The following is a 54407-nucleotide window of genomic DNA, read 5'->3' on the forward strand; positions in this document are numbered from 1 at the left end:
CATCGCCCGACTCGTCGCCCCCCGCCCGGGGGACGTCGTGGCCGACACCTGCGCGGCCCCCGGGACCAAGGCCACCCACCTGGCCCAGCTCATGGACAATCGCGGCGTGATCATCGCGATGGATCCCCAGGCGGCCCGGCTGCGGCTCGTGGCGAAGTCGGCGACCCGGCTCGGCCTCACGATCGTCGAGTGTCACACCGGCCCCGTGGAGACGCTCGCGAAGGGGTGGAGGGGGCGCTGCGACCGCGTGCTCGTGGACGCGCCGTGCTCCAATCTGGGCGTCCTCCGCCGCAATCCAGAGGTGAAGTGGCGGCGCACGGAGGACGACCTGCGGCGGCTCCAGCAGAAGCAGCGCGCCATCCTGGCCGCGGCGGCCTCGCTCGCCAAGCCTGGAGGGCGGCTCGTCTACGCCACGTGCTCGCTCGAGCCCGAGGAGAACGAGGACGTCGTCCGGCCCTTTCTCGAGGGCCATCCGGACTGGCACATCGACCCCCCCGCTGAGTTTCCCGTGGCAGCCGACGCTCTGGGTATCGTGCGGCTCCTCCCGCATGTCCACGGCACCGACGGGTTCAGCGCGATCCGCCTGCGGCGACTCGCCTCCGCGTAGCCCCGGCCACCGGGTCGGGCAGTTTGCAGCGGCACAACCGGTCGAGTATGGTGAGGGCGTGATCAAGATCGCGCCCAGCATCCTCTCGGCCGACTTCGCCGCGCTGGGCGACGCCGTCGCGCGCGTGGAGGCGGCGGGGGCCGATCTGATCCACGTGGACGTGATGGACGGCCATTTCGTCCCGAATCTCACAATCGGTCCGCCCGTCATCGAGTCCATCCGCAAGCGGGCGCGGCTGCCGCTGGACGTCCACCTCATGATCGAGGAGCCTGAGCGCTGGGTGGAGACGTACGTACGCGCCGGCGCTGATCTCCTGACGGTGCATGTCGAGGCATGCCCCCACCTGCAGCGCTGCCTCTCCCAGATCAGGGAGGCGGGGGCCATGGCCGGGGTAGCGCTCAACCCCGGAACTTCCCCCGGAATCCTCGACTATCTCCTCGATGACCTGGATCTTGTCCTGGTCATGTCGGTGAATCCTGGGTTCGGGGGGCAGGCCTTCATTCCCTCTTCCTGCGCAAAGGTGAGGCAAGTAAGGGCTTTGACCGGCCGGCGGGCCGTGGAACTGTCCGTGGATGGGGGGATCAGGCAGGAGCATGCTGCCCCCCTGGCAGCGGCCGGGGCCAGCGTGCTCGTGGCTGGCTCGGCCATCTTCGGCACGGCCGACCCCGGGCAGGCGGTGAGAGAGCTGAGAAGTGCTGCGGAAGTAGTGAAATTGGCTTGACTTTTCCTTTCCTCGCAGTTATCGTTTGAGTTTCCAGGACCAAATTTTCTGGAACAGCAATGTTCGAGAGCCTCACCACTCGTCTGACCGGAATCTTCGACCGGCTCCGCGGATACGGCCGGCTGACGGAGGAGAATATCCAGGAGGCCCTCCGCGAGGTGCGGGTGGCGCTTCTCGAGGCCGACGTCAACTTCAAGGTCGCCAAGGCCTTCGTCGAGCGAGTCAGGGACAAGGCCCTGGGGCAAGACGTGCTCAAGTCGCTCACCCCGGGGCAGCAGGTGGTCAAGGTGGTGCGCGACGAGCTGGTGGAACTCCTGGGCGGCTCGGGCCATCGTCTCGCAGCGGCCCCTCACCCGCCCACCGTCATCATGCTCGTGGGCTTGCAGGGATCGGGCAAGACGACGACCGCGGCCAAGCTGGCCCGCCATTTCCAGAAGCAGGGACAGCACCCGGTCCTGGCCTCGGCCGATGTCTATCGGCCCGCCGCCATAGACCAGCTCAAGACGCTGGGGGCCCAGCTGGGAATCCCCGCGCTCGGGGAGACGACGCAGAGGCCCGTGGCCATCTGCCGGCAGGCCCGCGACGAGGCGGCGCAGCAGGGGCTGTCGCCCCTGATCCTCGACACGGCGGGGCGGCTGCACATCGACGAGGAGATGCTGGAGGAGCTGCGGCAGATCAAGCGAGAGGTCGCCCCGCACCACATCCTGCTCGTGGTGGACGCCATGACGGGGCAGGATGCCGTCACCGTGGCCGACCGCTTCAACCAGGCCGTGGGAGTGGACGCCATCGTGCTCACGAAGATGGACGGCGACGCGCGCGGGGGGGCGGCCCTGTCGGTGCGCGAGGTGACGGGGCGCCCCATCGCGTTCGTGGGCGTGGGCGAGAAGACGGACGCCCTGGAGCCATTTCACCCTGACCGGCTGGCGCAGCGGATCCTCGGCATGGGCGACGTCCTCTCGCTCGTGGAGCGGGCCCAGGCCGCGGTGGACCAGACCCAGGCCGAGGCCCTGGCGCGGAAGATCCGCGAGGAGAGCTTCACCCTGGAGGACTTCGCCCAGCAGCTCCGGCAGCTCCGCTCCATGGGGCCGCTCGAGCAGATCCTGGACATGGTGCCGTTCTTCAAGGGCTCCAAGGGCATGCCCAGGGAGCTCCAGGGGGAGGAGCACGAGCTCCGGAGGTTCGAGGCGATCATCGCCTCCATGACGCCGGCGGAGCGGACCGTGCCGGCGATCATCAACGGCAGCCGCCGCGCCCGCATCGCCAGGGGCAGCGGCACGTCGGTGTCGGACGTGAACCGGCTGCTCAAGCAGCACGCGCAGCTCAAGAAGATGATGAAGGGGCTCAAGCATATGGAGGGGCGGATGGGCAAGCTCAAGAGCGCGCTCCCGTTCCTCCCGCAATGACCACACCGAGAACGAGGTGATCCAGTGGCAGTCCACATCCGACTGAGACGGACGGGCACGACGAAGAAGCCGGCGTACCGCGTGGTGGTGGCCGACTCCCGGGCAGCCCGGGACGGACGGTTCATCGAGGTCATCGGGCACTACAACCCGCTGACCCATCCGCCAACCATCAAGATCGAGGCCGAGAAGGCCTCGGCGTGGCTCAAGAAGGGCGCACAGCCGTCGAACACCGTGAAGAGCCTCCTCGCCCGGGTGGGCGTCAGGAACGAGTAGCGGTCCGTGCGAGCCGAGCGAGGCAGCGCGCGCATGCGGCGGGAGCGGGGTCATGAGGGAGCTCGTGGAGGTCATTGCTCGGGCCCTGGTCGATGATCCTTCGAAGGTGCAGGTGAACGAGGTGCAGAGCGAGACGTTGACCGTGATCGAGCTGCGGGTGGGACCCGGCGAGCTGGGCAAGGTCATCGGGAAACAGGGTCGGATAGCCCGCGCCATCCGCACGATCCTCAACGCCAACGCCACAAAGCTCAGACGGCGGGCGGTGCTCGAGATCCTTGAGTGACGAGTCCGGCGAGCCGCAGCCGCAGGCGAGGCGAGCGGAGATGGAAGTCCCCCGAGCGGAGCGAGGCGGCGAGCCGCAGCCCCTGGTAGCGATCGGCGAACTGCTGCGGCCTCACGGGCTCAGGGGCGAGGTGAGGGTCCGGCCGCTGACGGACCGCCCGCGGGAGCGCTTCGAGAGGCTGTGCGCCTGCGTCCTGTGGGAGCCTGCCACCGATGGACGCCAGCGATGCCGGATCGTCTCGCGCCGCTTCGACGCGGACGGCGTGCTGATCCGGCTGGAGGGAGTGGAGTCGCCGGAGGCGGCCCGCCCGCTCTGCGGCCGGCTCCTGGCAGTGCCGAGGGCCGAAGCGCTCCCGCCGGGGCCGGGGCGGTTCTACCCCTGGCAGCTCGAGGGCGCTGTCGTGGAGACGCGGGAAGGACGGCGGCTGGGCACCTTCCTCCGCGTGGAAGGCTCGCCGGCGCAGCCCCTGTGGGTGATCGGCGACGGTGAGCGGGAGTGGTTGCTCCCGGCGGTGGCGGACTTCGTGGTCGAGGTGGACGTGGCGGCGGGCCGGGTCGTGGCGGATCCGCCGGAGGGGCTCCTGGAGCTGTGAGGATCGACATCGTCACGCTGTTCCCGGGACTGCTCGAGGGCGCGCTCGGGGAGTCGATCCTGGGCCGCGCGCGGGAGCGCGGGCTCGTGGAGATCCGCCTCCACAACCTGCGGGATCACGGTCAGGGCCGACACCAGGTGACGGACGATGCGCCCTTCGGCGGCGGCGGGGGCATGATCCTGAAGACCGAGCCCCTGGCGGCCTGCATCGCGGCGGTCCGGGGACCCGACTCTCGGGTGATTCTCCTGGACCCGGCGGGGCGGCGCTTCACCCAGGACAGAGCCGGGGAGCTGGCGCAGCGTCCGCACCTGGTGCTGGTGTGCGGACGCTACGAGGGAGTGGACGAGCGGGTGCGAGAGCACCTGGTGGACGAGGAGCTGTCCATCGGCGACTACGTCCTCTCGGGCGGCGAGCCGGCGGCCCTGGTGGTGACGGACGCGGTGGTGCGACTCCTTCCGGGCGTGCTCGGCCAGGAGGCCGCGCCCGAGCAGGACTCGTTCGCGCGCGGCCTGCTCGAGCACCCGCAGTACACACGACCCGAGCGCTTCGACCGGTGGGAGGTTCCGCCCGTGCTCCTCTCGGGAGATCACGGCCGGATCGAGCGGTGGCGCCGGGTCATGTCCGTATGGCGGACATGGCAGCGCCGGCGGGAGCTGCTGGAAACAGCGGATCTCTCGCCGGAAGAGCAGAAGTGGGTGGCTGGGTTCAGCCAGGGCCGAACGCCCTCAGACTATCTCAGGTAAGGAGCGAAGAGGCACATGGAAGCGATCCGACTCGTCGACGCGGCACAGCTCAAGAAGGACCGCGGGGGGTTCGCGCCCGGAGACACGGTGAAGGTGTCGGTGAAGGTCGTGGAGGGTGAGAAGGAGCGGCTGCAGGCCTTCGAGGGCGTCGTGATCCGGAAGCGGGGCGGCGGCGCCAGCGCCTCGTTCACGGTGCGGCGGATTTCGTACGGCGTGGGCGTGGAGCGCACCTTCCCGCTCCACTCGCCGCGGATCGACAGGATCCAGGTGATGAAGCGCGCGGTGGTGCGCCGCGCCAAGCTCTACTATCTCCGCCAGCTGGCGGGCAAGGCGGCCCGGCTCAAGGAGAAACGGTTCGTCCAGGTGCCGGCCTCCGGGGAGACGCAGTCCACCTGAGGGCTCGGCCACGGCTGCGCCCTATCGCTTCGAGCGGCTGGCCTGGCGTCGCGGCCTCACCCGGGTGGCTGGCGTGGACGAGGCGGGGCGGGGGCCGCTGGCGGGACCCGTGGTCGCCGCCGCGGTGATCCTGACTCCCGGGCGCCCCATCGAGGGGCTGGACGACTCGAAGCGCTTCGCCCCTGCCGACCGGGAGCGGCTCTTCGAGCTGATCCGCGAGCGGGCGGCGGCGGTGGGCGTGGGGGCGGCGGATGCGGCGACCATCGACCGGGTGAACATCCTGGAGGCCACGCGCCTGGCCATGGGGCAAGCCCTCGCGGGGCTTGGCGTGGAGCCGGAACTGGTACTGACCGATTACGTGAGACTGCGGGGCATCGGATGCCCGCAGCGCAACCTGGTGGGAGGAGATCGGCGGTCTGCCACGGTAGCGGCCGCCTCGATCATTGCCAAGGTGACGCGCGACCGGATCATGGAGGCGCTGGATCGAGAGTATCCGGCGTACGGCTTCGGCCGGCACAAGGGCTACCCGACAGCCGCCCACCGGCGGGCGATCCTGGAGAAGGGGCCCTGCCCCCTGCACCGCATGAGCTTCCGCGGAGTGGGGCGCCAGGGCGAGCTATTCGAGGAACCGGCGTGACGTGGGATCTCGTGTCGATGAAGGAGTGAGGCGTGCCTACTGACACTCGGAGAGCCACAGGGATCAGGGGGGAGGAGGAGGCCGCGCGCTTCCTGGCGCGCTGCGGCTACGCCATCCTGGACAAGAACGTCCGGACGAGGGCAGGCGAGATCGACCTCGTCGCCAAGCAGGGCAAGACCCTCGTCTTCGTCGAGGTCAAGACGCGCAAGGACCTCGCGGGCGATCCGCCCCAGGCGGGCGTCAACACGCGCAAGCAGAACCGGCTTGGGAAGCTCGCGCACGGCTACCTGAAACTCAAGCGGATGGGCGAGACACCCTGCCGCTTCGACGTCGTGGCGGTGATCGTCAACGACGACGGGGGCGTCAAGGCGATCCGCCACATCCCCAACGCCTTCTCCGTCGCGGCCTGGTAGTGCGAGCCGAGGCGGGCCGCCCGCCGAGGCGAGCGCATATGGCAGATCCCCCGAGCGGAGCGAGGCTGCGAGCCGAGGCGGGCCGCCCGCCGAGGCGAGCGAAGGGGGTGAGGGAGGAATACGCGCCATGACGAGCGAGCTTCGCTTCAGCGGCTGCATTCCGGCCAACCTGCTGCCCTTCCGGGCCGACCTCGAGATCGACGAGCCGGCGTACCGGAAGCATCTGCGCTGGCTCGCCGACACCCGCGGCGTCACCGCCATCGTGGCCAATGGGCATGCCGCCGAGGTCTCCTCCCTCTCCCGTGACGAGCGGAAGCGGGCGCTGACCCTGGCGCTGGACGAGGTCGCGGGTAAGGTTCCGGTCATCGCGGGCGTCTACGCCGATGGCACACACGAGGCCATCGAACTCGCGCTGGACGCGAGGGCCGCGGGGGTCGCGGGTCTCCTGGTCTTCCCGCCCACCATCTTCATGTGGGGAGCTCAGGTGAAACCCGACATGGTGCTGCGCCACTTCACGGCGCTCGCCGACCGGGTGGACCTCCCGCTGATCGTCTTCGAGTACCCGCCGGCGTCCGGCATCGGCTACAGCCCCGAGACGCTCGGCGCGCTCTGCAAGATTCCTTCCGTGGTCGGGGTCAAGGACTGGTCCAACGACATCGTGGCCTACGAGAGGAACCTCCGCGCGCTGCGCGCCGCCGGCCGGCCCGTGGCCATGCTCTCCTCCTTCACGATGTCGCTCATGGCGACCTTCCTGCTCGGCGCCGACGGCTGCATCTCGGGCATGGGCAGCGTGGCGGCCGATCTCCAGGCCGAGCTCTTCGCCGCCGTCCAGGCGGGGGACGTGGCCTCCGCCCGGCGCGTGAACGATCGCCTGGCCCCGCTGGTGGGGGTCTTCTACGCCCCGCCGTTCGTGGACATGCACAACCGCATGAAGGAGGCCCTGGCCATCCTGGGGCGTATCCCGGCCGCGTACGTGCGCCCGCCGCTGACGCCGATCGCCGACGAGGAGCGTCAGCGCATCCGCCTGGCGCTCCGCGAGGCCGGGATCCTGTGAGCCGTACACGGCCGTGACACCGGCGGAACGGGAGGACGCGATCCGGCGCTACGCCCGGGGGCCCGCGCTGTTGCGGGCGACGCTGGCGCCCGTGCCCGCGGAGGCCAGGACGTGGCGCCCCGCCCCCGGGGAGTGGTCGACCCACGAGGTGATCCTGCACTGCGCCGACAGCGAGATGACCTCCTGCGTGCGCCTCCGCTTCCTCCTCGCCGAGCCCGAGCCCGTGCTGGCGGGGTACGACCAGGACCGATGGGCCCGGACGCTCGACTATCAGGGTCTGCCCATGGAGCCCGCGCTGGCGACCGTCGAGGCCGTCCGCGCCAACACCGTGCCCCTGCTGCGGCGACTCCCGGAGGAGGCGTGGAAGCGGACCGGGCGCCACACCGAGTCGGGTCCCTACGGCGTGCTCGACTGGCTCCGGATCTACGCCGAGCACCTGGAGGGTCACAGCCGGCAGATCGAGCAGAACCTCGCGGCGTGGCGCTCCCGCCGCCGGTAGCGCCCTTGCGCGAGGCCTGAGGCTTGAGGTATAAGACTCCCACCTCGTCAGCCTCGAGAGGCGAGAGGGCACAACCCACGAGCAGAAGCCCGGAAGAAGACGCGTTGCTCGAGAAGGCCGCCCGCCTGCTGCCCGGGGGCGTGCTGGGCGGCTACTCCGTACCCCGTGAGCTGTCCTTCGTGGTGCGGGAGGCCCGGGGCCCGCGCCTCCGTGACGTCTCGGGTCGCGAGTACATCGACTACATCCTGGGCTCGGGGCCGCTGGTGCTGGGGCATGCGCACCCCGCCGTCGTGGCGGCCGTGGAAAGGCAGCTGGGCCGGGGCACCACGTACTTCCAGCTCAGCGAGCCCGCGCTGGAACTGGCCGAGGAGATCTGCCGCGCGGTGCCCTGCGCCGAGCAGATCCGCTTCACCTCCTCCGGGAGCGAGGCCACCTTCGTCGCCCTCCGCCTCGCCCGCGCCTTCACCCGGCGAGACAAGATCCTGAAGTTCGAGGGCGGCTTCCACGGTACCCACGACTACTCCCTGATGAGCGTGGAGCCCCGGAGCCCCAAGGCCTTCCCCGCCCCCACGCCCGACTCGGCCGGCATCCCCCACGCGATCCAGGAGCAGGTCCTGGTGGCGCCGTTCAACGACCTCGCCGAGACGGATGCCATCGTGGCCGCGCACCGCCAGGAACTCGCCGCGGTGATCGTGGAACCCTTCCAGCGGCTCATCGCCCCCCGCCGGGACTTCCTCCACGGCGTCCGGGAGATCACGCGGCGGCACGACATCCCGCTCGTCTTCGACGAGATCGTGACCGGCTTCCGCTTCGCCTACGGTGGCGCGCAGGAGTACTACGGCGTGGTGCCCGATCTCGTCGCGCTGGGCAAGATCATCGGCGGGGGGTTCCCGCTGGCCGCCGTGGCGGGGCGCCGGGACATCATGCGACACCTGTCCCCGGACCTGGCAGGCTCGCCTGACTTCGTCGCGCAGGCCGGCACGCTCAACGGCAACCCCGTGGCGGCCGCCGCGGGGCTCGCCACGCTGGCCGAGCTCCGCAAGCCCGGCACCTACGCGCGGCTCTTCGCCACGGGGGCCCGGATCAAGGGGGCCCTCGAGGAGGCGGCCCGCCGCGCGGGATTGCCCGCCCAGGTCGCCGGCGAGGCGCCGGTGTTCGAGATCTACTTCACGGACCGGCCCATCACCGACTACCGGTCCACGCTCGCGGCGGACCGGGAGCGTCACGCGGCCTTCACCCGTGCGCTGCTCGAGCGCGGCGTCGTCAAGGCCAGCCACAAGTTCTACGTCTCGCTGGCGCACGGGGAGGCCGAGGTGCAGCGAACGAGCGAGGTGTTCACCGCGGCGCTGGCGGCGGTCGCCTGCCAGCGCGGCGCATGAGGAGGGAACCGGTCATGAGCGAGAGCTGGAAAGAGGAACCCTGGGCCAGGGCCGAGGAGTTCTGGTACAGCGGCAAGGTGACGCGGAGGACGGTGCTCGGCCTCGGCGCCACCGCGGCGGGCGCCCTCGGCGCCGCGATGCTGGTGCCGGCGCCGTGGCGCGAGGCCTTCGGCCAGGCCAAGCCCTACAAGATCGGGACGCTCCAGCCGCTGTCGGGCGCGGCGGCGGCCGGCGGCAAGACGGCCCTGGTGGGGGTGCAGATGGCCGCGGACCGCGCCAACAAGGGCGGCGGCATCAACGGCCGGCCCGTGGAGCTGATCATCGCCGACTACGAGTCCAAGCCCGACGTGGGGCGGCGGAAGGCCGAGAAGCTCGCCCTCGAGGACAAGATCGACGCCCACGTGGGCGGCTACCTGTCCAACGTGTGCCTGGCCTGCATGCCGGTGTACGAGGAGCACAAGCTCGTCAACATGATCACGGTGTGCCTCGACACCACCATCACCACCAGCAAGTGCAGCCGCTACACCTTCCGCCCCTTCGACTACGCCCCGGCCCAGGCGGTAGCCTTCGCCCCCTACCTGGTGCGCAAGCTCGGCAAGAAGTGGCACATCGTCTACGCCGACTACGCGTGGGGGCAGTCCACGCGCGACGCCTTCGGCGCCGAGATCAAGAAGAACGGCGGCGAGATGGTGGGCTCGACGGGAATCCCCCTCGGCACGGCCGACATGACGCCGTTCCTGTCCAAGATCAGCGGCAGCTTCGACGGTCTCTTCGGCATCTTCTTCGGCGGCCAGGGCATCTCCTTCGTCACCCAGACCTTCGACCTCGGCATGTCGAAGAAGTACAAGATCGCCGGCGACGGAGCCATGACCCCGTCGGTGAGCCTCCCGGCCATCGGCACCAAGGGAGACGGGTTCATCGGGATCGACCGCTACATCCCCGTGCTGGAGGGCCCGCTCAACACGCCCCATCACAAGAAGTTCTTCGACGACGCGGTGGCCCGCCTCAAGGCCATCGACCCGTCGGGGCCGCTGCCGGACCGCTTCGTGCAGTCCAACTTCGAGGGCTTCAACGCGCTCAAGGCGGGCATCCAGAAGTCCGGGTTCCGGGGCCGCGAGGACACCATGAAGCTCATCGGGGCCCTGGAGGGGCTCGAGATGAAGGAAGGGGACGACTTCCCGCAGGGCGACAAGATCCTGCGCAAGGACGACCACCAGGCCTTCCTCCGCGAGTTCGTCTACGGTCTCAGGAACGTCAAGCATTACCTCGTGGAGATCGTGCCCAAGGAGAAGACCCTCGTCCCGCCGGCCTGCAAGTTCGCCTAGCGTGACCTCCAACCGGCCCGCCACCTCCCTGGCCAGCGAGGGCCCGGGGGGTGGCGACTCCGCGATCCTGCGCACCGAGGGGCTCACCATGCGCTTCGGCGGCCTCGCGGCCGTCAACGACGTGAGCATCACCGTGCCGCGCGGCCAGATCCGGGCCATCATCGGCCCCAACGGCGCCGGCAAGTCCACCTTCTTCAACTGCATCACCGGCGTGCTCCGTCCCACGAGCGGCCGCATCCTCCTCGACGGCGCGGACATCGCCGGCCTGCCCCCGAACCGCGTCTCCCACAGGGGCCTGGCCCGCTCCTACCAGATCACCAACATCCTCCCCGGGGCCTCCGTGCTGGAGAACGTCCGCATCGCCGCCCAGTCGCGGCAGCACGGCTGGGGTCTCCTCCGCCACCACCGCGCCTACGGAGACCTGGTGGAGCGGGCGCGGGCCGTCCTGGCCTCGGTGGGGCTGGGCGGGAAGGAGGACGAGCTGGCCGCTAACCTGTCCCACGGCGAGCAGCGCAACCTCGAGATCGGCATCGCACTCGCCACCGAGCCCCAGCTCCTGTGCCTCGACGAGCCCACGGCCGGCATGAGTGTCGCCGAGACCCACGCCACGGTGGAGCTGATCCGCCGCATCGCCCGGGACCTCACCATCCTCATCGTCGAGCACGACATGGAGGTGGTGATGGGGCTCGCCCGGGCCATCACGGTGCTGCACTACGGCGAGGTGCTCGCGGAGGGCACGCCCGCCGAGATCCAGGCCAACTCGCGGGTGCAGGAAGTCTATCTGAAGAGCTGATGCTCGCCCTGGACGACGTCCACACCCACTACGGCAAGAGCCACATCCTGCACGGCGTCTCCCTCGAGGTGGGCCACGGTGAGGTCGTGGGCCTCCTGGGGCGCAACGGCGTGGGGAAGAGCACGACGCTCAAGACCATCATGGGCCTGGTGCGCCCCTCGCGGGGCCGGATCGCCTTCGAGGGACGCGAGGTCGTCGGCCTGGCCGCCCACCGCCTGGCCCACGTGGGCATCGCCTGGGTCCCCGAGGATCGCCGCGTCTTCAGGCTCCTGACGGTCCTGGAGAACCTCCGCACCGGACTCGACCGGCCTGGGGTCACCGAGGAGCGGAAGCGGCAGCTGCTGGAGAAGGTCTACGCCCACTTCCCGGTGCTGGCGGAGCGGCGCAGCCAGGCCGGCGGCACGCTGTCCGGGGGCGAGCAGCAGATGCTCGCCATCGCCCGCGCCATGATGCTCGAGCCCAAGATCATCCTGCTGGACGAGCCCACGGAGGGACTCATGCCCCGCATGGTGGGCCAGATCCGGGAGATCATCGAGCTGCTGCACCGTGACGGCGTCGCCATCCTGCTCGTCGAGCAGAACGTCCCCCTCACGCTCGAGGCGAGCGACCGGATCTACATCATGGAGAAGGGAGTGGTCCGCCACCAAGCGTCCGCAGCCGCGCTCCGCAGCGACGACACCGTGATCCACCAGTACCTGGGGGTCTAGCCGTGGCCATCCCCGTGGACCAGATCCTGATCCAGACGGTGAACGGCCTCGTCAACGGGATGATCCTCGCGCTGGTGGCCTCGGGACTCACCCTCATCTTCGGGATCATGGACGTGGTCAACTTCGCCCATGGCGAGCTCGTCATGCTGGGCGGCTTCACGGGCGCCGTGACCATCGCGGCGACGGGCAACTTCTGGCTCGCTCTCCTGGTCGCCTCCCTCGTCATCGCGGTCTTCGGCGCCGCGCTGCAGGCGACGACGCTGCGCCCGCTGCTCGGCCGCGACCCGCTCACCACGATCCTCGCCACCTTCGGCATGTCGCTGGTGCTCCAGAAGTACGCGCTCTGGCAGTGGGGGCCCTCGGCGCGGAAGATCCAGGAGCCCCTCACGGGCCAGTTCCAGCTCTTCTACCTGGAGTACCCCTGGTACCGCATCCTCACGGCTGTCTTGTCGGCGGCGATCATCGGCGGCTTCTGGCTCTTCCTGCGCTACGGCAAGTACGGGGTCTGGATCCGCGCCACCACCCAGGACCGCATCATGGCCTCGGCCATGGGCATCCCGGTGCCCTGGGTCCACACCGGCGTGTTCGCCATCGGCGCCGGCATGGCCGCCGCCAGCGGCGTGCTCTTCGGACCCCTCGGCGGGGTCACGCAGAACATGGGGCTCGACTTCACCCTGCGGGCCTTCATCGTGGTGGTGGTGGGTGGGATGGGCAACCTCGGCGGCTCCATCTTCGCCTCGATCTTCATCAGCCTGCTCGAGGCCTACGCCTCGCTCGTCGTGAGCCCGGCGCAGGCGGTCATCGTCTCCTTCGTCGTCCTGATCCTCACGCTCCTCTTCCGGCCCACGGGCCTCTTCGTCCCCACCCCCAAGTGACACCGCCCGCAGTGAGGCCCCCGATGCCCGCGCGCCGCTCGCCCGTCGCCTACTGGACCGGCTTTGCCGTCGTGCTCGTGCTGCTGGTGCTGGCCCCGCTCGTCCTGCCAGAGTTCTGGCGTCGCTTCGTCACCGAGATCCTGATCTGGGGTCTCCTCGCGATGTCCTCGGACATCCTGATCGGCTACACGGGCATGGTCTCCTTCGGCCACTCGGTCTTCTTCGGCCTGGGCATGTACGGGGCGGCGACTGCGCTCCTCTCCGTCAAGCCGCCCAACCTCTGGCTCGCGCTGCTCTACGGGCTCGCCGCCGCCGCGGTGGTCTCCGTCTTCGTGGCCTACTTCGCCACCCGGCTGCGCGACATCTACTTCGCCATCACGACGCTCGTCTTCTCGCAGATCTTCTACGTCATCATCTTCACGTGGACGGAGGTCACAGGCGGCGAGAACGGGCTCACCTTCGCCCAGCCCCCCCTCTCCATCCCCGGCCTGTGGGCGGCCCGCTTCACGCCGGTGACGCTGCACTGGTTCGTGCTCGCCGTGGTGACCCTCTCGTACCTGCTCCTCCGCCGGATCACCCAGTCTCCGTTCGGGATGGTGCTGCAGTCCATCCGCGAGAACGAGCCCCGGACCCGGGCCATCGGCTACGCCGTCGAGCGCTACAAGATCGTGGCGGTCATGCTGTCGGGGCTCTTCGCGGGTCTCGCCGGCATCCTGTACGCGGTCCAGAACAAGTTCGCCGCGCCCGACTTCGTCTTCTTCCTGGTGTCCGGCGAGGTCGTGATCTTCAACGTGATGGGCGGCATGGGCACGCTGGTGGGCCCCGTGGCGGGCGCGGCCTTCTTCCTGTTGCTGCGCGAGGGCGTCTCCCGCTACTTCAGCGAGTACTACCTGATCCCCGTGGGCATCATCTTCACCGCCATGGTGATCTTCATGCCCCAGGGGCTCCTGGGTTTCGCCAAGCGCCGCCTGAACGAGTAGCTCCGGGCGAGGGTCTGCACGCTGGCCGCTGCATGACTGGCGGGGCCGGGGGCTACAAGCGCTGAGGAGACACGCCCCCGGCAAGGAGCCCGCGCAGCTTCTCGCGCTGCTCGGGCGTGAGCTGACCCTTCCCCTGCTCGATGGTGCGGATCCGCGCCAGGCGCTGCTCGGCGCGCAGCCGCTCGATCTCGCGCACCTTCGCCTCCACCTGCCCCAGGTCCACCGGCTCGCGCCGCCTGAGGGCGGCCAGGTCCATCTCCGCCACACGCAGATCGGCATCCCGCCGGATGGCCTCGCGCTGGAAGTCGCTCCTGAGCCGCTCCAGCGTGTCGATCTGCTGCGGGGTCAAGCCGAGCTCGCTCCTGTGTTGGAGCATCAGCGTGACGAGCGGGCGATCGTGCGGATCCCCGGGGAGGAAGTGCTCGCGGAACCGGGAGCCGAGGCCGCGGAGCTGGCCCGCCAGATCCTCGAAGGCCCGGCCGAGCTCCTCGTGGGCCACAGCAGTGGGGGCGCCTTCCCGGGCGGGGGGGCGTTGGCCCGCGGCGGCCGGGATCGCCAGGGCCAGGACTGCCGCGATGGTCGCGAGATCGCGCATCCGCGTCATGGGCGTGCCTCCTCGGGAGGCTCCCTTCGGCCTCCTGCCAGGATTCGACGGGACCCTCCGCGGGGTATTCGCGCCTCCCGGGTCACGCCGGAGGTGTATCTCTTCCGAGGCGTTGACCGGCTCCCGGCGTGACCGGACACTGGACCCGTGCTCGCGCGTGTCCGCTCGGCCGTGCTCCAGGGCATCGAGGCCACCTGCGTCTCGGTGGAGGTGGATGTCGCCTCGGGCCTGCCCTCCTTCACCACGGTGGGGCTGCCGGACTCGAGCGTGCGCGAGAGCCGCGACCGCATCCGCGCCGCCATCCACAACGCGGGCTTCGAGTTCCCGGCGGAGCGCATCACGGTGAACCTGGCGCCGGCCGACCTGCGCAAGGACGGCACGGCCTTCGACCTGCCCATGGCGGTGGGCATCCTGGCCGCGACGGGGCTGGTCAAGCCCGATCTCCTCGAGCGCGCCGCGCTGCTGGGAGAGCTGTCCCTGGACGGCCGCGTCCGTCCCGTGCGAGGCGTCCTGCCCGTGGCGCTCCTGTGCCTTCGGCAGGGGATCCCGCTCCTGATTGTGCCTGCGGAGAACGCCCGGGAAGCCGCGGTCGTCGCGGGGGTGGACGTGATCCCGGTCCAGAGCATCCACGACACGGTGGAGCACCTCAACGGGGAGCGGCCCCTGAGAGCGGTGCAAGCCCCGATGCGAGTCTCGCTCGAGCCCGGCCGCGAGGACACTGACTTCGCCGAGGTGCGGGGCCAGGCCCACGCCAAGCGCGCCCTCGAGATCGCAGCCGCCGGCGGCCACAACGTCCTCATGCTCGGGCCGCCCGGCGCAGGCAAGACCATGCTCGCGCAGCGGCTGGCCACGATCCTCCCCCCGCTTTCGCTGGACGAGGCCATCGAGGTCTCGGTGGTCTGGAGCGTGGCCGGGCTCCTGACCGCCGAGCGGGGGCTCGTGACGCGGCGCCCGTTCCGGGCGCCCCACCACACGGTATCCGGGTCGGGGCTCGTCGGCGGCGGCGGCATTCCCCATCCGGGAGAGGCCAGCCTCGCGCATCTCGGCGTGCTCTTCCTCGACGAATTGCCCGAGTTCTCCCAGCGCGCCCTCGAGTCGCTGCGCCAGCCGCTGGAGGATGGGCTGATCACCGTCACCCGCGCCGCAGGCAGCGCGGCCTTCCCCGCGCGCTTCCAGCTCGTGGGCGCCGCGAACCCCTGCCGGCGCGGCTGCCGCTCCGTCGAGACTTGCGCCTGCACCCCCGCCGAGCGCGCGCGCTATCTCGGCCGGCTCTCGGGGCCGCTCCTGGACCGGATCGACCTGCACGTCGAGCTGACGGCGGTGAGCTACGCGGAGCTGGATACCGATGCGCCCGCCGAGTCCTCGGCCGCCATCCGCCGGCGCGTGCTCGCCGCGCGCGCCCGCCAGACCGCGCGCTTCGCGGGCACCGGCGTGCGCGTGAACGCCCGGATGAGCGGGCGGCAGGCGCGCCACTTCTGCCACGTCCCCCCGGACGCCTCCCGCCTGCTCGGGCGGGCCGTCTCTCAGCTCGGGCTCTCGGCGCGCGCCTATCACCGCCTGCTCAAGGTCGCCCGAACCGTGGCCGACCTGGCCGACCGTGACGCCATCGCCGCCGAGCACGTGGCCGAGGCGATCCAGTACCGGGACCCTGACCGCGCGACCTGAACGGCGGCGAGAGGCCAAGCGGCTGTGGTGGCGCGGAGTTGCCCGGCTCGGACGGAGGACATCCCCGCCGGGAAGGCTCGCTACTGCCCCGAAGGCATTGGGCCTGTTGGATCAGGAAATTGATGTCGCCATTCCATTGACCCATCCCTCACTCTGGCATAGTCCGATTCCAAGGAGTTGACAGGTCCGTTAACTCTCCTGGCTCTCTCAGCTCTCGCGGGCGAGACCGACGGCCGCGATGGACAAGATCGGACCCCGGGAGGGGCTCCCGGAACGGCGGGGGTCCCCACGTCCGCGGCCGAACCGGCGCGGAAGGCATGGGAGACGCCTGATGACGCAATTCATTGCCCCATTGTCATGCTCCTCCTCGCCGGAGTCCTCGAGCGTGGCTTGCCCGGCCGCCACCAGGGGTGCCGGCAGACGCCTGCGCCGGCCGGGGAGGGGAAGGGGGTGATCGTCGCGGGGGGCTGAGATCGGCGGCGAGACCTGGCGAAACCCAGACCACCATGGCCGCGGCTGGGCCCCGGCCCATGGCGCGCTGCCCCGAGGAAGGAGCTGGCGAGAGCGCGAGCCGCTCCGGGGGCGCGGATAGCGCGGACAGGAGGACCCCTGCATGAAACGGCACCGATTGGCATGGGGCTCGATGGCTGTGACACTCCTCCTGGCCCTCACGGGTACGGCCGCCGCGGCCGAGGTCATCGTGGACACGGCCTACGTGGCCAAGCAGAAGGACAAGCCGGGGGTGGTGGTCCTCGACGCGCGCCCGGACAGGGCCTACAAGAGCGACCACATTCCCGGCGCCATCACCCTGGGTGGCCGGGGCGCGGCGGTGGTCCTCAGAGACGTGGATGCGCGCATCCTCCCTGTGAAGACGCTGGAGAAGATCCTGGGCGAGGCGGGAATCGGTCGCGACCAGGAGATCATCGTCTATGGCAACAAGGGCGATACCGGCATGACGGTGCCGTTCTGGATCCTCGAGTACCTCGGAGCGGAGAAGGTCCGCGCCTACTGGGGCGGGATCGACGACTGGAAGGCCGCGAAGCAGCCGCTCAGCAAGGAGGAGCGGAAGCTGCCCGCCGCGACGTTCACGGCCAAGGTCCGCGGGGAGCGTCTGGCCTCCACCGACTACGTCAAGACCCACCTGAAGAACGCCGCCGTCCAGCTGGTCGACGCCCGGACACTCAAGGAGTTCTCGGGGGACGACATCCGCGCCGTCCGCGGCGGGCACATCCCCGGGGCCGTCCTGATCCCCTTCGAGCAGAACTGGGTGGACCCCGAGGCGGCGAAGAAGCTCGGCGACGGGCGGGTGACGAGCCGCGACGGCATGGCCCTCAAGGAGGCCCAGGCTCTCCGCGAGCTGTACAAGGGGCTGGACCCCAAGAAGGAAGTCGTCGCGTACTGCCAGACGGGTACCCGGTCCACGCTCAGCTACGTGGTGCTGCGCTCGCTCGGCTTCGAGAAAGTCCGCAACTACGACGACTCCTGGATCGTCTGGGGAAGCCGGCTGGACCTGCCGGTGGGGAATGTCAGCTACTACGACTTCGTCAAGGTGAACGCGGCGCTCAAGCGGCTGGATCAGCTGGAGCAGCAGGTGGATGATCTCGAGCGTGCGATGAAACCGAAGAAGACCGAGACGCGCTAGGCGCCATGGCGGGGGAGCGGCTGCTCATCTTCCAGACCCACGGCGTGCTCCACCCGCACCGGACCTATGCGCCGCTGTTCTTCGCGCTGACGGCGGCGGCCATGGACCTGAAGGTCGCCGTCTGGTTCAGCATGGAGGGCGTCACCCAGCTCCGCAAGGGAGCCGCCGAGCGTGTCGAGCTCGAGCCCGGGAGCGGGATGACGCTGGCCGACTGGCTGCGCCAGGCGCAGGAGGCGGGGGTCGAGCTGATGGCCTGCGCTCACGCCATGGGCGTGGAGAAGATGACCGAGGCCGACCTGATCGACGGCGTGCGCATCGTGGGCGTGGCGGGGGCGCTCGACCGCTGCCTCGAGGCCGATCGCGTCATGTACTTCTGAGACGAGGGAGATGCCGTGGCGGCCAAGCGGATCGCGGTGCTCGTCCGGGACAGGCAGGGGGAAGCGCTGAGGATGGCGCTGGGTCTCCTGCTGCTGAGTGACGTGGTCGAGGTCTATGTGCTCGACCGGCCACTGGCGCCGACTGACGATGTCCGCCTGCAGCTCGAACCCGTGAAGGAGATGGAGGTGCCGCTGTACACCAACTGCGGCCCCCAGGAGGGGATGGAGTCCTTGTCCACTGAGGAGATCGCGCGCCGGCTGGTCGGGTACGACCACGCCCTCGCCTACTGAGGGCATCCCCATGAGGCTCGCCATCGTCGTCAGCAGCGACAGGAATCTGCGGCATGTCGTGGGACTGACCACGGCAGCCGCCGGCAAGGGCCACCAGGTCTCCCTCTTCGCCATGGACTCGGGGACCCGGCTCCTGGCGGAGCCAGCCTGCGCCGGCCTCTCGAAGCTCGCCGGCGTCAGCATGAGCGTCTGCGAGCACAGCGCCGCGGGCCACGGCGTCACCCGGGAGGGGCTCCCCGGGGAGATCGTGTGGGGCAGCCAGTACCACAACGCCGTGATGACCCACGACGCCGACAGGGTGCTCGTCCTGTGACGGTCCTCTTTCTCCTCACCCGAGGGCCCGATCCGCTCTCGCGCCGGATCGTGGAGGCGCAGCAGCGCGAGCACGAGGTGACGGTCATCGATCTGTCGGCGCCGGAGGTGTCGTACGACCGGGTCATCGACGAGATCGCCGCCCACGATCGGGTCATCTCGTGGTGACGGCGGCGGCTGGCCGGCTCCTGCACGGCCAGCGGCTGGCCCGCGGGGTCCTCAGCGCCTCCACCGCGCTGGCGACGCTCTGCGCCTGGCTCACCCTGCTGGCCTTCCGGGGGCTCGACGACAACCGTCTGACGAGCTGGCAGTGGGCATTCGCCGACGCCCCCGTGGCGGGCCTCACCGGGCTCCTCGTCGCAGCCATGGGGCTGGCCTGGGCGCTCTGTCGGGCCGCGCCGCCCGAGCGCCACGCCGTGCCCCTCCTGGGGCTGGCGGCCTTCCTCGCCGCGGCGCTCTTCTGGAGAGAACCCGAGGTAATCGTGGACGCCGCGCGCTACTTCACCCAGGCCAAGCACCTCGCGGTCCACGGGGTCGGCACCTTCCTCAGCGAGTGGGGCACGGCCATGCCCGCCTGGACCGACCTGCCCCTGGTTCCCTTCCTGTACGGCCTGCTCTTCGCCGTGTGGGGCGAGGGGCGGGCGCCGGCCCAGGCGTTCACGGCGCTCTGCTTCTCGGGCACGGCCCTCCTCACCTACGGCATGGGCAGGCGGCTCTGGGACGGGAGCGTGGGCCTCTACGGCGGCGCGCTCCTCCTGGGCATGCCGTATCTCCTCACCCAGGTCCCGCTGATGCTCGTCGATGTCCCCACGATGTTCTTCCTGACGCTGGCGCTGTGGGCGGCCATCGCCGCCATCCAGGACGGGGGGAGCGTGAGGCTCGCCCTGGCCTCGGCCGCCCTCGCCCTGGCGCTCCTGTCCAAGTACACGGCGTGGCTGCTCTGCTCCGGCGTGCCGGTCATCGCCCTGGTCCACGCCCGCGGGAAGCCCGGGCGGGTCCTGGTGCGCGCGGCGGTGATCGTGACGGCAGCCGGCCTCGTCGTGGGCGCCCTGGCCGTGGCCAGGCCCGAGTTGGCCTCGGCGCAACTCGGGCTGCTCTGGAGCTATCAGTTGCCCGGCCTGGGCCGCTGGCGGGAGAGCCTCGCCTCCACCTTCCTGTTCCAGATCCACCCCTTCGTCACGGTGGCGGCCGCGTGGGGCGCCGCGCTGGCCGCTCGCAGCCGGGACTGTCGCTTCGCGGTCCCGGCCTGGCCCCTGCTCCTCCTGCTGGCGCTCGGCGCCGGGCGGAGCCGGTACATCATCCCGGCACTGCCGATGCTGGCCCTGATGGCCGCCTGCGGGCTGCGCTCGATCGCCCGGCCGGAGATCCGCCGCTTCGCCGCCGCCTGCATCGTGACGGCCTCGCTCCTGGTCGCCGTCCTCGGCTACCTCCCCCATCTCGCGAGGACGAGCGCCGTGAATCTCAGGGACGCCGGGGCGTATCTGGATGCGCTCGACGCCGATGTCGTGGAGGTGCTGGTGCTCCCACAGCCGGGGTCGGGGGTCAACCCGGCAGTGTCCGTGCCGCTCCTGGACCTGCACACCGCCAAGCGCCTCGTCGCCCGCGTCGGGCCGCCGGCCTCGGCGCCGCCCGAGGAGATCGAGCAGTCACCGCTGCGCTTCACCTGGGCCTATGCCCTCCCCGCCTACTACGCCCCCGGAGCCGCGAGCCCCTCGGGGCCCGGGACGCGGGTGCTCATCCTGGCCCGGCCCGATCAGCCCCTGACCGCGGCGGTCGAGGGCGCGCTCAGGGGCTACAGGTTCGCGCGGGCCTTCGAGGTGCGGGAGCCGTGGTTCCGGTACGGGACCGTGCTGAGAGTGTACCGGCGGGCCGAGGTGGCGGCCGCCGGAGGGAGGTCCTGACATGGAGGGGGGCGCCAGAGGAAACCAGGTGCGGGTCTTCGTCATCATCGGCTTCCTCAGCCTGGTCAGCATCGTCACCTACGGCTGGAGCGAGTACTACATCTATCTCTCGGCTTACCTCTGGTTCGGAGTCATCTACGGGATGTGCCTGCAGTACGGCAGGTTCTGCTTCTCCTCGGCCTTCCGGGACCTCTTCGCGGTGGGCGTGCCGCGGATGGCCGTGGGGATCATGATCGCCATGGTGCTCTTCGGCTTCGTCTCCGCCCTCGTCACCGCGCTCGGGATGAGCACCTTCCACGCCGCCCCGTATGGGCTGCACTCCGTGATCGCGGGGCTGATCTTCGGCGTGGGCATGGTGCTGGCCGGCGGCTGCGCCTCGGGGTCGCTGTACAAGACCGGAGAGGGCAATGGCAGCGCCATGCTCGTGGTGCTCTCCATCAGCGTGACCCAGGCGGTATTCGTGGACGTGGGGGGCTGGGTCAATGCGCTGGTCCCGGGGGCCTGGCGCGAGTCGGCCCTGGCCAAGGGCCTCCCCGCCTCCGTCAACGTCGGCGACGGCTGGGTGGACCAGTACCTCGCCGGGCATGTCTGGAACCAGCCCGTGGCCACCTTCGGCGAGCTGCTGGGGCTCTCCAACCCCTTCGCGGCCGCCTATGTGGGGAATGTGCTGGTGGGGATCGCGCTGCCGGCGGCGCTGGTGCTGGGGTGGATCTACGCGGGCTGGGCGCGGCGCCCCTTCCTCAGGCGGCGGGCGAAGGCGGGGCAGCCGGCGGCCGGCCTCGGGACCGAGCTGGCCGGGTACTGGGGCATGGTCATGGCGTCCAAGCGCACGGCCGTGGCGGGGCTCTGTCTGGGGATCGCCGCGGGGCTGCACATGCTCGTGATGAAGGGACTCCAGGTGAAGTTCGGCGTGACGAACTTCGGCGAGCTGATGAGCCGCATGGGCTTCACCTTCGGCATCTCCGCCACGGGCACCGTGTTCGACCCGGGCTACTGGTACGTGACGACGCAGGAAGCCCAGTGGGTGGGGTGGGTGTTCAACCGGCTGGGCTGGGGGAACATGGACAACATCTTCTTCGGCCTCAACAACGGCATCCCCAACCCCCTCATCAACCCCGCCGACTGGATGTCCATCGGCCTCATCGGCGGCGCCGCCGTCATGGCACTCCTGCACAACGAGTTCAAGTGGAAGGCGCCCACGCGGGAGCTGGCGACGTGGGCCGTCCTGGGGGGCTTCCTCATGGGCATCGGCTCGCGGCTGGGGCTCGGGTGCAATATCGGCGCCTTCTTCGTCCGCGTGTCCGAGGGCGACGTGTCGGGCTGGCTCTTCGGGCTGGGCATGATCGCGGGCGCCTGGGTCGGCGTGAAGTTCTTCAGCTGGTGGACCGAGCGGAGGATGGCCCGCGAGGCCGCCTTCGACTTGGCCTGATCACCCGCAGGGCCGGGAGAGCACACACCATGGCGATGAAGTTCGAGAAGCGGGCCGACGGCGAGTTCCTGCTGGACGTGAGAGGGTATGTCTGCCCCCACCCGCAGCTGTACACGAAGAAGGCGCTGGACAAGATGCAGGAGGGGGACACGCTGGAGCTCGTGTTCGACAACCCGTCCTCGGCCGAGTCCATCGCCGCCATGTGCGACACCACGGGCGACGAGATCGTCGGCCGGGCGATGGAGAAGGGCACCTACACGTGGAAGATCCGCAAGACGAGCGAGACGTGAAGGACCAGACGCAGGGCTGTCACGGGCGGGGCGCGGGATGAGCACGAGTCTCTGGATCGTCACGGTGATCGTGGTGGCCTGGACGAGCTTCCTCATCGGCTACGGTGTCTCGGCGCTCACGACCGTCAGGCAGCAGCCCGCCGCCGAGGTGAGCGCCCCCGGGGGCGGCTACGGGGCGGCCAGGCAGGGCCCGGCAGCCGCGGCTGGTGGCTACGGCGAGGCCAAGGCCCGCGCGAGGGCCCCGGCCGGTGGCTACGGCGCTCCTGCCGGGGACTCCTCCGGGAGCCGGAAGCGGTACCGCTCCGAGGACTCCTCCTCGGACTGACTTGCGCTTGGCGCGCGAGCCATTCCCGATGGACACCGAGCGGCCCCGTGCCCTCGTCCTGGGCGGCGGCCTGGCGGGCCTGTCGGCGGCCTGGGCCCTGACCCGCGCCGGCCGGAGCGCCTGGGTGCTGGAGCGCAACGCCGCCATCGGGGGGCTGGCGAGGACGGCGGCGCGCGGCGCGTTCCGCTTCGACCTGGGCGGCCACCGCTTCCACACCCCCGACGGCGGCATCGAGGCGCTGGTGCGCCGCCTGCTGGGCGCCGAGCTACTCACCGTGCCCCGGCGCAGCCAGATCCTGCTGGGCGCCCGCTACGTCGACTACCCCCTCCGGCCCCTCAACGCTCTCGCGGGGGTGGGCGCGCGGGCCACCTGCGCGATGCTGGCCGACTACGCGCTGCAGCGCCTGGGGGCGCGGCTCTCCGCGCCGCGCATGGTCTCCCTCGAGGACTGGGTGGTGAGAGGCTTCGGGCGGGCTGCGTTCGACCTCTACTTCAAGGGGTACACGGAGAAGATCTGGGGCCTCGGCGCCGACCGCATCTCGATGGAGTGGGTGGCCCAGCGGATCCAGGGGCTGTCCCTCGGGGTGGCCCTCAGGACGGCGCTCCTCGGCTCCCGCGGCCCGCAGGTAGCGACCCTCGCTGAGGAGTTCCTCTACCCGCCGGCGGGCATCGGGCGCATCGCGGAGCGCCTCGGTGAGGAGATCGAGCCCGTCGGGCGGCTACTCACGGCCACCGCGGTCGAGGAGGTGGAGCATGACGGCAGCCGCGTGAGGGGCGTGACGGCGCGGGCGTCCGGCCGGAGCCAGGCCTTCGAGGTCGAGGAGCTCGTGTCCACCATCCCGCTCACCTCCCTGGTCGGGAGGCTGCGCCCGCGGGCGCCGGCCGAGGTGCTCGAGGCAGCGGCGCGGCTCCGGTACCGCGATCTCGTCATCGTGGCCGTCATGGTGGATCGGCGGCGGGTCACGGACCAGACGTGGATCTATGTCCCCGACCGGCGCGTCCCCTTCAGCCGCATCCACGAGCCCACCAACTGGAGCGCGCAGATGGCCCCGCCGGGGCAGACTCTCCTCGTCACCGAGCACTTCTGCTTCCGCGGAGACGACACCTGGCGGACGCCCGACGAGCGCCTCAGCGAGGTCACCATCGCCCACCTGGCGCGCCTGGGCTTCCTCGGGCGCCGCGAGGTGCTGGACAGCGCGGTGGTGCGGGTGCCGCGGGCCTACCCGCTCTTCGAGGTGGGCTACGAGGCGCCGCGGCGCCTCATCCGCGCGTATCTGGGCCGGCTGAGGAACCTGCACCTCGCGGGCCGGGCCGGAGCCTTCGCCTACATGAACATGGACCAGGCCATGGCCTCGGGCCTCGGCGCGGCCGCGGCCATCCTCTCGCGGGGCGCGCGGGGAAACGGCGCGGCGGGCGCGGTGCCGGCCCTGGCCAGTCTGACGCCGTCCGGGGCGAGCGCATGAAGTGCGTGCTGATCATCCCCGCGTGGTCGCCGGAGGAGATCTTCCCCTCGAAGACGGTGGGCTCGCAGCTCAACTACTGGCAGCCGCTGGGCACGCTCTATGTCGCCGCCTGCCTGCGCGAGGCCGGCCACGAGGTGCGGTTCCTGGATGGCGCCTTCCTCACCCACGAGGAGATCCTGGCCCGGGTGGCCCGGTGGCGCCCCGGGCTGGCCGGCATCTACGCCACGACCTTCGGGTGGCGGCGCGCCGGACGGACGGCGGCGGACATCAAGCGCCTGGACCGCTCCATCTTCACCTGCGCCGGCGGGCCCTACCCGATGGCGGCGCGGGCCGACTGCCTCCGCCTGGACGGCGCCCACTGGGACGCGGTGGTCACCGGCGAGGGAGAGCTGTCGCTGGTCGAAGCCGCGGAGCGGCTGGAGCGCGGCCAGTCCCTCAAGGGCGTGGCGGGCGTGATCGCCCGGGAGGGCGGGCGCCTCGTCGAGAACCCGCCGCGCCCACTCATCGCGGACCTCGACGCCCTCCCCTTCCCGGCCCGCGACCTGCTCGGCGACGCGCACCGCTACGTTCCCCCGCCGGGAACGTACCGGCGCCGCCCGGTGGCCGTCATGATCAGCGCCCGCGGCTGCGACCGGCGCTGTCTCTTCTGCTTCCAGCTGGACCGCGAGCGGAAGGCCGGGGTGCGGGGCATCCGCTACCGCAGCGTGGCGAGCGTCCTCACGGAGATCGAGCGCTGCCGCCAGCAGGGCTACCGCGAGATCAAGTTCATCGACGACACCCTCGCCGCGGACTACGGGCGCGCACTGGAGCTGGCCCAGGAGATCAGGGCGCGACGCCTCGACATCGCCTGGTTCGCCTCGGCCTGCGTCAACCAGGTCGACGCCCGACTGCTCAGGGCCTTCAAGGACGCGGGCTGCTGGGCGATCCTCTTCGGCGCCGAGAGCGGCGTCCAGAAGAACCTCAACGCGGTGAGGAAGGGCATCACGCTCGAGCAGACGCGCCGCGCCGTGCGCGCGGCGAAGGATGCGGGCCTGACCGTCAGCACGCCCTTCATCTTCGGCCTGCCCGGCGAGACCTTCGCGGAGGGGCTCAGGACCATCGAGTTCGCCATCGAGCTCGATCCCGACATCGCCAACTTCCACGCCCTCACGCCCTTCCCGGGCACCGATCTCTTCGACCAGCGCGAGCGGCTCGGGACGGTCTCCGACGAGCTCTCCGACTACACCTACCAGGGCGCGGCCTTCACCCCTCACACGATGGCGCCAGGGGACATCGCCGCGCTCCGCCGTCTCGCCTTCAGGCGCTTCTATTCCCGGCCCTCGTTCCTCCTCCGCCGGCTCCTGGCCGTCAGGACGAGCCACGACCTGGCGGCCGCCGCCAGGGGGGCCCGAAGTCTCTTCTGGCTGTGGGCCCGGCGGGACATGTTCGATCGGCCGCCGCCGGACCGGCGCGCCCGGGACGGGCAGCGGGAGCCAGGAGCCGCAGGTACTCCCGCGCCAGCGCGGGATACCACCGCGGGTTGAACAGGATATTCGTCATGGCGTAGCACTCGTGGGTGCAGTGGCAGCGGCCTGTCCCGACAGACGCCCGCACCCGCCGGGCCCGCTCCGACCCGAGCAGCCGCCCCATGTCCGAGCCGTGCTCGCGCACATTCCCCAGGCCCTCCGCGGCCAGCTCGCAGGGGTACACCTCGCCCGTCTCCGTGAGGACGAGGTTGAGCCGGCCCGCGTAGCAGCGGGTGAGGCGCCGGTGGGCCAGCAGGGTCCGGTGGATGAGGCGACGCTGGAGGATGTCCTGCGCGGCCTTGAGGCGAGCGCCCGCGAAGCGGTACAGCCCCGGGCCGCCCTGCCTCAGCTCGGCCGCGAGCCGCTGGCTCACGCGCGCGTAGGCCCGGGCATCCACCCGCGTGTAGCGCGGCTCCAGCAGCCGGCCGCGGGCCAGCGAGACAGTGTGGGTCGACACGGCGGGGAGGCCGCGCACGAAGTCCATCAGCCCGTCCAGCTCGTCCTGGTTGTCCGAGCACATGACGGTGTTGATCCCGAGCTCGAGGTTTGGATACCGCGGGAGCAGTGGAGCCAGGAGGCGGCAGCTCTCCATGACCCGCTCGAAGGAGCCCGACCGGCCGCGGAGCGCGTCGTGGGCCGGGCCGAGCCCGTCCAGGGAGAGCTTCACCGCGATGACGCTCTTCCGGCAATGCGCGGCGATCTCCTCGGTGCGGTCGCGGATCGTCGCCGGGAGATCGCCATTGGTCGGGTACAGCATGACGGCGGGCCGGTTGTTCTCGTAGAAGGTCCGGCTCAGCTCCGCCAGGTCGTCGCGCAGGAAGACCTCGCCCCCCGAGAAGGCCACCCACAGGAGCGAGCCCAGGGAGCGTGAGATGCGCGCCACTTCGGCGAGGGAGAGCTCAGGCGCCTCGGCCGGCGGTGGATCCGCGCTCCTGAGGTAGAAGCAGAAGGGGCAGCGGAGCGTGCAGCGCCGGGTCACGAAGAAGGTCAGCTGGACGGGCCGCCGCTTCCAGGCGACGGCGTCCAGGTGGCGCAGCGCCCGGTACATCGTCAGGCCGCCCGAGCCCGGGGAGGGCGCGCGAGGTAGCTGAGGGCGCCGGCCAGCGCGCCCGCGCCCACCGCCACCGGGTACAGTGCCACGTAGTAGAGCGCCGCCGCGGCGACGAAGCCGGGCCCGCCGGCGCGCCGCAGGGCCCGGAGGAGCCCGCGGCTCGCCACGAGGTTGGCGGCCACCAGCACCGGCACCGAGGCGAGGAGCGCGATCTCCCCGCTGAGGGCGGCCAGGGCGAGGAGCAGGACGGCGAGCGCGTGCGCCGCCACGTTCAGCTTCAGCTCGGCGGAGGCCGTGCCGGAGTCGGCCAGCAGGTCTCCCCGCCCGAGGGAGTAGACGGTCCAGTAGAAGGATTTCCTGAGCGCGTTCCGGAGGGATTTCCGGAGCGAGAAGTTGAAGAGGTGCCGGACCTGGAGCGCAGGCTCCATGACGAGCCGCACGCCGGCCCGTCGCAGCCGGTGGCTGAACTCCACGTCCTCCAGGATCGGCAGGAAGTCCTCGGCGAAGCCGCCGCTGCGGCGAAAGGCCTCGGCGTCCACAGCCAGGGCGTGGGTGGCGACGTAGTCGGGGCGCTCCGGGCGCTTGCTCTCGCAGTAGTTGATGAAGACCGACTGGAAGCGGCTGAAGAAGCTCCGCTCGGGCGGCAGGCACGTGTAGGTCCCGCCCACGACGACGTCGCGGCCGGCCGAGGCGAGAGCCGCGCTGGCCATGGCCAGGGTGTTCTCCTGCAGGAGGCAGTCGGCATCGGTGAAGAAGAGCATGTCGCCCCGGCTCGCCGCGGCGCCGAGGTTCCGCGCCCGGGAAGCGCCCGCCTGCGCCTCGAGGCGCAGCAGCCGGCAGGGAAAGCGCTCGATGATCTCCACCGACCGATCCTCGGAGCCGTCGTCCACCACGATCACCTCGAAGCGCTCGTAGCGCGAGGCGACAGCGGCGGCCAGGCAGGCCTCGAGAGTGGCCTCGCCGTTGCAGTTCGGGATGATGACGGAGATGAAGTTCGCCATGCCTCTCCCGGGCACACCGCGCCCCAGTCTAGCACGCCGTGTTCCCGGCTCTCCGCCGGCCGCAGCCCTCTGGCGCCCCGGCCCTGGGGCAGGCGCTCCAAGAAATTGATGTGTCAGGCCCATTGACCGGCTATGGGGCCTGGGAAGAAGGTGGGCCAACATTCCAGCAGAGTGAACGGGCCTGTCAAGTCCCCCAGGCCCGGCTCCGGAGGTGGACGACGGGACGCTGTCCCTCCTGACCCCGACGTGAACGGCCCGCCGCCCAGTGCAAGCCTCGGCTGGCGGGGATCGCCCGTGCGGCCGACTGGGGCTGGCGCGGAGAGGGGGTGGCCATGGCGCAGCTGAGCGCTGACCTCGCGCTGGACTGCCGGGGGCTGGCCTGCCCGGTGCCGATCCTGAAGCTGTCCAAGGCGATCACGCAGATCCAGGCCGGGCAGATCATCGAGCTGACCGCCACCGACAGCGGCTCCAGGGACGACGTCCCCGCCTTTTGCCAGCGCACCGGCAACGCGCTCGTCTCCACGCGGGAGGAGGGCGGCGCCTTCGTCTTCTACGTCAGAAAGGGACCCTGAGGGCGGCCCGCGGAGCCAGGCGTGTACATCGTCGCCATCGACCCGGAAGTCTGTAACGGCAATGGGGAGTGCGTCCAGGGATGCCCCGTGGCCATCCTGTCCGAGGAGGGCGAGGGCGACGACAAGAAATGCGTCGTGAGCGGGGCCACGGCGGACTGCCTCGGCTGCATGGTCTGCGTCGAGGTGTGCCCCACCGGCGCCATCAAGGTCGACGAGGTATAGCTGCAGTGCAGATCCCCCGCCTGGTCATCTCGGCCCCTCATGGCCGGTCGGGCAAGACCACCGTGGCGATTGGGCTGGCCTCCGCCTTCGCCCGGCGGGGGCTGAGGGTCCAGCCCTTCAAGAAAGGGCCAGACTACATCGACCCGAGCTGGCTCGGCGAGGCCGCCGGCCGACCCTGCCGGAACCTGGATCTCTTCCTGATGGACGCCGACAGCGTTCTCGAGCGAGTGGCCTGCGCCTGCCAGTCGGCGGACCTGGCCCTCATCGAGGGCGCTCACGGCCTCTACGATGGGCTCGACGGAGAGGGAGCCAACAGCACGGCCCGGCTGGCCGTGACGCTCCAGACGCCGGTGGTGCTGATCGTGGATGCGACTCGCATGACCCAGAGCGTGGCCGCCCTGGTCCAGGGGTTCCGGGACTTCGACCCGCGCGTCCGGCTCGCGGGCGTCATCGCCAACCAGGTGAGCAGCCCCCGCCACCGCGCCAAGCTGGCTGATGCTCTCGCGCGCCACACGGGCATCCCGCTCCTGGGCGCCCTGCCCCGGGACCCCTCGCTGTCGATCCCCGACCGCCACCTGGGGCTGGTGCCGAGGGACGAGAACGAGCAACTGCTCCCCGTCGTGGAACGGGTGCGCGCCGCGGTGGAGGCCTCCGTGGACCTGGACGCGCTGCTCGGCCTGGCCCGCAGCGCGCCGGCCCTGCCTGTCGGTCCGCATTGCCCTTCGCCGATGCCGCGCGCCCATGTGAGGCTCGGCATCGCCCGCGACCGGGCCTTCACCTTCTACTACATGGAGAACCTCGAGGCCCTGAGGGCGGCCGGGGCTGAGCTGGTCTGCCTGGACACGCTCAAGGACAGGGCGCTCCCCGACGTCGACGGCCTCTACCTGGGCGGGGGCTTCCCGGAGATGTTCCTCGAGGAGCTCGAGGTCAACGAGGCGCTCCGCGCCGACATCCGCGCGGCCATTGGCGAGGGTTTGCCGGTCTATGCCGAGTGCGCGGGGCTCATGTACCTGGCTCGGCGCATCGCGTGGCGCGGCCGCTCGGCGGCCATGGTGGGGGCGCTTCCCTGCGACGTGGAGGTCACGGAAAGGCCCCAGGGGCATGGCTACGTGCGCGCGCGCGTCACGGGCGCGAACCCCTGCTTCCCCGTCGGGACGGAGCTCCGCGGCCACGAGTTCCACTACTCGCGGGTGGTGAACCTCGGGCCGGCGCGCTTCGCCTACCGGCTGGAGCGCGGGCGGGGCGTGGCCGACGGGCGGGACGGCCTGGTGGTGGGCAATGTCCTGGCCGCCTACACCCACCTGCACGCCGCGGGCACTGCGGGGTGGGCCGAGAGCCTCGTGGCCCAGGCGCGCGCGCATCAGGCCGCCCGGCCGGCCAGGGAGGCCCGATGAAGATCGGCGTGATGGTCCAGGAGGGCCCGTACCAGCACCAGGCCTCCGACAGCGCCTGGCAGTTCGTCCAGGCGGCGCTCGGCCGCGGTCATCAGATCGTCGGCGTCTTCTTCTACACGGACGGCGTGCACAACGTGAACCGGTTCATGAACCCGCCGGGCGAGCGGGTGATCGGCAAGCGGTGGTCCGAGCTGGGGGCCCAGGGGATTCCCCTGGTGGCCTGCGTCACCGACTCGACGTACCGGGGCGTCACCCAGGAGATCGCCGTCGCCAACGTGAAGATCTCCGGCCTGGGGAACCTGGCGGAGTTCATCCAGCAAGCCGACCGCTTCGTGACGTTCGGCGACTGAGGGGAGGTGGAGTGCCGGGGCAGCGTCTCTCACAACCTGGGGCCGGATGCGCGGGAGGGACCACAGTGGATCACACTGGCAAGAGGATCGCAGCGCTCGTATCTGTCCTGCTGGTCGGCTTCGTCGCCGCGTGGCTCGCGGGCCCGGCGGCACTCGGCGGCGCGGAGAAGGTGCACCAGGGCACGGTCTACATCGCCGGCATGGGGGGGCATATCGCTAAGGCCGAGCTGCGGATCGACCCGGCCCAGCCCGAGCCCATCACCGTGGTCAAGCTCAGCCGGATCAAGCTCAACGGCGACCCGGCCGTGGCCAAGAAGGCGTACCCCTTCCACGACGTGCGGATCGACCACGCGAAGAAGGAGATGTTCTGGTCGGCCTATGTCCCGGACGGCGACGGGGTGCGCGCGGGGAAGGTGGACCTGGCCACCGGCAAGGTCCTCGCCGACGTGAAGCTGCCGAAGGACGCCAAGACGACCATGGCGCCCATGTACTGCGCGTCGGGGCAGACCAAGGACAAGTTCCTTCCCGTGATGATGGGGTACCAGGGCTTCATCGATGTCGTGGACAAGGGGACGATGAAGCTCGAGCGACGGGTCTTCCTCGACCACCCGAAGATCCCCAAGAACTATGTCTGGGCGCATGGGGTCGCCTCGCCCGACGGCAAGGAGTTCGCGCTCTGGGCGAGCCTGAGCGACACCCCCGGCACGTTCCCGCGGGGCAAGGAAGAGCGCCAGCTGATCCTGATCCTCGACACCCCGGCGCTGGTCAAGGGGGAGCTCAAGGTGCTCCGGGATACCACCGTGACGAGCGACCCGAAGAGCAGCGTATTCTTCCGCGGCTACTACACCGCGGACGGCAAGCAGCTGCTCATCTCAGGCCGGGATCGCCACTGGGTGCTGGACGCCAAGACGCTCCGGGTCGTGGCCGAGACCGCGAATGCGCCCGGCTGGGAGAACCACGACATCCAGCCGTTGCCCGGGGACCGGTACGCGCTCCTCACCCAGCGGGTGCCGATGGAGATCGAGCCCGGCAAGAAGGGCGTGGACGGGCAGCTCGAGCTCTACGACCTCGGCCGGAAGGCGAAGGTCGGCAAGGCCGTGTCGGTCTGCGACTCCTGCCACAGGGACGAGAACATCAAGACGACCTCGATCCTGTGCGGGATGGACAGCGTCTGGAAGCAGTAGGGCGCCGGATCGAGGCATGACGATGGCGGGGGGACGGGCGCGGGTTGTGTGCGGTGTTCTCCTTGCGCTCGCCGCTCCGCCACCCGTCGCGGCACAGGCGCCCTTGACCATCGAGTTCCGGGGAGAGGTCCAGGCCCAGTGGGAGGTCGTCCCCCTGAAGCGCTCCATGACGGTGTCCCGCGGGGAGATCTTCGAGGCCCAGGTCAGGGTCAGCAACAAGTCAGACCGGCAGGTCCTGGCCATGGTCCTGACGGAGGTCGGCCCGCGGGGCACCGCCGGCGCGCTCGTTCATCTTGGCTGCGGGCCGACCTTCACCCTGATCCTGGAGCCGGGTGAGGCGGTGGCGGTCCCCGCCTCGTACTTCGTCGCCGAAGGGGCGCCCGGAGAGGTCGGGACATTCGACATGGCCTATGCCGTCTATTCGTTCGAGGCCCTCAGGCCCGACCCGCTCCAGGTCGGCCGGCGGATCTACGCCGCGCGCTGCATGAGCTGCCACGGTACGCTGGGACGGGGCGACGGGCCCATCGGGCGGCTCCTGGAGGGCGGCGTGCAGGATCTCGCGCCCGCGCTCAGGGACAAGGGGGACACGGCGTTGCTCGACGTCGTCTCTGGCGGCCTGGGCCCCATGCCCGCCTTCGCCCCCGCGCTGGCGGCATCCGAGCGGCAGGCGGTGCTGCTGTATCTCCGACACCTCGGCCGGGGGATGCCTTGAGGCGATCGGTACGGCTCAGGGTCGGGCTGGCGCTGAGCGTCCTGGGCGGGTCGGTGCTCGGCGCCGGCGTCCAGGGATCGCCGGCGCAGCCGGCACGGATGGTCCGGGTGCCCGTCGGGATCGAGGCCCCGACTTGCGTCCTCACCGGCCAGGACGGGCGCCGCCTCGCCCTCCGGGATCTCATGGGCAAGGCCGTTCTGGTCGCCTTCGTCTACACCTCCTGCCCCGATGTCTGCCCGCTCATGTTCGGCGCGGCCACCGCAGTGCAGCGGCGCGTGCAGGCCGAGGGCCGCGGGGATGTCGTGTCCGTCTTCGTGACCACCGATCCGGAGGTGGACACGCCGGAGGTCCTGAGGGCCTTCGCCACCCGTCGGGGCGCCGATCTTCCCTCCACCGTGCTTCTCACTGGCAGCGCCGACGAGCTCAGGGCGGTGTGGGAGGCGTTCGGGGTGAAGGTCAGGCGCCTGGCCCGGGGGCTCGTGGACCACTCGCCGCTGACTTTCCTCATCGACGCCCGGGGGGTGATCCGCTACCGCTACCTGGGCGGCATCCTCGACACCGAGACCATCGCCGCGGATGTCCGGACCGTCCTGGCGAACACCACGACGAAGCGAGGCGCTCATGGAGCACATGGAGCACGGTGAGCCGCGCGGGGAGCCAGGCGGCGCTCCGCCCAGGAAGGTGCTGGTTCTCATGCGCAAGGCCCCGTACGGAACCCTCTACAACTGGGAGGGTCTGCAGGTGCTCCTCATCATGGGGGCCTACAAGATGCAGGGCGTGGTGGACGTCGCCGTGGCCTTCGTGGAGGACGGGGTCTTCGCGATCACCCAGGGGCAGGACCCGACCAGCCAGGGGATGAAGGCGATCTCGAAGACCTACCCGGCGCTCCCGGACTTCGAGGTGGACCGCTTCTACGTGGACGAGCAGTCGCTGGCCGATCGAAACCTGACGCTGGATGACCTGGTGATCCGGCCCGGGATCCTCGACGCGGCGGGGATGGCCCGTCTCCTGGAGGAGCAGGACGCGGTCCTGCCGTTCTAGAGGAGGCCGAGTGGTGCTCTTCACGGTGAACAAGTCGCCGTACCTGCACGGCAACCTGGAAGGCTGCCTGCGGCTGGCCCCGGCCGGGACGCCACTCGTGCTCTACGAGGACGGGGTGTACGCGGCGGTGGCGGGCACGCGCGTGGAAGAGCTGATGCGCCAGGCCCTGGCCCGGCACCCCGTCTACGCGCTCGAAGCCGACCTCAGGGCCCGCGGGCTCGAGCGCCTGATCGAGGGCGTGCGGGTGATCGACTACGCGGGCTTCGTGGAGCTGGTGGAGCAGCATCCCGTGGTGCCGTGGCTGTGACACCCGCCCGGCGGGCGGCGTAAGAGGAGAACGAGCATGCTGGTGGTGCAGCTGGCGTGTCCCAAGTGCGGCTTCGTCATCGAGCAGTACCCGGCCGATCAGCTCGAGGCGGACTCACAGAAGCAGAAGCGCTACCAGTACCTCCGGAAGAAGCAGACGCTCTGCCCGAGCTGCCTCAGCCAGACCGCCAAGCTCGAGGAGCGGCGGGTGGAGGTGGAAGCGCCGCCCCAGGCCGAGCTCCTGGCCGAGGCCGCGGCGCCGCCCGAGGCGGTACCTGCGGGCGAGGCGGTCGCGCCGACGCCGCTATGCGACGAGCTGGAACGGGGGCCCTGGCCCAGCCACGTCACGGAACTAAAGCAGACGCGGTACCACATGCAGATGTACGAGGAGGGCCTGCGCCAGAAGAGAACCCAGTGGGGGTTCGGGGGCTACACCTCGATTCCCGGCGTGGCCTCCGGGATCCTCATGCGGGCCTCGGCCCGGCCCGACATCGCCAAGGGGGCCAACCTGGTCCGCGCCTTCTGTCCCAGCGGGACGTTCTACTCCACGCAGACCCTCCGGGCCCTCTGCGACGTGGCGGACCGCCACGGCTACGGCATCCTCCACCTCCATGCCACGACCTGCGACATCGAGGTCCTGGGGGTGCCCAAGGAGGAGCTCCGGGCGACGGTGGACGAGCTGGTGGCCGCCGGCCTGGACGTGGGCTCCACCGGGGATGCCTACCGCAACTGCCAGGAGTGCATCGGCCCCTTGCGCTGCGAGATGGTCCTGGTGGACTCGGTGGCCATGCGCCAGGCCTACTTCACGCGCTTCCTGGACGACGTCCAGTACCCGCGCTTCCCCCACAAGATCAAGTTCAAGCTCTCGGGATGCCCCAACGATTGCACCCGCTCCCAGCAGAAGGGGGACATCGCCATCGTCGGGGTGTTCCGGGATCCGCCGACGATCGACGCGGCCCGGCTCGAGGGCTGGGTCGCTGGGGGCGGGGACATCGCCCACATCGTCAGGATGTGCCCGACCCGCGCCATGGAGTGGGACGGCCGGCGGCTGGCCATCGACGCCGACGGCTGCGTCCGCTGCATGTACTGCATCAACCAGTGCCCGGGCATCCGCCCGGGCGGCGACCGCGGCGTGGCCGTCCTGGCCGGCGGCAAGATGCGGGGCAAGTACGGGCCGCTCCAGCCCTTCGTCATCGCGCCGTTCGTCCCCGCCGTCCCGCCGGACTTCACGGAGGTCTTCGACCTCTGCGCCAAGATCACGGATGTCTACGACGAGCACGCGCGCCGCAAGGAGCGGCTGGGGGATTTCATCTACCGCACGGGCATCGACCAGTTCTGCCGCCTGGTCGGCGTGCCGCCGGCCCCTCAGCAGATGGTCTCTCCCCGCATCAATCCCTTCTACCACTGGACGCCTGAAGAGCTGCAGGCCTCGCGGAAGGAGCCCGACTGATGCCTGGCGTCGGCCTCCCTCCTCTCGAACGGAACGTGCCGCCCATCGTCCTCCGCAACTACGGGAAGTGGACGGACCACGAAGCCGTGAGACCCGGCGTCCTCAAACATGTGGCCGAGAGCGGCGAGGCATGCTACACCGTGCGCGCCGGGATGCCGACGAACGCGCGGGTCTCCACCACGCTCGCCCGCAAGATCGCGGACCTCGCGGACGAGTTCGCCGGCGGGCACCTGCGCCTCACCCGGCGCCACAGCCTGGAGCTGGTCGGGGTGGACCCGGCCCGGATCGACGCGCTGATCGAGCGGCTCCGGAGTCTCGGGCTGCCCGTGGGCGGCACCGGCCGCACCTTCCGCAACACGGTGTCCTGCACGGGCTGGATCCATTGCCAGTTCGCTGCCACCGATGCCCCGGCCGTGGCCAAGGCCATCTCCGATGAGCTGTACGAGGACTTCCGCGCCGAGCGCTACCCGGCGAAGCTCAAGATCTCCATCTCCGGCTGCGTGAACCAGTGCGGCGAGGGATCCACCGCGGACATCGGGATCGTCGGCATCCACCGGGCTCTGCCCCGGGTCATCGACGAGGAAGTGGCCCGCTGCGAGATCCCGCTGATCGTCTCGGTCTGCCCCACCGGCGCCATCAAGCCCAAGCCGCCGAAGAGCGTCCAGGTGGATCCCGAGCGCTGCATCCACTGCGTGGCCTGCGCCGCCCCGTGCCAGGGAATGCAGATCGGCGACCCGGATACCGACGGCGTCGCGGTCGTGGTTGGCGGCAAGGCGGGAAACTCTGGGAACGGCCCGGCCTTCGCCAAGTTCGTGATCCCCTACCTCCCCAACACGCCGCCCCGCTGGCCCGAGGTCACCCGGGCGGTGAGGCAGATCGTGGAGGTGTGGGTGAAGGGAGCCCGGCGGGACGAGCGGATCGGCGACTGGATCGCCCGGATCGGCTGGGACAAGTTCTTCGAGAAGGCCGGGCTGCCGATGAGCGGCAAGCTCCTCGACGGCTACGTCCTCTGGCCCATGTCGGCCCGCACCGGGGTGCGGTTCCACTGGTAGCTCAGGTCCCTCGCACGAGAGGAGAGAACGGCCATGGCGACGGTAGAGCTCGAAGGCAAGACGATGGAGCTGGACGAGGACGGGTTCCTGCAGGATCCCGATCTCTGGTCCCAGACGGTGGCCCAGTACTTCGCCGACCAGGAGGGGCTGGGGCGGCTCACTGACGAGCACTGGAAGGTGGTCAACATGATCCGCGGCTACTACCTCCAGTTCGGCGTCGCCCCCATGATCCGCAAGGTCGTCAAGGACACCGGCTTCGACCTCAAGCACATCTACCAGCTCTTCCCCTCGGGGCCGGCCAAGGGGGCCTGCAAGGTGGCCGGCCTCCCCAAGCCCACGGGCTGCGTGTAGGCGCCGGCGGAGGTGGCGGTGACGCTGCCCGCGGGCGCCCGCGCGGCGGGCGGGCCAGGTCTCGGGGCGCTGGCGGCACGGCGGAGCGCCATCGCCGGCCGCTGGCTGGCGCTGACGCTCGAGAGCTACCCGGCCCCCACCGCGCGCCTGCTGGCGCGCGAGAGCGACCCCTTCCGCAACCCCGTCGGGCACACCCTCAGGCAGGCGCTGTCGGGGCTCGCGGAGGAGCTTATCGGGACGATGGACCCAGGCAGGGTCACCGCCCTCCTGGACAGCGTCGTGAGGGTCCGCGCCGTCCAGGCCATGAGCGCCGGCGAGGCCGTAGGCTTCGTGTTCCTGGCCAGGCAGGCCCTGCGGGAAGAGTTGGGCAGCGGCGGGGGGCTGCCGGCCGCGGACGGGCTCGGGGTTCTGGAGGCGCGGGTCGACGAGATGGCGCTCTCGGCCTTCGACTTGTTCATGCGCTGCCGCGAGCAGATCCACGCGATCAGGGCCGGCGAGGCCCGAGGCCGGACGGCTCTCCTGGACCGCATCCGCGAGCGGGAGGGCCGGTCCGGGGGCGGGCCCGCCGGGATGGACCGGGGAGCTTCGCCGTGAGCGCGCTGGCGCCCCTCGCCCTCGTCCTGCTCCTGGCCGGGCTGGCGCTCGGGGCGGCTCAGATCGCCGGGCTCCGCCCCGTGCTCGGCGTGCTCCTCCCCTACGCGGCCTTCGTCACCTTCCTCCTCGGGGTATGCCATCGCATCCTGGTGTGGGTGCGCGCTCCTGTCCCCTTCCGCATCCCCACCACCTGCGGCCAGCAGCGCTCCCTTCCCTGGATCACGCCGAGCCGCATCGAGAACCCGTCCTCGACCGCTGGCGTCGTGGCGCGCATGGCGCTGGAGGTGTGTCTGTTCCGGTCGCTGCTCCGCGGCAGCCGGGCCGAGCTGCGGGAAGGGCCGCGGCTGGTGTACGCCGACGACCGGCTCCTCTGGCTGGCGGCGCTGGCCTTCCACTGGTCGCTCCTCCTCGTCGTCCTGAGACACCTGCGCTTCTTCCTGGAACCAGTGCCCGCAGCGATCCGCGCGCTGGCAGCGCTGGACGGCTTCTTCCAGCTGGGCGCCCCGGGGCTCTACGCCACGGACGTCGTCCTCGTGGCCGCGCTGGGCTACCTCCTCTGGCGGAGGCTCGCGAACCCGCAGCTCCGGTACCTGTCGTTGTCCGCCGACTACTTCGCGCTCTACCTGCTGCTGGGGCTGGCCGCCTCCGGTCTGCTCATGCGGCATGTGGTGAGGGCGGACGTCCTGGCGGTGAAGCAGCTCGCTCTCGGCCTCGTGACCCTCTCCCCCACTGTCCCCGAGGGCGTGGGCTCCCTGGCGCTCCTGCACCTCCTCCTCCTGAGCACGCTCGCCGCCTACTTCCCCTTCAGCAAGCTCATGCACATGGGCGGCATCTTCCTGAGCCCGACGCGGAACCTGGCCAATACCAGCCGCGCGCATCGCCACGTCAACCCCTGGAACGCGCCCGTCGCCACCCACAGCTACGAGGAGTGGGAGGACGAGTTCCGGGACAAGATCAGGGCGGCCGGCCTGCCGCTCGAGAAGGGATAGCGATGGCGGAAGAGGCCCCGGCCCCCGCGGAGCTCGCGAAGGTCGACTACCGGCCGCCGGCGCGCGACTGGCGGGAGCCCGCCGTCGACTTCCGCAGGGGGACGTACTGCTACGGCGCCGCGCCAAAGAACCTCCAGTACCTCGGGCTGCCCAACCCACGGCCGTGGCAGCCCCACGACGCGGACTGGAAGCTCCCCCCCGACTGGAAGCAGACGATCCTGGCGGGCATGAAGGACAGGCTCGAGCGCTTCCGGTCCTTCCGCCTGTTCATGGACATCTGCGTGCGCTGCGGGGCCTGCGCCGACAAGTGCCACTTCTACCTCGGCACCGGTGACCCCAAGAACATGCCGGTGCTGAGAGCCGAGCTGATGCGCTCGGTGTACCGGCGCTACTTCACCCTGCCCGGCCGGCTGCTGGGCCGGCTCGGGGGGGGGCGGGAGCTCACGGAGGACGTGCTCAAGGAGTGGTTCTACTACTACCACCAGTGCACGGAGTGCCGCCGCTGCTCGGTCTTCTGCCCCTTCGGGATCGACACGGCCGAAGTGACCATGATGGGGCGCGAGCTCTTGACCCTCGTGGGCTGCAACATCAACTGGATCCTCGAGCCGGCGGCGAATTGCTACCGGACGGGCAATCACCTCGGGATCCAGCCGCATGCCTTCAAGGACAGCGTCGACTTCGCCGTGGACGAGCTGGAGGAGATGACCGGCATCCGCGTGGAGGCGCCCATCAACAAGAAGGGCGCCGAGATCCTGTACGTCATCCCGTCGGCGGAGACCTTCGGGACGCCCCACTACTACACGCTCCTGGGCACGTTGCTCCTCTTCCACGCCATCGGCCTGGACTACACGCTCAGCGCCTACGCCTCGGAGGGCGGCAACTTCGGCCTCTTCACCTCCCACGAGGTGATGAAGCGGCTGAACGCCAAGATCTACGCCGAGGCCCGGCGGCTGGGGGTCAAGTGGATCCTCGGCGGCGAGTGCGGCCACATGTGGCGTGTCGTCCACCAGTACATGGACACCATGAACGGCCCGGCGGACTTCCTGGAGGAGCCCGTCTCGCCGGTGACGGGCACGCGGTTCGCGCAGGCGCGGTCCACGAAGATGGTGCATATCTGCGAATTCACGGCCGATCTCATCCGCGAGGGCAAGCTCCGGGTCGACCCGCGGCGGAACGACCACTGGGTCGCGACCTTCCATGACTCCTGCAACCCGGCCCGGGCGATGGGGCTTCTCGAGGAGCCGCGCTTCGTCCTCCGGAGTGTGTGCCAGCGCTTCCACGAGATGCCCGAGAGCACCATCCGCGAGCGGACCTTCTGCTGCGGGAGCGGGTCGGGTCTCGGCACGGACGAGAACTTCGAGATGCGCATGCGGGGCGGCTTCCCCCGGGCCAATGCCGTGCGGCATGTGCGGGACCGCTTCGGCGTGAACCTGGTCGCCTGCATCTGCGCCATCGACAAGGCCACGCTCCCGCCGCTCCTGGAGTACTGGGTGCCGGGGATGAACGTGGCCGGCGTGCACGAGCTCGTGGGCAATGCCCTCGTGGTCGAGGGCGAGAAGGCGCGGACCCAGGACCTGCGCGGCCAGCCCCTCGCCTCGCCGGAGGCGCCCGCCGGTGCGTGACCGGGGCCTGCTGGTGGGCGGCCTGGCCCTCTTCGTGGCCGTGGTCACCTTCCCGGTCTGGTACAACGTCGCCGCCGGGACGACCGCGCGGGGCCCCGAGCCGGTGCGTCCCGCGGCGGCCGGGCGCTGCGTGGCGCCCACGGAGTACATGCGCGCCTCGCACATGAGCCTGCTGATGGCGTGGCGGGACGACGTGGTGCGAGGGCAGGAGCGCAATTTCGTGGGCCCCGACGGGAAGACCTATGCCAAGAGCCTCACCCGCACCTGTCTCGGCTGCCACACCAACAAGGCGGAGTTCTGCGACCGCTGCCACGCCTCCGCGGCCGTCACGCTCACCTGCTGGGAGTGCCACATCGATCCCGCCTCGCTCCGGAGGGCAGGGCGATGAGCGTGGATCGCCGGGCCTTCCTGGGCGCGGCCGGGCTCTGCGCGCTGGCCGTCACCGGAACGCGCTCCCTCGAGGCGCTGGCCGGCACCGGCCGCCCGGAGACGGCGCCCCAGGGACGCCGCGTCCCACGCTGGGGCATGGTCGTCGATCTGCGAAGATGCCTCCAGGCGGATGGCTGCACCGACTGCATCGCCGCCTGCGAGCGCGCGCACAACGTGCCGCGGCTTCCGTCGCGGGCGCACGAGGTGAAGTGGATCTGGCGCGAGCCCTACGAGCGGGCCTTCGCCCAGCGCGGCAGCGGGTACGCGGACGAGGCCTTGAGAGGCAAGCTCGTCCCCGTGCTGTGCAACCACTGCGACAACCCCCCGTGCGTGCGCGTCTGCCCCGTCAAGGCCACGTGGAAACGCGAGGACGGCATCGTCATGATGGACTGGCACCGCTGCATCGGCTGCCGCTACTGCATGGCGGCCTGTCCCTACGGGGCGCGGAGCTTCAACTGGCTCGACCCGCGGCCTCGGGTCAAGGAGGTGAACCCGGACTTCCCCACGCGCACCCGGGGAGTCGTCGAGAAATGCAACTTCTGCGAGGAGCGGCTCGCCCAGGGGCGCGGGCCGGCCTGCGTGGAGGCCTGCCGGGAGCGGGCGCTCGCCTTCGGCGACCTGCGCGACCCCGGCTCCCAGGTGCGGGAGCAGCTCCGGAGTCGCCACGCCATGCGCCGGAAGCCCGAGCTCGGCACCGAGCCGAGCGTCTACTACCGGGCATGAGGGCGCGGGGAGGCGGCCGTGCCTGACAGGGCGTTCGGCGGCGGCGGGCGGTATTGGGCCTGGCTCGGTGTCCTGGCGACGCTGATCGTCGCGGGCGCGCTGGCCTACCAGCGGCAGCTCGCGCTGGGGCTGGGGATCACGGGGCTGAGCCGGGACGTGACCTGGGGCCTCTACATCGCCCAGTTCACCTTCCTGGTCGGGGTGGCGGCCTCGGCCGTCGTGGTGGTCCTGCCCTATTACCTGCACGACTACCGCGTCTTCGGCAGGATCACGATCCTCGGCGAGTGCCTCGCCGTCTCCGCCGTGGCCATGTGCCTGCTCTTCGTCTTCGTGGACATGGGCCAGCCCGCGCGCGCGCTCAACGTGCTCCTGTACCCGACGCCCAGCTCCATCATGTTCTGGGACATGCTCGTCCTCGCCGGCTACCTCGGGCTCAACGCCGTCATCGCCCGGGCCACGCTCGCCGCCGAGCACCGGGGCGTGCCGCCCCCCCGGTGGCTCGGGCCCGTCATCGTGCTCTCCATTCCCTGGGCCGTCAGCATCCACACGGTCACGGCGTTCCTGTACAGCGGGCTCCCCGGACGGCACCTGTGGCTGACCGCCCTCCTCGCCCCGCGCTTCCTCGCCTCGGCCTTCGCCTCGGGGCCCGCGCTGCTCATCCTCCTGGCCATGCTCCTCCGCCGGCTCACGGGCTTCGATGTCGGGCGGGAGGCCCTCCAGAAGCTCGGGCTGATCGTCGCCTACACGATGACCGTCAACGTCTTCTTCGTGCTCGTGGAGCTCTTCACCGTCTTCTACAGCCAGGCGCCCGAGGCGATCGACCACTTCGAGTTCCTGTTCCTGGGACTCGAGGGCCAGGCGGGACTCGTCCCGTGGATGTGGGCCTCGGTGATCCTGGCCGTGCTGTCGCTGGGCCTGCTCCTCACGCCGCGCCTGCGCCGGGACATGCGGCTCCTGGCCGCCGCCTGCGCCATGGTGTTCGCCTCGCTGTGGATGGACAAGGGCCTCGGCCTCATCGTCGGCGGCTTCGTGCCCTCGCCCCTGGGAGAGGTGACGGGCTATGTCCCGACGCTGCCGGAAGTCGCCATCGCGCTGGCCATCTGGGCCGTCGGCTCGCTCCTGGCCAGCGTGCTCTTCAAGGTCGTCGTCGCCGTGAGGGGGGAGCCGGGTGGCCCCGACTCCCACTCCCGCTCGGTCCGGGCCCCCGTCGAAGCATGAAGGTCAGGCGCGAGAGCAAGTACGGCCTCGTCGGGCTGATCTTCCTGGCCCAGCAGGCGCCCGGCCGGGTGGTCGGGCTCAAGGAGATCGCGGCGCGCCAGGGGCTGCCCGAGCACTTCCTGGCCAAGATCTTCCCGAAATTCGTCCGCTACCGGCTGGTGAGGGCCTACCGCGGCGCCACGCGAGGATATGCCCTGGCGCGGGCCCCGCAGGACATCAAGCTCCGCGAGATCCTCGAGGCCATCGAGGGGCCCGAGGTGACCAACCAGTGCTTCTTCTGGGGCAGCGAGTGCGACGTGACCAGTCCCTGCCCCGTGCATTGCCGGTGGAGAGAGATCCGACCCTGGATCACCGACATCCTCGAGCGGACCACGCTGCAGGAGCTGGTCTTCAAGCAGCAGATGGTGAACGAGGTCACGAGCAAGGAGCGGCAGCCCGCCGACAGCCCCTCCACGCCGGCCTGGATCCGCGAGCAGGCGTCGGGGAGCCCCTGACCCATGGGTGGCTATCCGGTGTGCCTCGAGCTTGCGGGCCAGCCCTGTCTCGTCATCGGCGGCGGGCCCGTCGCGGAGCGGAAGGTCGAGGGCCTCCTGGCGGCCGGGGCGGCGGTGACCGTCGTGAGCCCTTCGCTGACGGCTGGCCTGGCGGCCCTCGCCCACGGGGGGCGCATCCGCCACGTGGCGCGCGAGTACGAGCCCGGCGACCTGGCCCGGCAGAGACTCGCCCTGGTCGCCACCGGGAAGCGCCAGGTCGATGCGGCAGCCAGCCGCGAGGGTCGCGAGCGCGGCGTCTGGGTCAATGCCGCGGATGATCCGGATCGCTGCGACTTCACCCTCCCGGCGGTGGTCCGTCGCGGTGACCTCCTGGTGGCCGTGTCCACCGGGGGGGCGAGCCCCGCGCTGGCGCGAGCGGTGAGGGAGGAGCTCGAGGGCCAGCTCCCCGAAGCGTATGCGGCGCTCGCCGACATCGTCGCCGAGGTCAGGCGGGAGTTGAGGCAGCGCGCCTGCTCCCCCGGAGGAGAGGCGTGGCGCCGGGCTCTCGACGCCGATCTCCGCCGGCTCGTCGCCGAGGGACGGCGCGAGGAGGCGAAGGCCCACCTCCTGGCGAGGCTCGCCCCATGTCCGTAGGCCCCGTGTATCTGGTCGGCGCAGGCCCCGGCGATCCGGGCCTCCTCACCGTGCGGGGCCTGGAGCTCCTGCGCCGGGCGGAGGTGGTGGTCTACGACCGCCTGGTCAATCCGGCCCTCCTGGACGAAGCCCCCAGGGAGGCGACCCGGATCTTCGCCGGCAAGCTCACGGGCATCCACAGCCTGCCTCAGGAGCAGATCAACGCCCTCCTCATCGCGCATGCCCGCCGCGGCCGGCGCGTGGTCAGGCTCAAGGGCGGTGATCCCTTTGTCTTCGGCCGGGGCGGTGAGGAGGCCGAGGCGCTCCTGGCGGCAGGGATCGGCTTCGAGATCGTGCCCGGCGTCAGCTCGGCCGTCGCGGTTCCCGCCTATGCCGGCATCCCCGTCACCCATCGGGGAATCGCCCGCTCCTTCGCCGTGGTCACCGGCCACGAGGACACCGGCAAGGGCCAGCCCGCGGTGGACTGGAAGCGGCTCGCGACGGCCGTGGACACGCTCGTCATCCTGATGGGCGTGACGGCCCTGCCCGGGATCGTCGCCGATCTGCTCGCCGGCGGCCTGTCGCCGGACACCCCCGTCGCCCTCATCCGGTGGGGAACCACGGCGGCCCAGCAGACGATCACCGGCACCCTCGGAGACATCCTCCCACGGGCGACAGGGCTTGCTCCTCCCGTCGTCGTCATCGTCGGGGAGGTCGTCGCGCTCGGCCAGCGGCTCCAGTGGTTCGAGGCCGCCGCCGGGGCCATCCCCCTCCCCGCGCTGGCCACCTGCCCGACGACCTCGGGCGCGCCCCGACGCTGAGCGCCAGAGGTCGCACTCTCCTCTTCATGGCTGCCGACGCTGACCTGAGCGCGCGCGCCGCAGTAGCCGGTGGCGAGCGAACCTCGCAGCATGTGAGACGGAGAGCAGCATCCGTGTCGTAGGCCCAGACGTGTCGCGTGGGGGCGGGGGGGCCGACAGCCAGCTTCGCCGCTGAACGTCTTTCAGTCCCCTCCTCATCGGGGAACGACGTGCGACAACGACGTGTGCGAAATCACGCGGCTGGTTACTGACCTTTCAGTCCCCTCCTCATCGGGGAACGACGTGCGACGCACCCCTCGGCGCGGCATGGCGTGGCACGGCCAGGCACTTTCAGTCCCCTCCTCATCGGGGAACGACGTGCGACGGGCACCTGGGACTGGGCCGAGACACGATGGCTGTCCGCTCTTTCAGTCCCCTCCTCATCGGGGAACGACGTGCGACGGAGGAGCGCTGTGTGTTTCACCGCTTTGTCCTCGTTCTTTCAGTCCCCTCCTCATCGGGGAACAACGTGCGACGTGCCACGGCTCGCTGTCAGGGCGCCCCAGCTTGACCTTTCAGTCCCCTCCTCATCGGGGAACGACGTGCGACTCTCGGCTCGAGGACGACACGCAGAAGACGGTGGCGCGCTTTCAGTCCCCTCCTCATCGGGGAACGACGTGCGACATTCGACCGACGCAGGGGCAGGCAAGGTGCTCTGCTTCGCTTTCAGTCCCCTCCTCATCGGGGAACGACGTGCGACGAGGTGGCCGGCGCGCTCTTCGAGGGCCGACGGTGCCTTTCAGTCCCCTCCTCATCGGGGAACGACGTGCGACGCTCCACCTGCTGGACTACTTGAAACAGACAGTTTCGACTTTCAGTCCCCTCCTCATCGGGGAACGACGTGCGACGACACTGCCATTGGGCGAGAGGGTAAAATGTCATGGGGCTTTCAGTCCCCTCCTCATCGGGGAACGACGTGCGACCTACGGCCGACACTACGCCCCGCACGACATCATGGTGCCTTTCAGTCCCCTCCTCATCGGGGAACGACGTGCGACGAGCGCGCTGGCCGGGGCCACCAGCGGGGCGACTCCCTTTCAGTCCCCTCCTCATCGGGGAACGACGTGCGACCTTCGCCAAGTGGCAAGCCAACCGCATCAGTCCGATGACTTTCAGTCCCCTCCTCATCGGGGAACGACGTGCGACGGGATCGGGCTCGTGCGGTGAAGTGCCTCGAGCGCGTGCTTTCAGTCCCCTCCTCATCGGGGAACGACGTGCGACGGCGACTGGGTGTGGCAGGGGCAGCACGCGACGCGCTTTCAGTCCCCTCCTCATCGGGGAACGACGTGCGACCTACTTCGGGCCGGTCGGGTGTGGGAAGACATCGGCCGCTTTCAGTCCCCTCCTCATCGGGGAACGACGTGCGACCTGCGGATTCGGACGGCGGACGGGCAGACGGGGACGCTGGCTTTCAGTCCCCTCCTCATCGGGGAACGACGTGCGACTTGACGGGGTGAGCAAAGGAACGGTCACCTTCTCCATCTTTCAGTCCCCTCCTCATCGGGGAACGACGTGCGACATCTCACGGATGTCCTCGACACCCAGTTCACGCCCCATGCTTTCAGTCCCCTCCTCATCGGGGAACGACGTGCGACCGTCACGCGGGGGTCGACCTGCCGCATGTACTGCATCTTTCAGTCCCCTCCTCATCGGGGAACGATGTGCGACCCGCACCCAGCTCATGGACTACCCGCGGATGAACGTCTTTCAGTCCCCTCCTCATCGGGGAACGACGTGCGACAACGGTTGAAGCGGCATATCGGTGACGCGCTGGAGCTCTTTCAGTCCCCTCCTCATCGGGGAACGACGTGCGACTGGCGGATCTGTACGACGCCGTGGCGCAGGTGGTCCAGCTTTCAGTCCCCTCCTCATCGGGGAACGACGTGCGACCATGGCCAGGTCGCCGGGTCCTCGTGAGAGATGGTCCTTTCAGTCCCCTCCTCATCGGGGAACGACGTGCGACACGGAACGCCTCGGTGACGGGCAGCGGCGCGCAGACGGCTTTCAGTCCCCTCCTCATCGGGGAACGACGTGCGACCATAGGAGCCCACAGCGCGAAGGGGGCTGAACTCCAGCTTTCAGTCCCCTCCTCATCGGGGAACGACGTGCGACTTACAAGCTTGCAGACTACTGTGCTGCGCTCGCGTCTTTCAGTCCCCTCCTCATCGGGGAACGACGTGCGACTGTGGACCAAGTCAACGCAATGGTCCGCAAATACTACCTTTCAGTCCCCTCCTCATCGGGGAACGACGTGCGACTCGGGCGTGATGGGCCACACGCGAAACCAGTTACTGTCTTTCAGTCCCCTCCTCATCGGGGAACGACGTGCGACCGCGCCGTACTGGCCGGAAAATCGGCCCCTTGTCTCCGCCCCTGCCCCGGCTGGACTCGCAACTGGGCCGTCTGCGTCCGGATCGCCTGGATTTGCGAAAGTGCGGCCCCCATGGCCCCGGCGGCCGGCGGGGTGGTCTGCGGCCACATCAGCAGACGTCCCCGCAGTAATTCCGGAGCTCGCACACCGCACACCGGCCGCGCGCGGCAGTCGGCGCGGGCAGCTCCTCGCGCTCGATCATCCGGCGTATCTCCCCGAGCGCCACGCGGACGTCCTCGCGGTCGGCTTCGGTCAGCGCGAGGCCGACGACCCGCTTCTCGGGCACCAGGTAGATGAACGCATCCGGCGCGGGGCGCTCGAAGGCCTCCTCGGCCAGGAGGGCGTAGGCCGTGAGCTGGAGCCGGTGGTTCCGCCGCGGCCCGCCCTCGGTGTCCTTGAAGTCGACCGGATAGCAGGCTTCCGGCGTGAGGATGAGCAGGTCGAGCTTGCCTGACAGGCCCAGGCGCTCGGAGTGGAGCCAGACGCCGAACCGGCGCTCGCCCTGACGCATCCCGTAGGCGCGGAAGCCGCGGCGCCGCTCCAGCGCTTCCACGGCCGCCTGGACGTGCTTGCCTCGCTCCATCTTGTAGGTCGGGGCCGCGCGCACGGGCAGCACGTGGCGGTAGAACGGGATGCGGGGGCAGTAGGCCCATTGCTTGAGGTCCGTCGCCGTCACCACGACCGCCGGGCTCGCCTCGCCCGATCGCGCTCCCGGCCCGCCCTCACGCATCCGCCGCGTCCTCGGCCCGCGGCTCGTTCCGGAACTCGCGCCTGGCCCGGGCGTCCTTCTCGCACACGGGGAGGACGAGGATCTTGCCGATCTCGCGGCCCAGCGTGTCCGCCAGCCGCGCCGCCAGCTCGCTGCGCCGGCTCGCATCGAGCTGGCCGCAGAAGGCGCTGTACTGCATCCGCTCGAGCCCGTAGTCCTTGCACGCGTTGGCCACCCGCCCGCGCACCCGGTCGTCCTCGATGTCGTACACCACGTAGGTCAGGACCTCCTGGCCTCTCACCACTTGAAGGCGAAGGCGCGGTACGGCTCCCCGCCCCGCAGGGCGCTCGCCAGGTTCCGCGCCTGGATCTGGATGACGGACTTGAGGCGATGCCGGCGGCCGCGAAACGCGATCTCCCCCTCCAGCCGCTCGAGCACGGCCCCCGCCACGGCATGCCGGCTCTCGTCGCTCAGCAAGCCCTCCCGCGTCTCGATCTTCACGCCCCTGGTCAGGGCCGCGATCACCGCCCGGTCCACGACGGGCTGGCGGAACTCCTCGACCAGGTCCAGCACGAGCGAGGGCTTGCCGGGCCGGTCCACATGGAGGAAGCCGGCGAAGGGCTCGAGCCCGGCGTTCATGACGGCGCCCTACACCTGCGTGTAGAGGATGCCGTAGCCGTAGTTGAGCGCGGAGTTCACGGGATCGGGGGCCCCGCGATGCTCGCGCGTCTCGAAGTGCGCGTGGCCCTCGAGCAGCACGCGCACGCCGGTCCAGTACTGGCGCCCGGCACCGCCCTCGATGGCGAGGAGCGCCGGGCGCGCCTCGTCCACCCGCTCGCCGGTCACGCCGTCCACCTCGCGGCGCCGGCCCTGGACGCCCTCGACGGCAGCCCGAAGTTCCTTGAATGCCCCCGCGTTGGCCGTCTTGAGGTACTTGCCGAAGTACTTGAGGAGCGCCGCCTGGTTGCCGAGCTTGCCGCGCACGATCGCTCGCGCCACCTCGAGGCCCCGCCGGTCGCCGTAGGCCGCCATCTGCTCCCGCCGCGTCAGGACCGTGGCGGTGAGCATCGGCGATGAGAGCATCGCGAAGGGGCGCCCGCCCGGCGTCAGGAACGAGAGGTGGATGCCTCGCTCGCAGCACCCCTCGATGAGGTCGGTGGAGATCGAGATCCCCCCGCCGGCGACGACGATCTCGCTGACCTGGAAGAGCGGCAGCTCCACCTGCTCCGGCTTCGTCCGTGGCGCCGCGCCGCTCCCCGCCTTCGGCCGCCGGAGCGGGACGGGGGGCGTCTTGACGCCATCGGAGGTCACCACCTGCAAGGGGGGCCGCGCCGCCACTTCCATCGGCAGGAAGAGCTGGGGCCCGCCCTCGACCAGCTCGAGTCGCGGCCGGGGCCCCCGGACCACCAAGCGCTCGCCCGTCTTGCCCAGCATGACTCCGAAGTCGCTGACGATCACGCTATTCATCTCCGCGACCCCCTGGCGCCTGGACCAGTCGCCGGTACAGGTCGAGAAGGCGATCCACCACCGACACCGCCTCGCGTGCATCTTCTTCGCCGAACCTGAGCGCGCCCTTGAGGACCAGCTCGACGACGTCCTGGCTCTCTCTGACCACATCGGCGTACGCGCCAGCACCCAGAAGCGTGTCCAGCATCAACCGCCGGGCCTCTGCCCGCCGAAGATGGTCACGCGCGACCCGATCGGAGGTCACAGCGACACCACGTCGCCGGGTTTCCAGTCCGGCTTCAGGTCCCAGTACTCGTATCCGTCCTCGTCCACGTACCGGCGCGACCCTAGCTCGGCGAGGCGGCGGCGGAGCCGCTCCAGGACCGCGGCAAAGAAGTCCCCCGTGTCCAGGAGGATCACGTGGCCCGACAGCATGCCGAGGTAGTAGGGCTTCACCTCCCGGGCCTCCTCCGGCGTCAGGAGAATGGGGGCCACAGCGTCGGCGAAGGTCTCGGACACGGCACGGGCAACCTCCCGGAGACCCCGGTACCGCTCGAAGCGGCGCCGCGGCAGACAACGGGCGATGACCAGGACATCGACATCGCTCTCCGACCGTGCCGCGCCCCGAGCGTGCGAGCCGAACACGACCACGCTGACGAGATCCCGGCCGAAGCGCGTCTTCAGCAGGTCGACGTATCGGCCGAGATCCACCCGGAGAGCGTCAGACAGCATCAGGCCTCCCGTGTCGTGTTCTGCAAATCATCCTCGAACTCTTGCACCTATCCTGCAAGGTTTCTCGATCCGCGGCGCCTGCGAGGTCGATCCCGTCCTTCATGCCCCGGGCCGCCTGGTGGCCGTCGAGGGCAAGGCGGGCCAGCGCGCCCACCGCGCCGACGCCCGCCCCCGTCGTCCGGGCCGCGCCCGACTGGCGCCTGTTCGGGCCGGGGAGTGAGCAGCGCGTGAGCACAGTCACCGGGACCATCTACTCGCCAACGGCATCGAGTACCACCCTTTGAAGGGCCTCGCTGAGCCAGAATCCCTCGTTACTCATCGCGTCCAGAATCGGTCTGACGTTGGGCACCACGCCGCGGTACTTCGCCTCGACAAGCACGCCGAGTACGCCGGTCACCCGAAGCCCCATCGCTCGCGCCACGCGGCGTCCGTCGGCGTCGTCCATGACGAGCAGGGCGTCACCGATTTCGGCCGCCAGAGCGATCGCCTCCGCCTCACCTCGCCCAGGTCGACGGAGAGCGTTTGGACAAGTGTCGCACTCTGCACGGCCCGGACGCGCATGTGTTCGACAAATTGCCGGAGGTCTGGAGTGACGAGCTGAGTCTTCGCCAGCACTTCGTCCACAACGGCCACCGGAATCGCGATCTCCTCGTAGAGCACAGAAAGGAGATCGAGTCGCCGCACCTTGCCCAGCACGATGAGCGGGCTCGAATCGACGACTGCCGTCATCCCCGGGACCGGGCTCTTGCCTCTGCGACCTCACGATCCAGCTCGGCCGGCGTGTAGTTGAACACCGGCACGCGATATCGCCCGAGCCCGAGCAGAAACGTCGTCCGATCCACGCCAGCCAGGGCCGCCGCCTTTCCCGACGAGATCTTGCCCAACTCGTAGAGCTTGACGGCGGCCAGCATCTTCAGTTCTGCGGCGAACTCCTCCTTGCTCTCCCGCAATGTCATCCGGACGTCCGCTGGGTATTCGACACTCACACTCTCTCGCGACTCATCCATGTCCGACCATCCTCTCCTGAGATCGTAGCCGGTTCATGACGCCATCGGTCATCTGAACACCCTCCCGTTCATCTTGGCTCGGTCCGCTACCCCCCTTGAAGCACACCGCTCGCCCGGGCCGGGCCCTTGGCCTCACGCTCTGGGTGCCCGCCCTCTCGCCCTGGCGGTGGAGCGCGACTCCCCCTGAGGTCAAGGCCGGCCAGCGCGCCCGCCGCGCCGATACCCGCCCGCTCACCGAGGTGCTCGGCGCCCTGGCCGTGCGCGGCGTGGCGCGCGACGCCCGGCGCCTCGGCCTCGTCGTCACCCGCGGCCGCGAGGTGGAGCCGCTCGCCCCCGGCGTCTGGGCCGTGCCCGACTGGCGCCTGTTCGGACCGGGGGGCCTGACGTGACAGTCCATCCTCAGACTCTGCCTTTCGCTACCGTGCCCGGTATTCGCTGAAGCCGGGCCCGCTGTTCACCAGCCCTATCGGAATGACTGTCTGGACGAACCGGCGGTGACGTTCACGCCGAGGGCTGGTCTCCGTGAACGAGCTGAGCACCTCTAGACTGGCTTCTGGCCCGAAGTCGTCGAGCGGCGCAATGTGCGCTCGAAGGGGAATCGCCCATTGCCGTCCGGCATCAAGAGGCTGCGTGAACCCGCTCCCCAGCTCAACACGCCTTGCGATTCCGCCAAACTGGATGAACGATCCCCTCTTCCCGACATAGGACACGTGAGGTGCCGCTTCGACCAGGCGGCCGGCCAGCCAGTCGTCTCCGCCCGCAAGATCGAAGGCCCATTGCCACATTCCGCGGTGATGGACGACCTCACGGTAGGCGATGCTGGCGATGTAGGGCCGGAGCGGATCTCCCTGGCGCGATTCCTGGCGAACCTTGACGAACGTGTGGGTAACGACTGCGTCTCCCGGGGGCGCCACCCGCACCTCCACGTCTACGAGGGCCCGAAGAAACGCCCTGCAGTCCGCATCCGCCCAGCCTGCTCGGAAGCCGCCATCAACGTAGGCCATCTTGACTGCATAAGGAGTCGGGACGATCAACGTCTTCCCCACCGAACTGGTGGCCAGACTGATCTTGAGCGAGAACAGGGCGGTCGCGCCATAGTCCACGACGAGCCACCGGCCTGGCCCGGGGACTCCTGCAACGGGCTTGGCTGTTCCCAGCTCGACCAGCCGCGCCTCACGCCTTGCCTCGGGCGCCCCGACGGCATTCGACCTCCCGGCGTCGCGCATCGCTCAGGCTCCCGCGACCTCGAGGCTCGCGGCCACGTCGCTCAAGACCTTCACCCCCTCCGCCAGGCCCTCGAACCGCCGGACCGTGATGCCATCCTTCGCGATCCCGTTGAGCGCGGCAGCGACCGCCTCGATCTCTTGCCGATAGCTGTCATTCAGCGGGCTCACGGTGGGCGCGGGCAGAGACACCGACGACACCGCGACCACTCCCTCGCACGCGACGATGTGAGGATTCTGCGTGTTCCTCTGGGCGCCGGTTGGCTTGAGCAGCGTGGCTGCCAGCGAGTGGATCAGCGCCTGCCCGCGGGCCCGGCGGCCGGCACCGTCCACCCCGTACTGCCGCGTGATGTCATTCAATCCGATCCGGTAGAGATCGAGGTTGCAGATCAGCGCGTACACCCCTGATGAGGCAGGTCGGTGGAAGATCGCCTGGCGTCCCGCCACGGTATCATCTCCGGCTGCTGCCCCTCTGCCCTCAGGCGCGTACTTCACATGGAAGTACTGCTCGGTCGTCGTGAGGGGCTGACCAGCGCCGTCTTCGGGCAATCCGACCACCCAGCCGAACTCCACCACCGACTTCCTTCCCACAGATCGGCCCCGTGTCACCAGTGCCCCTGCGATGTCGGTGAGGCTGCACTCTTGCAGCATCCGGGCCAGGATCTCGGACTCCGTGGCCTTCCGCCGCTTCTTCTTCCCGTCAGCCGTGAAGTCCTGCTCCTTCTCGCAGAACTCGACGAAGGCCTCGTTCAGCGCGTTGATGCGATCGGCGTCGTGCGCCCTCGCGCCCGGCGACAGTGGCTGCCCGGTCGCGTCAAGGAGCGGCACCAGGTGCTCCACGAGGATATGCTTGAACATGTCCCCACTGATGCCATTGACAACGGCGCGCCGGCCGCGCTGGTCAATGATCTGGACCATCCGCGTCTGCTGCTGGTTCCCCTCCGTACCCTCGTTGTTGAGACTGTGCAGGTCGAGCGTGATGCGCGCACACAGTGACAGCGAGTTGACTGCCATGGCAGCTCCTTTCCTCACCGGCGTGGCTACTCCTGACCCTCTGCTCCAGTGCCCTCGGCGGCACCGCCATCCGCACCGCCCTCCGCCACTTCGCCCTCCCGGGGCTCGCGGCATGACCCGAAGGCGCAGAGCAGCGCGCCGACGAGGGGCGACCCGTGGCGCTCGACCAGGGCGGCAAAGCCTGAGAACTCCTCGGTCGTGACGTTTCGGGGTACGCGCCTCTTCCCCATCTCACGACGGCGAGCATTCTCCGAGTTGTATCGCGAGACGAAGTCGGCCACCGTCTCCATGAGCGGCGCGACACCGGGCATGCTCCTCTTGCGCCTCAGCTCGTGCAGGAGGTCGTATCGGATTTCCCTGTGGTCGGGAATTCCCATGGCCTTCTGTCCCTGGGCGCCAACCGTAGCCCTCCGCACTGCCGCGGCAACGGCCTGGAACCCCGGGTCGCCCAGGACTGCCGTGACCATCACCGGCACATCATCCCCAGCACTCCCCATGAGTACCCTCCTCAGATAGTCCGTGCGGAACGAGCGCACCTTCCGCTTCTGCTCGCGCGCCCGGATCAGGAATGGACCGTACTCCTCGACGAAGGTCAGCAGCGCCCACATCGCGCCGTCACCCCGAGCTTCCAGGAAGCGCCGGTAGGCGATCAGGAGCCCTATCTCGTCCGAGTGCGCTTTCTCCCCGGGGCGCGAGCCGTCCCGCAGCCCCCTGATGACCCGCTGATGCTCGTCCAGGATCGCGAGCCAGAGCTTGGCGTCTTCGCGACTCGTCACCGGAAACCAGCCGGGAAGAACGAGGGTGGACATCGCGGACACCGCCTTCGCATTACCCAGGGACTGGTAGTGAGTCACCATGATCCCCGACACCGCATCGGCTGGGCTCTTGGTGTGAAGGAAGAGTCCCGGGGCAACCTCAAGCCCCTCGTCGTGGTACTCCTCGGAGTGTCGGATCAGCAACTCGGCGAGGCGGAGGACCGCCAGGGCATCCATCTTCGGCGGACCACCGAAGACCCCTCTCTTTCGGAGCTCTCGCGCTACGAACCCCAGGGCCCCGATCGAGATGTCCGCTGGAACGGGGCACAGCAGCCGGACGTGGGCTCCCTGGAAGAACGGGCAGGCGATTCGGAAGTAACCGCGGTACCTCAGCCACTCCACGAACGGGTCCGCCCACTGCTCCTTCGTCTTGTCATTACGATCCGTGCTGTCGGGCTTCAGCCGGCTGTATCCCTTGGCCGCGATCGGCGTGAACACCTGGACGGTGCTGACCTTCCATTCGACGTCGGCGGCGCCCTCATCGCCCGCCAGGCGGGTGAGGCCGGCGGTCACATCGTCGCAGAACGCTGACCGCTTCAGCTCGACGATGGTCCTGTGGACCGAGTTCGACGTCTTATGACCCCCAAGGGCATTGAGCACTTGAAGGAGCCGCCAGTCCTCTCGGACCGCCCCCTCTTGCATCTGGGCTCTGGCCTGGGGGTCTTCCCCGGTCCTCCTCCTCGTCGCACCCTGTGCACGCGCAGCCTGCTTCCGGCGGTCCGCTTTCGCCTTCTCGATCTTGTAGTCCACAACATCCTGAGCGCCCTTCGGCACAGACACCTTCTCGCTCGTCTTGAGGAAGGGATACCCCGGCGCCTGGGGAATCCGATGGAGCTCGGCTCTCTCGAGGCGGCGGGTGGTCTCGACCTCGAAATCGCTCCCGAGGTCACGAATCCGAACCCGGTCATCCGTCGCCTTCAGCAGGTCGGCCAGGCCAGCCGCGGCGAAGACGTCACCATGAGTGCCCGTCTGTTTCCAGACTCGGAAGGGTCCCATGGCCTCAGTCATGGCAGCTCCACTCGGAGGTCGCACGCTGGTCCGACAGCCGCAGGGTACGGGTGAGGTACGCGACCACGGCCCACCACTCGGGGAGACTGTCGGGGCCCGTGGTCAGCACCAAGAGTCGATCAACACCGAAACCTCGGAGCCGGCCCAAGGCGCCTTCATCGGGCGGAACACCGCTCGCGGTTTCCACCGCGCGCTGCCAGCCGGCAGAGAGGGGCAGCGGCGCTTGCTCCCAGCTCGGCGCCCACCACCCGCCATGGTGGGCGACGATGGCCGCCGTGCAGCTCGATGCCACGGCGGCACGCAGTCGCTCGGGGGCCGCCTTGAGCAAGCCGGGAAGAATCGCGCGGCCATAGTAGGCGCTTGCAGGCGCGT

Annotated in this window: 67 protein-coding genes and 1 CRISPR repeat array (2 of these 68 cut by a window edge); of the genes, 52 read left to right on the forward strand and 15 right to left on the reverse strand. The window is 70.1% G+C overall.

The genetic code is table 11. The features are described from left to right. The 18 genes from rsmB to HYV93_14905 form a co-directional block, all read left to right on the forward strand. Window positions 1–607: the final stretch of a 16S rRNA (cytosine(967)-C(5))-methyltransferase RsmB gene (gene rsmB / locus HYV93_14820; protein ID MBI2527243.1), read on the forward strand. Its footprint begins 752 nt before the window's first position; 607 of the gene's 1359 nt are visible here — the last part of the coding sequence; its start codon lies beyond the left edge, outside the window; the stop codon is at window positions 605–607. 58 nt (window positions 608–665) lie between these two features. Next, complete coding sequence (locus HYV93_14825; protein MBI2527244.1) at window positions 666–1328, forward strand: ribulose-phosphate 3-epimerase; 663 nt, start codon at window positions 666–668, stop codon at window positions 1326–1328. Between the two features lie 59 nt (window positions 1329–1387). Beyond that, window positions 1388–2731 (forward strand): signal recognition particle protein, encoded by a 1344-nt coding sequence (gene ffh, locus HYV93_14830; GenBank protein ID MBI2527245.1) that lies wholly within the window; start codon window positions 1388–1390, stop codon window positions 2729–2731. Window positions 2732–2755: 24 nt separating this feature from the next. Beyond that, complete coding sequence (gene rpsP, locus HYV93_14835; protein ID MBI2527246.1) at window positions 2756–3004, forward strand: 30S ribosomal protein S16; 249 nt, start codon at window positions 2756–2758, stop codon at window positions 3002–3004. A 52-nt stretch (window positions 3005–3056) separates the two neighbouring features. After that, entirely contained in the window at window positions 3057–3287 is a 231-nt protein-coding gene (locus tag HYV93_14840) for a KH domain-containing protein (GenBank protein MBI2527247.1), read from the forward strand. Window positions 3288–3327: 40 nt separating this feature from the next. Next, complete coding sequence (gene rimM, locus HYV93_14845; GenBank protein ID MBI2527248.1) at window positions 3328–3879, forward strand: 16S rRNA processing protein RimM; 552 nt, start codon at window positions 3328–3330, stop codon at window positions 3877–3879. Next, complete coding sequence (gene trmD, locus HYV93_14850) at window positions 3876–4622, forward strand: tRNA (guanosine(37)-N1)-methyltransferase TrmD (GenBank protein ID MBI2527249.1); 747 nt, start codon at window positions 3876–3878, stop codon at window positions 4620–4622. The genes rimM and trmD overlap by 4 nt, the downstream gene beginning before the upstream one ends. 15 nt (window positions 4623–4637) lie before the next feature. Then, window positions 4638–5018: a 50S ribosomal protein L19 gene (gene rplS, locus HYV93_14855; GenBank protein MBI2527250.1), complete on the forward strand. Its 381-nt coding sequence runs from the start codon at window positions 4638–4640 to the stop codon at window positions 5016–5018. After that, window positions 4930–5655, forward strand: a complete 726-nt coding sequence (locus HYV93_14860) for a ribonuclease HII (protein ID MBI2527251.1) — start codon at window positions 4930–4932, stop codon at window positions 5653–5655. Before rplS ends, HYV93_14860 begins: the two co-directional genes overlap by 89 nt. A 32-nt stretch (window positions 5656–5687) precedes the next feature. Next, window positions 5688–6068 carry a YraN family protein gene (locus HYV93_14865; GenBank protein ID MBI2527252.1) on the forward strand — a complete coding sequence of 127 codons (381 nt, stop codon included), beginning with the start codon at window positions 5688–5690 and terminating at the stop codon, window positions 6066–6068. Window positions 6069–6195: 127 nt separating this feature from the next. Next, window positions 6196–7122, forward strand: a complete 927-nt coding sequence (locus HYV93_14870) for a dihydrodipicolinate synthase family protein (protein ID MBI2527253.1) — start codon at window positions 6196–6198, stop codon at window positions 7120–7122. Between the two features lie 13 nt (window positions 7123–7135). Further along, window positions 7136–7621, forward strand: a complete 486-nt coding sequence (locus tag HYV93_14875; GenBank protein MBI2527254.1) for a DinB family protein — start codon at window positions 7136–7138, stop codon at window positions 7619–7621. A 23-nt stretch (window positions 7622–7644) separates the two neighbouring features. Next, window positions 7645–9000, forward strand: coding sequence for a glutamate-1-semialdehyde 2,1-aminomutase (locus HYV93_14880; GenBank protein MBI2527255.1), 1356 nt, complete (start codon window positions 7645–7647; stop codon window positions 8998–9000). Between the two features lie 14 nt (window positions 9001–9014). Next, window positions 9015–10325: an ABC transporter substrate-binding protein gene (locus HYV93_14885; protein ID MBI2527256.1), complete on the forward strand. Its 1311-nt coding sequence runs from the start codon at window positions 9015–9017 to the stop codon at window positions 10323–10325. Between the two features lie 88 nt (window positions 10326–10413). Further along, complete coding sequence (locus HYV93_14890) at window positions 10414–11118, forward strand: ABC transporter ATP-binding protein (protein MBI2527257.1); 705 nt, start codon at window positions 10414–10416, stop codon at window positions 11116–11118. Beyond that, window positions 11115–11825, forward strand: coding sequence for an ABC transporter ATP-binding protein (locus HYV93_14895; GenBank protein MBI2527258.1), 711 nt, complete (start codon window positions 11115–11117; stop codon window positions 11823–11825). The genes HYV93_14890 and HYV93_14895 overlap by 4 nt, the downstream gene beginning before the upstream one ends. A 2-nt stretch (window positions 11826–11827) precedes the next feature. After that, window positions 11828–12700 carry a branched-chain amino acid ABC transporter permease gene (locus HYV93_14900; GenBank protein ID MBI2527259.1) on the forward strand — a complete coding sequence of 291 codons (873 nt, stop codon included), beginning with the start codon at window positions 11828–11830 and terminating at the stop codon, window positions 12698–12700. Window positions 12701–12723: 23 nt separating this feature from the next. After that, window positions 12724–13680 (forward strand): branched-chain amino acid ABC transporter permease, encoded by a 957-nt coding sequence (locus HYV93_14905; GenBank protein MBI2527260.1) that lies wholly within the window; start codon window positions 12724–12726, stop codon window positions 13678–13680. Between the two features lie 52 nt (window positions 13681–13732). On the opposite strand, the gene HYV93_14910 is transcribed toward HYV93_14905, so the two are convergent. Continuing rightward, window positions 13733–14284 (reverse strand): periplasmic heavy metal sensor, encoded by a 552-nt coding sequence (locus tag HYV93_14910; protein ID MBI2527261.1) that lies wholly within the window; start codon window positions 14282–14284, stop codon window positions 13733–13735. A 147-nt stretch (window positions 14285–14431) separates the two neighbouring features. On the opposite strand from HYV93_14910, the gene HYV93_14915 reads away from it, so the two are divergent. From HYV93_14915 to HYV93_14970, 12 genes are all read left to right on the forward strand, one after another. Next, window positions 14432–15949, forward strand: a complete 1518-nt coding sequence (locus HYV93_14915; protein ID MBI2527262.1) for a YifB family Mg chelatase-like AAA ATPase — start codon at window positions 14432–14434, stop codon at window positions 15947–15949. Window positions 15950–16592: 643 nt separating this feature from the next. Further along, window positions 16593–17591 carry a sulfurtransferase gene (locus tag HYV93_14920; GenBank protein ID MBI2527263.1) on the forward strand — a complete coding sequence of 333 codons (999 nt, stop codon included), beginning with the start codon at window positions 16593–16595 and terminating at the stop codon, window positions 17589–17591. A gap of 5 nt (window positions 17592–17596) precedes the next feature. Beyond that, window positions 17597–17968, forward strand: coding sequence for a DsrE family protein (locus tag HYV93_14925; GenBank protein ID MBI2527264.1), 372 nt, complete (start codon window positions 17597–17599; stop codon window positions 17966–17968). A gap of 15 nt (window positions 17969–17983) precedes the next feature. Beyond that, window positions 17984–18259 (forward strand): hypothetical protein, encoded by a 276-nt coding sequence (locus HYV93_14930; GenBank protein MBI2527265.1) that lies wholly within the window; start codon window positions 17984–17986, stop codon window positions 18257–18259. Between the two features lie 10 nt (window positions 18260–18269). Continuing rightward, a complete protein-coding gene (locus HYV93_14935; protein MBI2527266.1) occupies window positions 18270–18572 on the forward strand; it encodes a DsrE family protein in 303 nt (100 codons plus the stop codon). Continuing rightward, window positions 18569–18739: a hypothetical protein gene (locus HYV93_14940; GenBank protein ID MBI2527267.1), complete on the forward strand. Its 171-nt coding sequence runs from the start codon at window positions 18569–18571 to the stop codon at window positions 18737–18739. Before HYV93_14935 ends, HYV93_14940 begins: the two co-directional genes overlap by 4 nt. After that, window positions 18733–20472, forward strand: a complete 1740-nt coding sequence (locus HYV93_14945) for a glycosyltransferase family 39 protein (protein MBI2527268.1) — start codon at window positions 18733–18735, stop codon at window positions 20470–20472. The genes HYV93_14940 and HYV93_14945 overlap by 7 nt, the downstream gene beginning before the upstream one ends. A 1-nt stretch (window position 20473) precedes the next feature. Beyond that, window positions 20474–21901, forward strand: coding sequence for a YeeE/YedE family protein (locus HYV93_14950; protein ID MBI2527269.1), 1428 nt, complete (start codon window positions 20474–20476; stop codon window positions 21899–21901). A 29-nt stretch (window positions 21902–21930) separates the two neighbouring features. Further along, complete coding sequence (locus HYV93_14955) at window positions 21931–22191, forward strand: sulfurtransferase TusA family protein (GenBank protein MBI2527270.1); 261 nt, start codon at window positions 21931–21933, stop codon at window positions 22189–22191. A 37-nt stretch (window positions 22192–22228) separates the two neighbouring features. Further along, window positions 22229–22516: a hypothetical protein gene (locus tag HYV93_14960; GenBank protein ID MBI2527271.1), complete on the forward strand. Its 288-nt coding sequence runs from the start codon at window positions 22229–22231 to the stop codon at window positions 22514–22516. A gap of 28 nt (window positions 22517–22544) precedes the next feature. After that, window positions 22545–23978: an FAD-dependent oxidoreductase gene (locus HYV93_14965; protein ID MBI2527272.1), complete on the forward strand. Its 1434-nt coding sequence runs from the start codon at window positions 22545–22547 to the stop codon at window positions 23976–23978. After that, entirely contained in the window at window positions 23975–25501 is a 1527-nt protein-coding gene (locus HYV93_14970; GenBank protein MBI2527273.1) for a radical SAM protein, read from the forward strand. The genes HYV93_14965 and HYV93_14970 overlap by 4 nt, the downstream gene beginning before the upstream one ends. Before the next feature lie 1032 nt (window positions 25502–26533). On the opposite strand, the gene HYV93_14975 is transcribed toward HYV93_14970, so the two are convergent. Continuing rightward, window positions 26534–27535: a glycosyltransferase family 2 protein gene (locus HYV93_14975; GenBank protein MBI2527274.1), complete on the reverse strand. Its 1002-nt coding sequence runs from the start codon at window positions 27533–27535 to the stop codon at window positions 26534–26536. Window positions 27536–27867: 332 nt separating this feature from the next. Between HYV93_14975 and HYV93_14980 the strand changes: the two genes are divergently transcribed. From HYV93_14980 to cobA, 21 genes are all read left to right on the forward strand, one after another. Beyond that, entirely contained in the window at window positions 27868–28107 is a 240-nt protein-coding gene (locus HYV93_14980) for a sulfurtransferase TusA family protein (GenBank protein ID MBI2527275.1), read from the forward strand. A gap of 21 nt (window positions 28108–28128) precedes the next feature. After that, window positions 28129–28329 carry a 4Fe-4S binding protein gene (locus tag HYV93_14985; protein ID MBI2527276.1) on the forward strand — a complete coding sequence of 67 codons (201 nt, stop codon included), beginning with the start codon at window positions 28129–28131 and terminating at the stop codon, window positions 28327–28329. Further along, complete coding sequence (locus HYV93_14990; protein MBI2527277.1) at window positions 28236–29723, forward strand: cobyrinate a,c-diamide synthase; 1488 nt, start codon at window positions 28236–28238, stop codon at window positions 29721–29723. The genes HYV93_14985 and HYV93_14990 overlap by 94 nt, the downstream gene beginning before the upstream one ends. Next, on the forward strand, window positions 29720–30073 hold the full coding sequence (tusD, locus tag HYV93_14995) for a sulfurtransferase complex subunit TusD (protein MBI2527278.1): 354 nt from the start codon (window positions 29720–29722) through the stop codon (window positions 30071–30073). Before HYV93_14990 ends, tusD begins: the two co-directional genes overlap by 4 nt. A gap of 65 nt (window positions 30074–30138) precedes the next feature. Next, window positions 30139–31257 (forward strand): hypothetical protein, encoded by a 1119-nt coding sequence (locus tag HYV93_15000; protein MBI2527279.1) that lies wholly within the window; start codon window positions 30139–30141, stop codon window positions 31255–31257. A 103-nt stretch (window positions 31258–31360) separates the two neighbouring features. Continuing rightward, entirely contained in the window at window positions 31361–31969 is a 609-nt protein-coding gene (locus HYV93_15005; GenBank protein MBI2527280.1) for a cytochrome c oxidase assembly protein, read from the forward strand. After that, window positions 31966–32613, forward strand: coding sequence for an SCO family protein (locus HYV93_15010; GenBank protein MBI2527281.1), 648 nt, complete (start codon window positions 31966–31968; stop codon window positions 32611–32613). Before HYV93_15005 ends, HYV93_15010 begins: the two co-directional genes overlap by 4 nt. Continuing rightward, the gene (locus HYV93_15015) at window positions 32591–33010 is read left to right on the forward strand and encodes a DsrE family protein (protein ID MBI2527282.1); all 420 of its coding nucleotides are present in this window, start codon (window positions 32591–32593) and stop codon (window positions 33008–33010) included. The genes HYV93_15010 and HYV93_15015 overlap by 23 nt, the downstream gene beginning before the upstream one ends. Window positions 33011–33020: 10 nt before the next feature. After that, window positions 33021–33317, forward strand: coding sequence for a sulfurtransferase complex subunit TusB (gene dsrH / locus HYV93_15020; protein MBI2527283.1), 297 nt, complete (start codon window positions 33021–33023; stop codon window positions 33315–33317). 36 nt (window positions 33318–33353) lie between these two features. Further along, complete coding sequence (locus tag HYV93_15025; GenBank protein MBI2527284.1) at window positions 33354–34766, forward strand: hypothetical protein; 1413 nt, start codon at window positions 33354–33356, stop codon at window positions 34764–34766. After that, on the forward strand, window positions 34766–35818 hold the full coding sequence (gene dsrB, locus HYV93_15030) for a dissimilatory-type sulfite reductase subunit beta (protein MBI2527285.1): 1053 nt from the start codon (window positions 34766–34768) through the stop codon (window positions 35816–35818). The genes HYV93_15025 and dsrB overlap by 1 nt, the downstream gene beginning before the upstream one ends. A gap of 33 nt (window positions 35819–35851) precedes the next feature. Next, window positions 35852–36169 (forward strand): TusE/DsrC/DsvC family sulfur relay protein, encoded by a 318-nt coding sequence (locus HYV93_15035; protein ID MBI2527286.1) that lies wholly within the window; start codon window positions 35852–35854, stop codon window positions 36167–36169. Between the two features lie 18 nt (window positions 36170–36187). Continuing rightward, window positions 36188–36763, forward strand: coding sequence for an RsbRD N-terminal domain-containing protein (locus HYV93_15040; GenBank protein MBI2527287.1), 576 nt, complete (start codon window positions 36188–36190; stop codon window positions 36761–36763). Continuing rightward, complete coding sequence (gene dsrM, locus HYV93_15045) at window positions 36760–37752, forward strand: sulfate reduction electron transfer complex DsrMKJOP subunit DsrM (GenBank protein MBI2527288.1); 993 nt, start codon at window positions 36760–36762, stop codon at window positions 37750–37752. Before HYV93_15040 ends, dsrM begins: the two co-directional genes overlap by 4 nt. Window positions 37753–37754: 2 nt before the next feature. Beyond that, complete coding sequence (locus tag HYV93_15050) at window positions 37755–39374, forward strand: (Fe-S)-binding protein (GenBank protein MBI2527289.1); 1620 nt, start codon at window positions 37755–37757, stop codon at window positions 39372–39374. Then, window positions 39367–39762, forward strand: a complete 396-nt coding sequence (gene dsrJ / locus HYV93_15055) for a sulfate reduction electron transfer complex DsrMKJOP subunit DsrJ (protein ID MBI2527290.1) — start codon at window positions 39367–39369, stop codon at window positions 39760–39762. The genes HYV93_15050 and dsrJ overlap by 8 nt, the downstream gene beginning before the upstream one ends. Beyond that, on the forward strand, window positions 39759–40526 hold the full coding sequence (locus HYV93_15060) for a 4Fe-4S dicluster domain-containing protein (GenBank protein MBI2527291.1): 768 nt from the start codon (window positions 39759–39761) through the stop codon (window positions 40524–40526). The genes dsrJ and HYV93_15060 overlap by 4 nt, the downstream gene beginning before the upstream one ends. Window positions 40527–40544: 18 nt before the next feature. Further along, window positions 40545–41744, forward strand: a complete 1200-nt coding sequence (nrfD, locus tag HYV93_15065; GenBank protein MBI2527292.1) for a polysulfide reductase NrfD — start codon at window positions 40545–40547, stop codon at window positions 41742–41744. Next, on the forward strand, window positions 41741–42238 hold the full coding sequence (locus HYV93_15070; protein ID MBI2527293.1) for an Rrf2 family transcriptional regulator: 498 nt from the start codon (window positions 41741–41743) through the stop codon (window positions 42236–42238). Before nrfD ends, HYV93_15070 begins: the two co-directional genes overlap by 4 nt. Before the next feature lie 3 nt (window positions 42239–42241). Further along, entirely contained in the window at window positions 42242–42871 is a 630-nt protein-coding gene (locus tag HYV93_15075) for a bifunctional precorrin-2 dehydrogenase/sirohydrochlorin ferrochelatase (protein MBI2527294.1), read from the forward strand. After that, window positions 42862–43671: a uroporphyrinogen-III C-methyltransferase gene (gene cobA, locus HYV93_15080; protein MBI2527295.1), complete on the forward strand. Its 810-nt coding sequence runs from the start codon at window positions 42862–42864 to the stop codon at window positions 43669–43671. Before HYV93_15075 ends, cobA begins: the two co-directional genes overlap by 10 nt. A gap of 179 nt (window positions 43672–43850) precedes the next feature. Beyond that, a CRISPR array of direct repeats spans window positions 43851–46042; the repeat unit is 37 nt; unit sequence CTTTCAGTCCCCTCCTCATCGGGGAACGACGTGCGAC. Between the two features lie 148 nt (window positions 46043–46190). Here cobA and cas4 read toward each other — a convergent pair. The 9 genes from cas4 to HYV93_15125 form a co-directional block, all read right to left on the reverse strand. Next, window positions 46191–46811 carry a CRISPR-associated protein Cas4 gene (gene cas4, locus HYV93_15085; GenBank protein ID MBI2527296.1) on the reverse strand — a complete coding sequence of 207 codons (621 nt, stop codon included), beginning with the start codon at window positions 46809–46811 and terminating at the stop codon, window positions 46191–46193. After that, window positions 46804–47091 (reverse strand): CRISPR-associated endonuclease Cas2, encoded by a 288-nt coding sequence (gene cas2 / locus HYV93_15090; protein MBI2527297.1) that lies wholly within the window; start codon window positions 47089–47091, stop codon window positions 46804–46806. Before cas2 ends, cas4 begins: the two co-directional genes overlap by 8 nt. Then, complete coding sequence (cas1, locus tag HYV93_15095) at window positions 47088–47429, reverse strand: CRISPR-associated endonuclease Cas1 (protein MBI2527298.1); 342 nt, start codon at window positions 47427–47429, stop codon at window positions 47088–47090. Before cas1 (HYV93_15095) ends, cas2 begins: the two co-directional genes overlap by 4 nt. 9 nt (window positions 47430–47438) lie before the next feature. Beyond that, on the reverse strand, window positions 47439–48257 hold the full coding sequence (cas1, locus tag HYV93_15100) for a CRISPR-associated endonuclease Cas1 (protein MBI2527299.1): 819 nt from the start codon (window positions 48255–48257) through the stop codon (window positions 47439–47441). Continuing rightward, on the reverse strand, window positions 48250–48444 hold the full coding sequence (locus HYV93_15105; GenBank protein MBI2527300.1) for a hypothetical protein: 195 nt from the start codon (window positions 48442–48444) through the stop codon (window positions 48250–48252). Before HYV93_15105 ends, cas1 (HYV93_15100) begins: the two co-directional genes overlap by 8 nt. A 53-nt stretch (window positions 48445–48497) precedes the next feature. Further along, window positions 48498–48968 carry a nucleotidyltransferase domain-containing protein gene (locus HYV93_15110; protein ID MBI2527301.1) on the reverse strand — a complete coding sequence of 157 codons (471 nt, stop codon included), beginning with the start codon at window positions 48966–48968 and terminating at the stop codon, window positions 48498–48500. Between the two features lie 250 nt (window positions 48969–49218). Next, window positions 49219–49413, reverse strand: coding sequence for a DUF3368 domain-containing protein (locus HYV93_15115; GenBank protein ID MBI2527302.1), 195 nt, complete (start codon window positions 49411–49413; stop codon window positions 49219–49221). Further along, window positions 49362–49697 carry a hypothetical protein gene (locus HYV93_15120; protein MBI2527303.1) on the reverse strand — a complete coding sequence of 112 codons (336 nt, stop codon included), beginning with the start codon at window positions 49695–49697 and terminating at the stop codon, window positions 49362–49364. The genes HYV93_15115 and HYV93_15120 overlap by 52 nt, the downstream gene beginning before the upstream one ends. Next, window positions 49694–49975: a UPF0175 family protein gene (locus HYV93_15125; protein ID MBI2527304.1), complete on the reverse strand. Its 282-nt coding sequence runs from the start codon at window positions 49973–49975 to the stop codon at window positions 49694–49696. The genes HYV93_15120 and HYV93_15125 overlap by 4 nt, the downstream gene beginning before the upstream one ends. A 95-nt stretch (window positions 49976–50070) precedes the next feature. Here HYV93_15125 and HYV93_15130 point away from each other — a divergent pair, with 95 nt between their 5' ends. Beyond that, complete coding sequence (locus tag HYV93_15130; protein ID MBI2527305.1) at window positions 50071–50364, forward strand: hypothetical protein; 294 nt, start codon at window positions 50071–50073, stop codon at window positions 50362–50364. 27 nt (window positions 50365–50391) lie between these two features. Here the strand turns inward: HYV93_15130 and HYV93_15135 are convergent, their stop codons facing one another. The 4 genes in view from HYV93_15135 to cas3 are tightly spaced (at most 26 nt apart) and all read right to left on the reverse strand, a layout consistent with a single transcriptional unit that may run on beyond the window. Beyond that, on the reverse strand, window positions 50392–51201 hold the full coding sequence (locus HYV93_15135) for a hypothetical protein (protein MBI2527306.1): 810 nt from the start codon (window positions 51199–51201) through the stop codon (window positions 50392–50394). A gap of 3 nt (window positions 51202–51204) precedes the next feature. Further along, on the reverse strand, window positions 51205–52212 hold the full coding sequence (locus HYV93_15140) for a DevR family CRISPR-associated autoregulator (protein MBI2527307.1): 1008 nt from the start codon (window positions 52210–52212) through the stop codon (window positions 51205–51207). A 26-nt stretch (window positions 52213–52238) separates the two neighbouring features. After that, a complete protein-coding gene (locus HYV93_15145) occupies window positions 52239–54035 on the reverse strand; it encodes a hypothetical protein (protein ID MBI2527308.1) in 1797 nt (598 codons plus the stop codon). Next, window positions 54028–54407, reverse strand: the 3' end of a protein-coding gene (cas3, locus tag HYV93_15150; protein MBI2527309.1) for a CRISPR-associated helicase Cas3'. The gene runs 2056 nt beyond the window's last position; 380 of the gene's 2436 nt are visible here — the last part of the coding sequence; its start codon lies beyond the right edge, outside the window — the gene reads right to left on this strand; the stop codon is at window positions 54028–54030. The genes HYV93_15145 and cas3 overlap by 8 nt, the downstream gene beginning before the upstream one ends.

The sequence above is a fragment of the Candidatus Rokuibacteriota bacterium genome, assembly GCA_016188005.1.
Taxonomy (GTDB): Bacteria; Methylomirabilota; Methylomirabilia; order Rokubacteriales; family CSP1-6; genus UBA12499.

Coding starts and splice junctions, on each gene's coding strand:
- ffh (MBI2527245.1), top strand. CDS start 1,388: ATGTTCGAGAGCCTCACCACTCGTCTGACCGGAATCTTCGACCGGCTC.
- HYV93_14840 (MBI2527247.1), top strand. CDS start 3,057: ATGAGGGAGCTCGTGGAGGTCATTGCTCGGGCCCTGGTCGATGATCCT.
- rimM (MBI2527248.1), top strand. CDS start 3,328: ATGGAAGTCCCCCGAGCGGAGCGAGGCGGCGAGCCGCAGCCCCTGGTA.
- rplS (MBI2527250.1), top strand. CDS start 4,638: ATGGAAGCGATCCGACTCGTCGACGCGGCACAGCTCAAGAAGGACCGC.
- HYV93_14870 (MBI2527253.1), top strand. CDS start 6,196: ATGACGAGCGAGCTTCGCTTCAGCGGCTGCATTCCGGCCAACCTGCTG.
- HYV93_14885 (MBI2527256.1), top strand. CDS start 9,015: ATGAGCGAGAGCTGGAAAGAGGAACCCTGGGCCAGGGCCGAGGAGTTC.
- HYV93_14890 (MBI2527257.1), top strand. CDS start 10,414: ATGCGCTTCGGCGGCCTCGCGGCCGTCAACGACGTGAGCATCACCGTG.
- HYV93_14905 (MBI2527260.1), top strand. CDS start 12,724: ATGCCCGCGCGCCGCTCGCCCGTCGCCTACTGGACCGGCTTTGCCGTC.
- HYV93_14910 (MBI2527261.1), bottom strand. CDS start 14,284: ATGACGCGGATGCGCGATCTCGCGACCATCGCGGCAGTCCTGGCCCTG.
- HYV93_14920 (MBI2527263.1), top strand. CDS start 16,593: ATGGCTGTGACACTCCTCCTGGCCCTCACGGGTACGGCCGCCGCGGCC.
- HYV93_14925 (MBI2527264.1), top strand. CDS start 17,597: ATGGCGGGGGAGCGGCTGCTCATCTTCCAGACCCACGGCGTGCTCCAC.
- HYV93_14935 (MBI2527266.1), top strand. CDS start 18,270: ATGAGGCTCGCCATCGTCGTCAGCAGCGACAGGAATCTGCGGCATGTC.
- HYV93_14950 (MBI2527269.1), top strand. CDS start 20,474: ATGGAGGGGGGCGCCAGAGGAAACCAGGTGCGGGTCTTCGTCATCATC.
- HYV93_14955 (MBI2527270.1), top strand. CDS start 21,931: ATGGCGATGAAGTTCGAGAAGCGGGCCGACGGCGAGTTCCTGCTGGAC.
- HYV93_14960 (MBI2527271.1), top strand. CDS start 22,229: ATGAGCACGAGTCTCTGGATCGTCACGGTGATCGTGGTGGCCTGGACG.
- HYV93_14965 (MBI2527272.1), top strand. CDS start 22,545: ATGGACACCGAGCGGCCCCGTGCCCTCGTCCTGGGCGGCGGCCTGGCG.
- HYV93_14970 (MBI2527273.1), top strand. CDS start 23,975: ATGAAGTGCGTGCTGATCATCCCCGCGTGGTCGCCGGAGGAGATCTTC.
- HYV93_14975 (MBI2527274.1), bottom strand. CDS start 27,535: ATGGCGAACTTCATCTCCGTCATCATCCCGAACTGCAACGGCGAGGCC.
- HYV93_14980 (MBI2527275.1), top strand. CDS start 27,868: ATGGCGCAGCTGAGCGCTGACCTCGCGCTGGACTGCCGGGGGCTGGCC.
- HYV93_14990 (MBI2527277.1), top strand. CDS start 28,236: ATGCGTCGTGAGCGGGGCCACGGCGGACTGCCTCGGCTGCATGGTCTG.
- tusD (MBI2527278.1), top strand. CDS start 29,720: ATGAAGATCGGCGTGATGGTCCAGGAGGGCCCGTACCAGCACCAGGCC.
- HYV93_15015 (MBI2527282.1), top strand. CDS start 32,591: ATGGAGCACATGGAGCACGGTGAGCCGCGCGGGGAGCCAGGCGGCGCT.
- HYV93_15025 (MBI2527284.1), top strand. CDS start 33,354: ATGCTGGTGGTGCAGCTGGCGTGTCCCAAGTGCGGCTTCGTCATCGAG.
- dsrB (MBI2527285.1), top strand. CDS start 34,766: ATGCCTGGCGTCGGCCTCCCTCCTCTCGAACGGAACGTGCCGCCCATC.
- HYV93_15035 (MBI2527286.1), top strand. CDS start 35,852: ATGGCGACGGTAGAGCTCGAAGGCAAGACGATGGAGCTGGACGAGGAC.
- HYV93_15050 (MBI2527289.1), top strand. CDS start 37,755: ATGGCGGAAGAGGCCCCGGCCCCCGCGGAGCTCGCGAAGGTCGACTAC.
- HYV93_15060 (MBI2527291.1), top strand. CDS start 39,759: ATGAGCGTGGATCGCCGGGCCTTCCTGGGCGCGGCCGGGCTCTGCGCG.
- HYV93_15070 (MBI2527293.1), top strand. CDS start 41,741: ATGAAGGTCAGGCGCGAGAGCAAGTACGGCCTCGTCGGGCTGATCTTC.
- HYV93_15075 (MBI2527294.1), top strand. CDS start 42,242: ATGGGTGGCTATCCGGTGTGCCTCGAGCTTGCGGGCCAGCCCTGTCTC.
- cobA (MBI2527295.1), top strand. CDS start 42,862: ATGTCCGTAGGCCCCGTGTATCTGGTCGGCGCAGGCCCCGGCGATCCG.
- cas4 (MBI2527296.1), bottom strand. CDS start 46,811: ATGCGTGAGGGCGGGCCGGGAGCGCGATCGGGCGAGGCGAGCCCGGCG.
- cas1 (MBI2527298.1), bottom strand. CDS start 47,429: ATGAACGCCGGGCTCGAGCCCTTCGCCGGCTTCCTCCATGTGGACCGG.
- cas1 (MBI2527299.1), bottom strand. CDS start 48,257: ATGAATAGCGTGATCGTCAGCGACTTCGGAGTCATGCTGGGCAAGACG.
- HYV93_15105 (MBI2527300.1), bottom strand. CDS start 48,444: ATGCTGGACACGCTTCTGGGTGCTGGCGCGTACGCCGATGTGGTCAGA.
- HYV93_15110 (MBI2527301.1), bottom strand. CDS start 48,968: ATGCTGTCTGACGCTCTCCGGGTGGATCTCGGCCGATACGTCGACCTG.
- HYV93_15115 (MBI2527302.1), bottom strand. CDS start 49,413: ATGGACGACGCCGACGGACGCCGCGTGGCGCGAGCGATGGGGCTTCGG.
- HYV93_15120 (MBI2527303.1), bottom strand. CDS start 49,697: ATGACGGCAGTCGTCGATTCGAGCCCGCTCATCGTGCTGGGCAAGGTG.
- HYV93_15125 (MBI2527304.1), bottom strand. CDS start 49,975: ATGGATGAGTCGCGAGAGAGTGTGAGTGTCGAATACCCAGCGGACGTC.
- HYV93_15135 (MBI2527306.1), bottom strand. CDS start 51,201: ATGCGCGACGCCGGGAGGTCGAATGCCGTCGGGGCGCCCGAGGCAAGG.
- HYV93_15140 (MBI2527307.1), bottom strand. CDS start 52,212: ATGGCAGTCAACTCGCTGTCACTGTGTGCGCGCATCACGCTCGACCTG.
- HYV93_15145 (MBI2527308.1), bottom strand. CDS start 54,035: ATGACTGAGGCCATGGGACCCTTCCGAGTCTGGAAACAGACGGGCACT.